This is a genomic window from Methylobacterium sp. E-016 (assembly GCF_022829745.1).
Taxonomy (GTDB): Bacteria; Pseudomonadota; Alphaproteobacteria; order Rhizobiales; family Beijerinckiaceae; genus Methylobacterium.
On the sequence record NZ_JAKSYF010000127.1, the window covers coordinates 1 to 57400 of the forward strand.

Annotated in this window: 45 protein-coding genes, 1 tRNA gene and 5 pseudogenes; 24 read left to right on the forward strand and 27 right to left on the reverse strand. The window is 70.6% G+C overall.

Going from position 1 to position 57400, the window contains the following annotated elements; translation table 11 throughout:
- From MKK68_RS16785 to MKK68_RS16795, 3 genes and pseudogenes are all read left to right on the forward strand, one after another.
- Positions 1-240: pseudogene (locus MKK68_RS16785) on the forward strand (porin); the annotation flags it as partial.
- A 500-nt stretch (positions 241-740) separates the two neighbouring features.
- Positions 741-2030, forward strand: a complete 1290-nt coding sequence (locus MKK68_RS16790; protein WP_244031618.1) for a 2-hydroxycarboxylate transporter family protein — start codon at positions 741-743, stop codon at positions 2028-2030.
- A 139-nt stretch (positions 2031-2169) separates the two neighbouring features.
- On the forward strand, positions 2170-3120 hold the full coding sequence (locus MKK68_RS16795) for a hypothetical protein (RefSeq protein WP_244031620.1): 951 nt from the start codon (positions 2170-2172) through the stop codon (positions 3118-3120).
- 103 nt (positions 3121-3223) lie between these two features.
- On the opposite strand, the gene MKK68_RS16800 is transcribed toward MKK68_RS16795, so the two are convergent.
- Genes MKK68_RS16800 through MKK68_RS16815 form a run of 4 tightly spaced genes read right to left on the reverse strand, consistent with a single transcriptional unit; the run spans position 3224 to position 8091 of the window.
- Positions 3224-4354 carry a glycosyltransferase family 4 protein gene (locus MKK68_RS16800; RefSeq protein ID WP_244031622.1) on the reverse strand — a complete coding sequence of 377 codons (1131 nt, stop codon included), beginning with the start codon at positions 4352-4354 and terminating at the stop codon, positions 3224-3226.
- A 1-nt stretch (position 4355) separates the two neighbouring features.
- Positions 4356-5738 carry a nitrous oxide reductase family maturation protein NosD gene (locus tag MKK68_RS16805; RefSeq protein WP_244031624.1) on the reverse strand — a complete coding sequence of 461 codons (1383 nt, stop codon included), beginning with the start codon at positions 5736-5738 and terminating at the stop codon, positions 4356-4358.
- Entirely contained in the window at positions 5735-6703 is a 969-nt protein-coding gene (locus tag MKK68_RS16810) for a glycosyltransferase family 2 protein (protein WP_147859764.1), read from the reverse strand. The genes MKK68_RS16805 and MKK68_RS16810 overlap by 4 nt, the downstream gene beginning before the upstream one ends.
- Positions 6700-8091, reverse strand: a complete 1392-nt coding sequence (locus MKK68_RS16815) for a lipopolysaccharide biosynthesis protein (protein WP_244031625.1) — start codon at positions 8089-8091, stop codon at positions 6700-6702. Before MKK68_RS16815 ends, MKK68_RS16810 begins: the two co-directional genes overlap by 4 nt.
- 175 nt (positions 8092-8266) lie before the next feature.
- Between MKK68_RS16815 and MKK68_RS16820 the strand changes: the two genes are divergently transcribed.
- Together MKK68_RS16820 and MKK68_RS16825 are read left to right on the forward strand one after the other, a co-directional pair.
- Positions 8267-8872 carry a serine acetyltransferase gene (locus MKK68_RS16820; protein WP_243936041.1) on the forward strand — a complete coding sequence of 202 codons (606 nt, stop codon included), beginning with the start codon at positions 8267-8269 and terminating at the stop codon, positions 8870-8872.
- Positions 8869-9522, forward strand: coding sequence for a serine O-acetyltransferase (locus MKK68_RS16825; protein ID WP_243949436.1), 654 nt, complete (start codon positions 8869-8871; stop codon positions 9520-9522). The genes MKK68_RS16820 and MKK68_RS16825 overlap by 4 nt, the downstream gene beginning before the upstream one ends.
- A gap of 62 nt (positions 9523-9584) precedes the next feature.
- On the opposite strand, the gene MKK68_RS16830 is transcribed toward MKK68_RS16825, so the two are convergent.
- The gene (locus tag MKK68_RS16830; RefSeq protein WP_243936038.1) at positions 9585-10784 is read right to left on the reverse strand and encodes a DUF1972 domain-containing protein; all 1200 of its coding nucleotides are present in this window, start codon (positions 10782-10784) and stop codon (positions 9585-9587) included.
- A 24-nt stretch (positions 10785-10808) separates the two neighbouring features.
- Between MKK68_RS16830 and MKK68_RS16835 the strand changes: the two genes are divergently transcribed.
- Positions 10809-11591, forward strand: coding sequence for a class I SAM-dependent methyltransferase (locus tag MKK68_RS16835; RefSeq protein WP_244031627.1), 783 nt, complete (start codon positions 10809-10811; stop codon positions 11589-11591).
- Between the two features lie 4 nt (positions 11592-11595).
- On the opposite strand, the gene MKK68_RS16840 is transcribed toward MKK68_RS16835, so the two are convergent.
- The 8 genes from MKK68_RS16840 to MKK68_RS16875 form a co-directional block, all read right to left on the reverse strand.
- Positions 11596-12537, reverse strand: a complete 942-nt coding sequence (locus tag MKK68_RS16840) for a glycosyltransferase family 2 protein (RefSeq protein ID WP_244031629.1) — start codon at positions 12535-12537, stop codon at positions 11596-11598.
- Complete coding sequence (locus MKK68_RS16845; protein WP_244031631.1) at positions 12534-14186, reverse strand: O-antigen ligase family protein; 1653 nt, start codon at positions 14184-14186, stop codon at positions 12534-12536. Before MKK68_RS16845 ends, MKK68_RS16840 begins: the two co-directional genes overlap by 4 nt.
- Positions 14183-14833, reverse strand: a complete 651-nt coding sequence (locus MKK68_RS16850; RefSeq protein ID WP_244031633.1) for a CpsD/CapB family tyrosine-protein kinase — start codon at positions 14831-14833, stop codon at positions 14183-14185. Before MKK68_RS16850 ends, MKK68_RS16845 begins: the two co-directional genes overlap by 4 nt.
- Positions 14830-16410, reverse strand: a complete 1581-nt coding sequence (locus MKK68_RS16855; protein WP_244031635.1) for a lipopolysaccharide biosynthesis protein — start codon at positions 16408-16410, stop codon at positions 14830-14832. Before MKK68_RS16855 ends, MKK68_RS16850 begins: the two co-directional genes overlap by 4 nt.
- Positions 16407-17456 carry a polysaccharide biosynthesis/export family protein gene (locus tag MKK68_RS16860; RefSeq protein ID WP_244031637.1) on the reverse strand — a complete coding sequence of 350 codons (1050 nt, stop codon included), beginning with the start codon at positions 17454-17456 and terminating at the stop codon, positions 16407-16409. Before MKK68_RS16860 ends, MKK68_RS16855 begins: the two co-directional genes overlap by 4 nt.
- 433 nt (positions 17457-17889) lie before the next feature.
- Positions 17890-18777, reverse strand: coding sequence for a cation diffusion facilitator family transporter (locus MKK68_RS16865; RefSeq protein ID WP_147729013.1), 888 nt, complete (start codon positions 18775-18777; stop codon positions 17890-17892).
- 144 nt (positions 18778-18921) lie between these two features.
- Positions 18922-19134, reverse strand: a complete 213-nt coding sequence (locus MKK68_RS16870) for a hypothetical protein (RefSeq protein WP_244031639.1) — start codon at positions 19132-19134, stop codon at positions 18922-18924.
- Positions 19135-19188: 54 nt separating this feature from the next.
- Complete coding sequence (locus MKK68_RS16875) at positions 19189-19431, reverse strand: hypothetical protein (RefSeq protein ID WP_243936028.1); 243 nt, start codon at positions 19429-19431, stop codon at positions 19189-19191.
- Between the two features lie 120 nt (positions 19432-19551).
- Here MKK68_RS16875 and queA point away from each other — a divergent pair, with 120 nt between their 5' ends.
- Positions 19552-20637: a tRNA preQ1(34) S-adenosylmethionine ribosyltransferase-isomerase QueA gene (gene queA, locus MKK68_RS16880; protein WP_244031640.1), complete on the forward strand. Its 1086-nt coding sequence runs from the start codon at positions 19552-19554 to the stop codon at positions 20635-20637.
- Positions 20638-20897: 260 nt separating this feature from the next.
- Positions 20898-22037, forward strand: a complete 1140-nt coding sequence (tgt, locus tag MKK68_RS16885; RefSeq protein WP_244031642.1) for a tRNA guanosine(34) transglycosylase Tgt — start codon at positions 20898-20900, stop codon at positions 22035-22037.
- Between the two features lie 151 nt (positions 22038-22188).
- Here the strand turns inward: tgt and MKK68_RS16890 are convergent, their stop codons facing one another.
- Positions 22189-23253 carry a hypothetical protein gene (locus MKK68_RS16890; RefSeq protein ID WP_409567255.1) on the reverse strand — a complete coding sequence of 355 codons (1065 nt, stop codon included), beginning with the start codon at positions 23251-23253 and terminating at the stop codon, positions 22189-22191.
- A 53-nt stretch (positions 23254-23306) separates the two neighbouring features.
- Between MKK68_RS16890 and MKK68_RS16895 the strand changes: the two genes are divergently transcribed.
- The 7 genes from MKK68_RS16895 (at position 23307) to MKK68_RS16925 (ending at position 28000) form a co-directional block, all read left to right on the forward strand.
- Positions 23307-23462, forward strand: a complete 156-nt coding sequence (locus tag MKK68_RS16895; RefSeq protein WP_244031644.1) for a hypothetical protein — start codon at positions 23307-23309, stop codon at positions 23460-23462.
- Positions 23453-23528: transfer RNA gene (locus MKK68_RS16900), tRNA-Lys, on the forward strand. The genes MKK68_RS16895 and MKK68_RS16900 overlap by 10 nt, the downstream gene beginning before the upstream one ends.
- Before the next feature lie 274 nt (positions 23529-23802).
- Positions 23803-24558 (forward strand): CDP-diacylglycerol diphosphatase, encoded by a 756-nt coding sequence (locus tag MKK68_RS16905; protein WP_244031646.1) that lies wholly within the window; start codon positions 23803-23805, stop codon positions 24556-24558.
- Between the two features lie 347 nt (positions 24559-24905).
- On the forward strand, positions 24906-25742 hold the full coding sequence (locus MKK68_RS16910) for a TIGR04255 family protein (RefSeq protein ID WP_244031648.1): 837 nt from the start codon (positions 24906-24908) through the stop codon (positions 25740-25742).
- Entirely contained in the window at positions 25739-26188 is a 450-nt protein-coding gene (locus MKK68_RS16915; RefSeq protein ID WP_244031650.1) for a hypothetical protein, read from the forward strand. Before MKK68_RS16910 ends, MKK68_RS16915 begins: the two co-directional genes overlap by 4 nt.
- Before the next feature lie 586 nt (positions 26189-26774).
- Entirely contained in the window at positions 26775-27218 is a 444-nt protein-coding gene (locus tag MKK68_RS16920) for a hypothetical protein (RefSeq protein ID WP_244031652.1), read from the forward strand.
- Positions 27215-28000, forward strand: coding sequence for a hypothetical protein (locus MKK68_RS16925; RefSeq protein WP_244031654.1), 786 nt, complete (start codon positions 27215-27217; stop codon positions 27998-28000). Before MKK68_RS16920 ends, MKK68_RS16925 begins: the two co-directional genes overlap by 4 nt.
- A 34-nt stretch (positions 28001-28034) precedes the next feature.
- Here the strand turns inward: MKK68_RS16925 and MKK68_RS16930 are convergent.
- Positions 28035-28172: pseudogene (locus MKK68_RS16930) on the reverse strand (IS5/IS1182 family transposase); the annotation flags it as partial.
- A gap of 102 nt (positions 28173-28274) precedes the next feature.
- Between MKK68_RS16930 and MKK68_RS16935 the strand changes: the two are divergent.
- Positions 28275-29302, forward strand: a pseudogene (locus MKK68_RS16935) (IS110 family transposase).
- A 283-nt stretch (positions 29303-29585) separates the two neighbouring features.
- Here the strand turns inward: MKK68_RS16935 and MKK68_RS16940 are convergent.
- A pseudogene (locus MKK68_RS16940) lies at positions 29586-29897 on the reverse strand (transposase); the annotation flags it as partial.
- A gap of 76 nt (positions 29898-29973) precedes the next feature.
- Here MKK68_RS16940 and MKK68_RS16945 point away from each other — a divergent pair.
- Positions 29974-31002 carry an IS110 family transposase gene (locus tag MKK68_RS16945; protein WP_244031655.1) on the forward strand — a complete coding sequence of 343 codons (1029 nt, stop codon included), beginning with the start codon at positions 29974-29976 and terminating at the stop codon, positions 31000-31002.
- Between the two features lie 295 nt (positions 31003-31297).
- On the opposite strand, the pseudogene MKK68_RS16950 reads toward MKK68_RS16945, so the two are convergent.
- The 11 genes and pseudogenes from MKK68_RS16950 to MKK68_RS17000 form a co-directional block, all read right to left on the reverse strand.
- A pseudogene (locus MKK68_RS16950) lies at positions 31298-31588 on the reverse strand (transposase); the annotation flags it as partial.
- 58 nt (positions 31589-31646) lie between these two features.
- Positions 31647-32321: a response regulator transcription factor gene (locus MKK68_RS16955; protein ID WP_244031661.1), complete on the reverse strand. Its 675-nt coding sequence runs from the start codon at positions 32319-32321 to the stop codon at positions 31647-31649.
- Positions 32311-33354, reverse strand: coding sequence for a sensor histidine kinase (locus MKK68_RS16960; protein WP_244031663.1), 1044 nt, complete (start codon positions 33352-33354; stop codon positions 32311-32313). The genes MKK68_RS16955 and MKK68_RS16960 overlap by 11 nt, the downstream gene beginning before the upstream one ends.
- A gap of 331 nt (positions 33355-33685) precedes the next feature.
- Positions 33686-34576, reverse strand: coding sequence for an MJ1477/TM1410 family putative glycoside hydrolase (locus MKK68_RS16965; protein WP_244031665.1), 891 nt, complete (start codon positions 34574-34576; stop codon positions 33686-33688).
- A gap of 42 nt (positions 34577-34618) precedes the next feature.
- Positions 34619-35941 carry a polysaccharide biosynthesis/export family protein gene (locus MKK68_RS16970; protein WP_244031667.1) on the reverse strand — a complete coding sequence of 441 codons (1323 nt, stop codon included), beginning with the start codon at positions 35939-35941 and terminating at the stop codon, positions 34619-34621.
- A gap of 22 nt (positions 35942-35963) precedes the next feature.
- Positions 35964-37361, reverse strand: coding sequence for an exopolysaccharide Pel transporter PelG (pelG, locus tag MKK68_RS16975; protein ID WP_244031675.1), 1398 nt, complete (start codon positions 37359-37361; stop codon positions 35964-35966).
- A gap of 10 nt (positions 37362-37371) precedes the next feature.
- Positions 37372-38874 carry a GT4 family glycosyltransferase PelF gene (pelF, locus tag MKK68_RS16980; RefSeq protein ID WP_244031677.1) on the reverse strand — a complete coding sequence of 501 codons (1503 nt, stop codon included), beginning with the start codon at positions 38872-38874 and terminating at the stop codon, positions 37372-37374.
- On the reverse strand, positions 38864-39883 hold the full coding sequence (locus tag MKK68_RS16985; RefSeq protein ID WP_244031679.1) for a hypothetical protein: 1020 nt from the start codon (positions 39881-39883) through the stop codon (positions 38864-38866). The genes pelF and MKK68_RS16985 overlap by 11 nt, the downstream gene beginning before the upstream one ends.
- Positions 39871-40932 carry a hypothetical protein gene (locus tag MKK68_RS16990; protein WP_244031686.1) on the reverse strand — a complete coding sequence of 354 codons (1062 nt, stop codon included), beginning with the start codon at positions 40930-40932 and terminating at the stop codon, positions 39871-39873. The genes MKK68_RS16985 and MKK68_RS16990 overlap by 13 nt, the downstream gene beginning before the upstream one ends.
- On the reverse strand, positions 40910-42286 hold the full coding sequence (locus MKK68_RS16995; RefSeq protein WP_244031688.1) for a hypothetical protein: 1377 nt from the start codon (positions 42284-42286) through the stop codon (positions 40910-40912). The genes MKK68_RS16990 and MKK68_RS16995 overlap by 23 nt, the downstream gene beginning before the upstream one ends.
- Entirely contained in the window at positions 42279-44528 is a 2250-nt protein-coding gene (locus MKK68_RS17000) for a hypothetical protein (protein ID WP_244031690.1), read from the reverse strand. The genes MKK68_RS16995 and MKK68_RS17000 overlap by 8 nt, the downstream gene beginning before the upstream one ends.
- 255 nt (positions 44529-44783) lie before the next feature.
- On the opposite strand from MKK68_RS17000, the gene MKK68_RS17005 reads away from it, so the two are divergent.
- The 7 genes from MKK68_RS17005 to MKK68_RS17035 all read left to right on the forward strand — a co-directional run bounded on the left by MKK68_RS17005 (position 44784) and on the right by MKK68_RS17035 (position 57320).
- Entirely contained in the window at positions 44784-49004 is a 4221-nt protein-coding gene (locus MKK68_RS17005; protein ID WP_244031693.1) for a DUF4214 domain-containing protein, read from the forward strand.
- 61 nt (positions 49005-49065) lie between these two features.
- Positions 49066-50892 carry a glutamine--fructose-6-phosphate transaminase (isomerizing) gene (gene glmS / locus MKK68_RS17010; protein ID WP_244031695.1) on the forward strand — a complete coding sequence of 609 codons (1827 nt, stop codon included), beginning with the start codon at positions 49066-49068 and terminating at the stop codon, positions 50890-50892.
- Positions 50893-50952: 60 nt separating this feature from the next.
- Entirely contained in the window at positions 50953-52293 is a 1341-nt protein-coding gene (gene glmM / locus MKK68_RS17015) for a phosphoglucosamine mutase (protein WP_244031702.1), read from the forward strand.
- 95 nt (positions 52294-52388) lie between these two features.
- Positions 52389-53120, forward strand: coding sequence for a response regulator transcription factor (locus MKK68_RS17020; protein ID WP_244031704.1), 732 nt, complete (start codon positions 52389-52391; stop codon positions 53118-53120).
- A gap of 332 nt (positions 53121-53452) precedes the next feature.
- Positions 53453-54106, forward strand: coding sequence for a LuxR C-terminal-related transcriptional regulator (locus MKK68_RS17025; protein WP_244031707.1), 654 nt, complete (start codon positions 53453-53455; stop codon positions 54104-54106).
- A gap of 68 nt (positions 54107-54174) precedes the next feature.
- Positions 54175-55959 carry a type I secretion system permease/ATPase gene (locus tag MKK68_RS17030; protein ID WP_244031709.1) on the forward strand — a complete coding sequence of 595 codons (1785 nt, stop codon included), beginning with the start codon at positions 54175-54177 and terminating at the stop codon, positions 55957-55959.
- Positions 55959-57320, forward strand: coding sequence for an HlyD family type I secretion periplasmic adaptor subunit (locus MKK68_RS17035; protein WP_244031717.1), 1362 nt, complete (start codon positions 55959-55961; stop codon positions 57318-57320). The genes MKK68_RS17030 and MKK68_RS17035 overlap by 1 nt, the downstream gene beginning before the upstream one ends.
- The last annotated feature ends 80 nt before the right edge of the window (positions 57321-57400 follow it).

Genomic DNA, 57400 nt, shown 5'->3' on the forward strand with positions numbered 1-57400 from the left:
CGCGACACCTACCAGTTCGTCGCCGGCGCGAGCCTGATCTGGTCGCCGGTGAAGGACCTCGATATCGGTGTGGAAGGCCTCTACACCCAGATCGGCGTCAAGAACGGCCGCGTGATCGACACCGACAAGGATCCGACCGCCTACTCGCGCATCGCCGCGATCAACGCCGGCGGCGCCGTTCGCACCGCGACCAGCGACGACGTCTTCCAGGCCAAGGTTCGCGTCCAGCGCGACTTCTGAGGCGACGCGCCGGATCGGGCGTCGGCTCCGCGCGGGTTTCGACGAGACCCGCACGGACGGGCATCTGCAGACCCGAGATCCATCCTTCGAGGCCCGGCGGCAACGCCGGGCCTTTTTTCATGCCCGGCCGGCCGCGGGTCATGGATGGAGACAGCCGGCGCGGTCTCTCAGCCGGCCCGTCCGCGGGCCATTGACGTTCCTGGAGGCTTCGGGATGAGATGACGGTGCCGGCGCAGCCCGAATCCGTCGAAGTCCCGGCGGATCCAGGCTCCTGCGGGCGGGCGCCCGGGCCTCGACGAGTTCCGGGCCAGGTCGGTCGCGACGACGTGACCGACCGGGACACGACCACCCCGTCGGCAAGAACGGGCCGGCCCGCGGAGAGGCCGGATCTTCGGAAGGACGCCCCGTGACGAGCCCCCCTCTCTCCGCCCCTCGCGGATCGGCCCGTTCCGGGCTCGGACCCGACGCGCCGGTTCTGGCCGCTCGGCTGGTGGCGCCTGGTGGACACCCGGATCGGCATCATCCCGCTGCCGATCTACGCGATCGTCGCGGTGCTCCTGGCGATCCTGACCTCCGAGGGCGAGATCCGACCCGACGGGCCGACGATGATCGCCGTGCTGGTGCTCGGCGGCTTCACCTGCGCCGAGATCGGCAAGCGCCTTCCGATCCTGCGCAACATCGGCGCGGGGGCGATCTTCGCGACCTTCGTGCCCTCGGCCCTAGTCTACTGCAAGTTGATCCCGCCGCAGGTCGAGAAGGCGATCGTCGACTTCACCAAGTTCACCAACTTCCTCTACATCTACATCGCGGCAATCATCGTCGGCTCCATCCTGGGGATGGACCGGGACGTGCTGATCAAGGGCTTCCTCAAGATCTTCGTGCCGCTTGCGGTGGGCTCGCTGGTGGCCGGCGCGGTCGGCACACTCGTCGGGACGATGCTGGGCCTCGGCGTCCGCCACACCTTCTTCTACATCGTGGTGCCGATCATGGCCGGCGGCGTCGGCGAGGGCGCGATCCCGCTCTCGATCGGCTACGCCCGGATCCTCGGCCAGCCGCAGGGCGACGTGTTCGCCCAGGTGCTGCCCCCGGTGATGCTCGGCAGCCTCACGGCGATCATCCTCGCCGGCACCCTGAACTTCGTCGGCAAGCGCTATCCCCACCTGACCGGAGAGGGAAAGCTCCAGCCCGACCACGATGCGACGCCCCCCGGCGACGCCGCCGCGAAGGCCGAGGCAAATTCCGGGCAGGTCGACGTCTCAACCATCGCCGCCGCCGGCCTCACCGCGATCACCCTCTACCTCTTCGGCGTGATGGCCCACCACCTCACCGGCCTGCCCGCCCCCGTGGCGATGCTGTTCCTCGCGGTGCTGGCCAAGCTCTCGAGCGCGGTCTCGCCCCACCTCCAGGCCGGCGGCTTCGTGGTCTACAAGTTCGTGCAGACCGGCATGACCTATCCGCTGCTCTTCGCCATCGGCGTCGCGCTGACGCCCTGGGACAAGCTGATGGCGGCGTTCACGATCACCAACCTGATCACCATCGTCGCCACCGTCACCACGCTGATGGGCACCGGATTCGTCGTCGGGCGCCTGCTCGGGATGTACCCGATCGAGACCGCGATCGTGAACGCCTGCCATTCGGGGCAGGGCGGGACCGGCGACGTGGCGATCCTCACGGCCGCCAACCGCATGGCACTGATGCCGTTCGCCCAGATCGCCACCCGGATCGGCGGCGCGCTCACCGTGACCGGCACCCTGGTCGCGCTGAGATGGCTGACCGGGATGCCGGCCTGACCCGGCCCGGCACCGCGGGACACCGCACGCCTGGGGCATTTCCCGCAGTCGTTACAACCCTGGGTTAAGTCAGCCTTCACCCTCTGCCGACACTCTGCTTCGGGACCGCCAAGGGCGGCCCGAATCGGAACGCTCCACGATGCTCGCGACAGCCCGAGATCCCTTCCCGCCCAGCCGCTCCGGCGCGATCCGCCCGCGCGGCGGCGAGGCCGTCCGGTCGTCCGGCCTCGTCGGCCGCGACGCGCTGGTCTGGCGGATCCGGGTCCTGGTCGCCGAAGCGCGGGGGCCAATCTGCCTGTCGGGGCCGGCCGGCAGCGGCAGCACGGCGATCGCGGCCGCCGTGGCCGACAAGCTGGCGCACCAGACGCGGGTGCTCGGCCTGCGCTGCCTGCCCGAGACCACCTTCGCGCGCCTGACGGAGATCCTCGCCGAAGGCCTTGATGGCGGAGATGTTTCCGGAACCGTATCCATCGTCCTGACCGATGTCGGCGCGGTCTCGGAGCCGGGCTTCCTGCGCGCCCTCGCGCATCTCGCGGCCGAGCTGCCGCAATTCGGCTTGCTGATCGCGGGTGCGCCGCAGGCCATGCCCGGGGCACGATCGGTCGCGGTCCCGCTGCTTGCCGAATCGGAGACCGCCGCCGCGGTGGACGCGGCGGTCGAGCGGCACGCGGCCGTGATCTCGAAGATCGGCCGAAGCACGGCGGCGACGCTCTGTCGTGGCCTGCCGGGCCTCGCCGACCGCCTCGTGGCCGAGGCCTGGACGGCCGTCGGCACCGCGGGCGACGACGGCATCGGTCTGCCGCATCTGCGCACGGCCGCCCGCGCCCTCGTCGGGCCGGAGGTCGCGGCGGACGCGCCGGCCCTGCTGCGTGCCGCCGCCCGCACGCCGATCGATCCGGACGGCACGTTTCCGCGCGCGGCCCTGGCGATCGCCCTGGAGCGCGCCGGCGCGGCGACGGACCGCGGCGTCGCACCGGAGCGCGACCCCGCCCTGGTCGCGGCCGGCCGCGGGCGCCTGCGCTTTTCCGACGATGCGGCCGCCGCACGCCTGCTGCTGTCGGAGTTCGGCTGGACGTTCCACCGCGGGTGACCGGGGTTCCGGCCGACGGCGCCGGAGCCCGCACGGAGCCGATCCCTTCCGAAACCGCGGATCCGGGTTTCGCGCCTGCGACGCCCGGATCCGATCGAGGCGTTCAGTGCGACTTGACCAGGGCGCGCAACGCCTCCGCTGCCGCATCGCGGGCCGGGAAGGCACGCCGCATCGCGTCGACGAAGGCGGCGGCCGGGCCGTCCCAGTCGTGGCGGGCGACGTGCGCGCGGGCGCGGGCCGGGTCGAAGGGCAGCCGGCCCTCGACCGCCGCCTGCATCAGCGCGGCGAGACGCTCGACCCGGTCGGGCGCGTCGAGGTCGAAGTAGCTCGCCGCGTCGCCGCCCGATTCGGGGATGGCGGTGACGTTGGAGGCGATCACCGGCGTGCCGAGCGCGAGGCTCTCCAGCACCGGGATGCCCCAGCCCTCGCCGGCGCTCGGGAACACCAGGGCGGAGGCATTGGCGTAGAGGTCGCCGAGGCCGCGGTCGTCGATCCCGGCCACGTGCACGACGTCGGCCATCGACGAGAGCCGCGCCAGCGTCTCCGGGCGCTCGCCGTCGGGCTTGCCGACCACCACGAGGCGCGCAGCCCCTGTGGGAAGCCGCGCGAAGGCGTCGAGCGTCAGCGCGAGGTTCTTCCGCGGCTCCAGGCGCCCGACCATCATCAGGTAGGGGCGCCCGTCGCGGATCGGCGAGCGGGTGATCGCGCCGGTGCGGGGCGGGCTCGTCCCGCACCGGACCTCGGCGATCCGGGCCGGGTCGATCCGGTAGGTCCGCGCGATCGAATCGCGGCTGTAGCGCGAGATCGTCACGACGAGGCGGGCGCGCTTGGCGCCGAGCCGCGTCAGCAGGCGGGTGCGCCAGCGCATCCCGAAGGAGAAGAACGACGGATGGGTCTCGAACAGGATGTCGTGCACCACGACGACCTGCCGCCCGCCCGGCACCAGGGGCGGGGCGATGTAGGTGGTCACCAGCGCGTCGATCCGGTCGCGGTGGACGAACCAGGGCCAGACCGCCAGGAGCCGCACGGCCCGCGGAACCCGCGGCAGCCGGACGTGCTCGACGTTGGGGCCGGAGATCATCGTCGCGGCGCGCCCCGGGTCGTCGGAGTAGATCACGTAGGTCGCGTCCGGGTGGCGCGCCACGGCGCGGCCGACCACGTTGACGAGCCAAGTGCGGCTGCCCTGCATCTTGCCGACGAGGACGTGGGCGTCGATTCCGATCCGGAGTGTCATGTCAGGGGCTCCGATAGGCGCCGAAGGACGGGGCCTCGTTGGGGGCGTAGGGGCGGCCGGGCAGGTCCCGCGTCGCGCCGAGCGGGATGCCGGGGCGCGCGAGCGCGCGGGTCAGCGCGAAGCCGTTCGCGAAGGGTTTTGCGATGTCGGCGAAGGCCGGCGCCTCGGTGAGGTCCGGCGCGCGCGATCCCAGCGGCAGCGACGTGCCGTCGTCGGTGCGGGTGGCGCCGTAGGCGTAGAGCCGGCCGCCGGCGGCGTGCCGCAGCAGGTTCGGGCCGATGGCGTTGCCGCGGCCCGTGCTCGTGGCCTCGACGGCGATGGCGGCGACGTTCGCCCGCGTCGCCACCACGATGTTGTTCAGGACGCGGTTGTCGACGGTGCGGCCGACCTGCTTGGTGTAGTCGCTGGCCAGCACGATCTCGCCCTTGTAGGCGTGCCGGCCGCCGGAATCGGCCATGTTGCCGACGACGGTGTTGTTCTCGACGCGGTTCCGGCCGGCGTCGAACAGGTTGATGCCGGCGCCGTCGTTGCCGGTCGCGACGTTGAAGGCGACGAGGTTGTCGTCGCACCACTGGTCGACCTGGATGCCGTTGCCGTCCTGCCCCGTGGTCTCGCGCTGCCCGGTGACGACGTTGTAGCGGATGGTGTTGCGGTCGCCCGCGTCCTGGGCGGCATCCTTGGCGTAGACGTGGATGCCCGAGGTGCCCGACATGCCGACGCCGTTGTCGTGGACGCGGTTGCCCTCGACGACGTAGCCGGAGCCGTTGATCTCCATCCCGTGGATGCCGCTGCCGGAGACCGTGTTGCCCGCGATGATCGTCGGGTCGTCGGCGGGCGCGTTGATCACGTCGACCGCGATGCCATGGGTCTTGTTGCCGGTGAGCCGGTTGCCGAGGATGCGATGCCCGGCCCCGGAGCCGTCGCCGATCCAGATGCCGAGGCCCGAGGCGTCGACGGCCGAATCCCGCACCGTGACGTGGTGGCTCCCCCGGCGCAGGATGAACCCGGAATTCACGGCCCCCCGCACGGTCAGCCCGGACACCGCGACGTGGGCGGCGTTCTCGAACACCACCGAGTTCGACAGCACCGGCTCGGTGCCGGGCACCGCGGCGAGCGTCACCGGCGCCTCGGCGGTGCCGCGGGCCGCGACGACCACGACGCCGTCGAAGCGGCCGCCCTTGACCAGCACCGCGCTGCCCGCCGCGAGGCTCGCGAACGGCACCGCGGACAGCGCCGCGACCGTCCGGTAACCGGGCATGGTCGAGCCCGCCGGATCGACGAGGATGCGCTGCAGGCTCGGCGGCTCCGCCGGCTGGCAGGCGGTGGCCGCCACCAGCATCGGCAGGAGCGCGACCAGAACCGCCGCCCGGATGCGGTTCGTCACGCGGCCTCCGCGAAGGCGCGGGCGATGGCGAGGCGCTTGCGGCGCTGGAACAGCCGGCGCCACACCGTGCGGCCTGCGGCCGGGCTGAGGCGGGTGAGCGAGCGCGCGGCGGCCCGCCAGCCGGGCAGGGCGACCTCCGGCATCACGAGGTCGGCCAGCGCGTGGCGGCGGGCGCGGCCGAAGGGCTCTGGGCCGACGAGCCCGAGGCGGGCGAGGTCGGGGGCGAGGTCGGGGCGCTTGCGGTACCACAGCACTAGGGCCGCGCCCTCGCGCTCGGCGATGCGCAGGTAGGCCGCCTCGTCGAGGAAGTGGTGGTGGTAGGCCAGCGCCTTCGGCTCGTAGAACAGGCGCATCCCGCGCCGCGCCAGCCGCTCGCCGAGCTCGATGTCCTCGTGCCAGGTCAACTGCTGGTCGAAGCCGCCGGCCTCGCGCAGGAAGCCGGCGTCGACGCTGACGTTGCAGGTCAGGAACGCGTCCCAGCCGAGCTCGACCCTGCCGGCGAGCGCATCGTAGGAGGCGTCGTGATGGAGCGCCGCGAACGGCGAGAACGGCAGGGCCGGGTCGATCGTCATCCGCCCGAGGATCGCCGTCTCGCGCCCGCCGCGCCGGGCATGGGCCGCCAGGTGCGCCGCGACGAGGTTCGGGCTGGGGATGGTGTCGTCGTTGACGATGAGCAGGCGCGTGCCGCGGGCGGCCTCGATCGCCCGGTTGCGGGCGGCGTTCGCCCCCGCATTCTCCTGGCGCAGGTGCACCACCGGCCGCCGCGCGGTCGCGACCGCCCGGCTGATCACCGCGCCGGTGCCGTCGACCGAGCCGTCGTCGCAGACCACGATCTCGAAGGCGGCCTCGGTCTCCTGGCGATCGAAGGCGGCCAGCGTCAGCCGCAGGGTCTCGGCGCGGCCGTAGGTCGGGATGATCACCGACAGGATCGGGGTCTCGGAGGGCGGGGGCGTATCCGGCGTCATGACGAGGCTTCCGGGCTTGAGAGGCTGGAGAGAGAATTGCGCGGGCGCAGCCACAGGGCGCCGGCGAGGGCGAGGATCGCGCCGGCCGGCAGGGCGACGGGAGCGAGCGCGGCCGGGCTCGCGAAGACGCAGGCCGCCATGGCGAGGGGCGGAGCGAGGATCGCCGGCAGGTCGCGGGGCACGAGCGGCGCCCCGACGGACCGGTGGAACACGGATACAACCACTGCGAGCATCGCGATTTCGGCGGCCAGGGCCGCGAGCGCGGCACCCGTGGCGCCTGCCCGCGGCACGAGCACGAGGCAGAGGATCGCGTTCACCGCGCAGCCGGTGGCGCTGAACCAGACCGCGAAGCCGGTGCGGCCGAGGGCGATCAGGGCGGAGAACAGGATCGTCGCCGCGATCATCGCGGCGGCCATCAGCGCGGCGATGCGCAGGACCGGCACGCTGGCGGCGTAGTCCGGCCCAAACAGCAGGCGGACCAGCGGGTCGGCGAGCACCCAGGCCGCGACCACGCCGGGACCGGCGGCGGCGAGCACGAGACGCAGCGCGAGACGGGCCTGCGCCAGCAAGGTGCCGGAGCCGACGGCGCGCCCGAACACCGGCACCAGGGGCGCGGCGAGCGTGATCGCGACGGCGACGCCGAGCTCGAAGAAGCGGTAGCCGGCGGTGAACAGCCCGACCTCGGCCGCGCCGGCCAAGGCGGCGAGCGCGAGCAGGCCGATGCGGGCATTGAGCGTGCCCAGCGCGTTGGAGATGCCGACGCCGGCGGCCTGCCGGATCGTGGCGAGGCCGATCCGCGGCGAGGCGGCCCGCAGCGGCACGAGGCGCCCGGCGAGGACGAGGCCGAGGGCGCCGTAGGCCGCCCCGGCCGCCACCGCGACGAGGGGCAGCACCGCCTCCGGCGCGTCGAGGGCGAGCGCCAGCGCGGTCCCGACGACCAGGACGGCGGCGTTGGCGAGCGAGGGATAGGCCGACCAGCCGGGCCGGCCGCAGACCTGGAACAGCGCGTCGAGGAAGCGGACGGCGACGAGCGGCATGGCGAGCGCCGCCAGCGCCAGCGCGGGCCGCGTCGGTGGCGGGAGCAGCGGCAAGGCGCCGAGCAGCGCGAGGCCCGTCCCCGCGCCGAGGATGAGGCGGGCGGAGAGCACGCCCGCGAGCGCGTCGGCCCGCGCCTCCGGCGCGCAGGCGCCGATGCGGGCGGCGAAGGTCAGCGTCGTGCCGAAATCGGCGGCGATCAGGGCGATCGCCAGGGCGGCGAGCGCGATGCCGTAATGGCCGAGCACCTCAGGCCCCGCCCCCTTCGCGACCATCACGAAGGCCGCGAAACCCGCGAGCAGGTAGATGCCGCGGCCGGCCGCCTGACCGACCAGGTTGATGCCGTAGCGCATCCCCCTTCGGTCCCGGCCCGTATCGGTTCGATTCACCACCATACGCATCTTTCGGTGATTTTCGCCGGAAAAATGCTACCTATGATTGTAGGATAGCACGACCCAGACGACGCATACCTCGAAAATCGCCTTATGGTTGCGCTTATAAGTATTATACAACCGTAAAGAGAGTGACATGCCTAAGCCAGCCGACATGCTCGCGGCCCGGGATCTCGCGGGGACCGAGACCGCCGCAGGCACAGCGATCTCCTGGGCGGAGACCCGCGCGGCGCTGCGCGCCGACCGGGCGCACTGGGCGCGCCGCATCCCCGGCCCGGTGCGCCTGCGCCGCGGCTACCAGGCGATCTGGCTCTACCGGATGTCGCGCTACGCCCACGAGAACGGCTGGCGGATGGCGGCTTGGCTGCTCTGGATCGTCAACGGCTGGCTGACGGGCTCGGACATCCCGCCCTCGACCCGGATCGCCGGCGGGATGTTCCTGCCCCATCCCTACGGCACGATCATCGCGGGCGCCGTCGGCCGCGACGCCGCCTTCGGCTTCCAGGCCTCGATCGGCGGCCTCTACAAGACCCCGGACCGCGACGTCGGCGGCGGCCCGGGGCTGCCGCGCCTCGGCGACGACGTGGTCCTCGAGCCGGCCTCGATCGTGCTGGGCGCGGTGCTGATCGGCGACCGGTCCCGGGTCGGGCCGCGCTGCCTCGTGCTCAAGGATCTCGACGCCGACACCGACCTGGCACCGACCGACTGGCGCGCGCTGCCGGGACGGAGCGCCGTGTCGTGAGCGACGACCGGACGCCCTCCGAATCGGTCCTCGACCACGCCCGCCCGGCGGTCCTGCGCAGGTTGCTCGCCGCCGACCTCGAGCGGATCGTGCGCCAGATCAGCGGCGGCAGGCCGATGTCGCGCTCCCGCGCGGCGATGATGGTGCTGCTGCCGGCGATGCAGTGCGCCGTGTTCCACCGCGTCGCCCACCTGCTGCACCGGCGCGGGTGGCGGCGGACGGCCGCCGCCGTCGCCGGGCTGTCGGTGCGCCTCACCGGCGCGTCCTTCCATCCCGGATCGCGGATCGGCCCCGGGCTGTTCGTGCCGCACCCGGCACGGATCGCCTTCTGCGGCACGGCGGGACGCGACCTTGTGATCCTGCCGGCGGTGGTGGTCGCGCCGGACCGGCCGGTGCTGGCCGCCGCGCCGTTCCCGCCGGACGCGCCGCACCTCGGCGACGGGGTCGTGGTCGGCGCGCACGCCCTGGTCATGGGCGCGGTGACGATCGGCGATGCGGCGATGGTCGGCGTCGGCGTCGCCACCCTGCGGGACATCCCGGCCGGGACCGTCTCGATGCAGCGCCTGCGCCAGACCAGCGTCTCCACGCTCGGCCGGGATCCCGGGATCGTGCAGGATTCCGCGATCGCCCAGGACAGGAGCGCCGCATGAGCCGCGCCCACGTTCGCGATCACGCGGCCCGGCACCGTCCGGCGGCGGGCCGGCGGGGCGCGTCAGCCCGCGACCTCGACGCGGGCCGCGCTCCGGCGGCGCGTGCGGGCGGCGGGGAGCTGCGCCCGCAGCACGCGCTCGTAGGCGTCGAAGATGCCGTCCCAGGCAAACGCCTCGGCGTGGCGTGCCCGCGAGCCGGACGACATCGCCGCGAGGTGCCCGGCCGGCGCGCGGGCGAGCCGCACGATGCCATGGCGCAGCTCGGTCTCGTCGCCGAAATAGGCGGCATCGGGACCCGCCACCCACCGGTTGAAGACGTTGTCGTGGGCCAGCACCGGCGAGCCGGCGCCGAGCGCCTCGACCAGCGACGGGTTGGTGCCGCCGACCGTGTGCCCGTGGATGTGGAAGCGGGCGTGCCGGCGCAGCGCCGCGACGCGGTCCGCCTCGTAGATCGCGCCGGCGAGGATCACGTCCGGCCCGGCGGCCGCGCGCACCGCGCGGTGGTAGGCATCGGTCTCCGAGAGCTTGCCGAGCACCACCAGGGGCAGGCCTGGGCTGACCTCGCTCCAGGCGCGGACCACCTGCAGCACGAGGTTCTCGGGCACGATGCGGGCGATGGCCAGGCCGTAGCGCTGCGGCTCGATCCCGAGCGCATCGAGCGCGGCGACCGGCGCATCGGCGACCGGGTCCGCCCCGTAGGCGATGGTGGTGATGCGGCGCTTCGGGCTGACGCGGGCGAGGTGGCGGGCGATCTCGGGGTGGTCGGCGACGAGATGCGTCGAGAACAGGCTGCCGCAATGCTCGTTCAGCCAGAACCAGACCTTGGCGGGTTTCGACCAGCGGTCGCGGCGCCACTCGATCCCGTCCATGTTCATCACGCTGCGCTTCCCGGTCAGCCGGTAGAGCAGGGAGAACGCGGCGGTGTTGTAGCCGAGCACCAGGGGCAGGGCCGGACGGAACGCCGCCCGCACGGTGCATTTCCAGTCGAACAGGATCGTGGCGAGCGGGCCGTCGCCCGCGGCCTGGACCGGGATCAGGTCGATGCCGCGCCAGGTCGAGGGCGCGGTCGGCCGGTCGACCTGGCAATAGACCTCGACCCGCCAGCCGCGCGCGACCAGTTCCAGCGCAAGGCGCTCGGCCAGCGTCTCGAAGCCGCCATGCGCCGCGGGGACGCCCCGCGTGCCGAGGATCGCCACCGCCGGCCGCGCCGCGTCGGCGCGCCGGTCGCCATCGGACGCCCGCGCGCGGCGCGTCCCCACCATCCCATCGCTTGAGGAGGACGAACCATGGGCCACGACACCCTTCTGCGCCAGGACGCGATACCCCGCCGCGAGCCGGTCACCGTCGAGGAGCGGCTGTTCCGCGAGATGGGGGCCGGGGGCTACTCCCGGCAGGACCACCGGATGGAGTACATCGTCCGCGTCAACGCGCTGCTGCGCCCCGACATGCGGGTCATGGAGTTCGGCGCCGGACGCGGCAAGTGGAGCCATGACCCGGTTCCACTGCGCCGCCAGCTCGGGGACTTCCGCGGGCGCTGCGCCCACGTCACCGCCTGCGACGTCGACGAGGCGGTTCTCGGAAACGAGACGGCGGACGCCGTCGAGCTCGTCGGCCACGACGGGCTGCTGCCCTTCCCGGATGCCAGCTTCGACCTGATCTCCGCCTTCTCGGTGCTGGAGCACATCGAGACGCCCGAGCGGACGGCGGAGGAGCTCGGCCGCATCCTCGCGCCCGGCGGCTGGCTCTGCGCCTGGACGCCCAACCGCTGGGGCTATGTCGGGATCGGCGCCCGCCTGATCCCCAAGCGCCTGCACGCCCGCGTGCTGCGCATGGTCGAGCCACGCCGCGTCGAGATCGACTCCTTCGTGCCGCTCTACACGATGAACACGGAAGCGGCGCGGAAGCGGCTTTTCCCAACTGACCGGTTCGAGCACTTCACCTACGCGTTCGATGGGCAACCGTTCTATCATGGCGAGAACATCGTCCTGGGTAAGTTCTGGGAACTGCTGTTCCGGCTCACGCCGGGTCCGCTCAAGGGCTACCACATGGTCTTCATCAGGAAGCGCTGAGCGATCAGCGCGATCTGGTCTCGACTGTATTGGCAAGGTGAGCCGCGAAACGCTTCATGTCGCGGCTCTTGCTCAGGAGGTCCGGCCGCCGCCGCAGGCGGCCGAGCAGCCCGTAGGCGGCGGCGCGCGCCGTGAACCCGAGCCAGAGCGGCACCGCGAAGAAGGCCGGCGACGACAGCCGCCGGCCGCCGTTGCGCAGGGCGTAGACGCCGGCGAGCCCGTCGAGCCAGCGGGCGGAGCGGTTGCTGCCCGAGCCGCCCTGGAGGTGGACCACGCTGCGGCCCGGCAGGTAGTCGACCCGCCATCCGGCGTCGCGCAGCCGGCAGCCCCAGTCGACGTCCTCGCCGTAGAGGAACAGCGGGCTCGACAGGCCGCCGATCGCCTCGACCGCCTCGCGCCGCAGCATCAGGAAGGCGCCGCAGAGCCAGTCGACGGAGACCGGCCCCGGCGCCCGCGCCTGACCGCCCGCGAGGTAGACCCCGCGCAGGCCGAACCGCCCCGACAGCCCGGCCGCATGCACGGCGACGGTGAGCGGCCGCGGCTCGAACCCGGCATCGCCGACCTGATGGCGTCCGTCCTCGAAGACGAGGCGCAGGCCGACGGCGCCGACCTGGCGGTGGGCGTCGAGATGCGCCAGCGCCGCCGAGACCGCGTCCGGATCGCGCAGGTACGCGTCCGGGTTGAGCAGCAGGATCGCCGCGCCCCGCGACGCCGCATAGGCCAGCGCGTTGGCGCCGGCGAAGCCGTGATTCTCGGTCTCCGCCATCACCCGGATCCCGGGCCAGTCGGCCGCGATCCGCTCGGCGGTTCCGTCGCCCGAGGCGTTGTCGACGACGATCACCTCGTAGGCGCGGTCGATCCGGCTCGCCGCCAGCAGGGCGAGGCAGGTGTCGATGTCGGCGCCCGACTTGTAGGTGACGATGAGGACGCTGAGGGCGGGGGTCATCGCAGGCTCGCGCTTCGTCGTTCGGGACGCTCGGATCGGATACCGCGCGACATCACGCGGCTCCCTCTCCCAGGGGGAGAGGGCTGGGGTGAGGGGCGTGCGTCGTCCGGAAAAGTCACGCCCCTCACCCTGTCCCTCTCCCCATGGGAGAGGGGACCCGCGCTCAGGTCGGCAGGGCGGGGGGCGCGCTGCGCCGCCGCCACCGCGGCGATCATCCCGAGCGCGGTGTAGAGCAGCTCGGCGATGCCGAGGTTGAGGCGGAAGCCCGGGTCGACGAGGCCGTGGAGGAGGTGGGCGAGCAGCCCGATCGCCGAGGCGCCGGCGATCGCGGCGAGCGGATCGCCGACCGGCGCGCGCCGGATCGCGGAAAAGCCCCGCCACAGCCCGATCCCGAAGACCAGGGCGAAGGCGGCGTACCCGACGACGCCGACCTCGGTGAGGACGAGGATGTGCAGGTTGTGGACGACGTGGTTGGAGCGGTCGAACAACCCGGCGAGCCGCGACAGGCCGGTCTGGTCGAGGGTCGCGAACATGTTGCCGAAGTTGTTCAAGCCGACCCCGAGGATCGGGAACTGCGCGAACAGCGCCAGCGCCGCCGCGTTGAGCGGGCCGCGCTGCGCCGCCGAGCCGCCGTCGTCGGCAAACAGGCGCTCCCAGATCATCGGCCCGACGACGATCGCGGCGATCACGCCCACGAGGAGGAGGAGGCCGGCGACGATCAGGCTCGCCCGCGTGAGCAGCCGGTCGCGGTAGACCAGCAGCACGACGAGCGTCGCCGAGAGCGGGTAGGTCAGCCACGAGGCCCGCGACAGGGTCAGCACCACGCCGCCCAGCGCCGAGAGCGCGCCGGCCGCGCCGACGAGGCGCAGCCAGGTCGGGCCGCGGGACAGCGCCAGCGCCAGCGCGAGCGGCCAGACCACCTCGTAATAGTAGCCGAGGATGTTGGGGTGGACCTTGAAGCCGGCGGCGCGGCGCTGGGCCTGGAAGTTGATGTTCTCCTCGACGATCTGCTCCTCGCCGAGCACGCCGAGGCCGAGCTCCGAGCCGGTGACGTACTGCACCGCCGCCGCCGCCGTCTGCACCAGGCAGAGGACGCAGATCGCCAGCGCCAGGGTGCGGACGTCGCGGGGGCTCAAGTTGGCGATCGAAACCGAGACGACGAGCAGCGTGAGGAAGCGCCACTCGTCGAACCACAGGTAGGCGGGGTCGCCCGCGTTCGCGAGCGAGAGCACGCCTGCCGCCATGAAGGCGGCCTGCGTCAGCACCAGGGGCGGATCGAGCGACAGGCGCTGCGGGCGCGCCTCGCCGATGCCGACGAGCTTGAAGGCGATAAGCGTCAGCGCCACGAGGAAGGCGACGCTGACGGTGAGCCCGGCGCCGCCGCCGATGCTCGGCAGGTACTGGCCGACCGCCTCGAAGTGCTGGAACATGCTGACGTCGAGCTTGACCGTCAATCCGACCGCGAAGGCGACGAGCAGGAACGGCGTCAGCCGGACGCGCTGGCCCAGGATCAGGGCGCCGAGCGCGCCCAGCGGCGCGACGAGCCCGACGACGGCGAACTTCAGCGGCACGCTCGCCAGCGACACGGCCATCGCGGCGGCGCCGGCGCCGATCGCCAGCGGGGGGAGGGTGCGGAGCGCGGCCCTCATCCGAGCCGCCGGTAGAGCCAGTCGGGGATCGGCCGCCGGGTCCGGTTGAGGACGACGCCGAGCGCGGTCCCGCCGGCCGCGTCGAGGTCGCGCATCGCCTGCTCGGCCACGACCCGCCGGGTCCGCTCGGCCCCGACGACGACAACGAAGCCGTCGACGAGGGGGCTCAGGGCCGCGGTGTCGCCGATCTGCCCGATCGGCGCGCAATCGAGGATCGCGAGGTGGTAGCGCTGGTCGACCAGGCCGAGGAAGGCCTCGACCCGGGCGTCGTCGAGTCCGGCCTCGCGGATCGAGGCCGGGGTGCCGGCGGGGACGACGTGGAAGCCGTCGGCGACCGCGTGGACGCCGTCGAGCGGCGCGACGGCGCCGAGCACGATGTCGGCGAAGCCCGGCTTGCCCGAGAGGCCGTAGGCGGCGGCCAGCGCGGGCTTGGCCCAGTTCGCCTCGATCAGCACCACGTCGAGGTCGCGGCGGGCATAGAGCCCGGCGAGCTGGCGAGCGAGCGAGGTGACGCCGTCGCCGGCCTGCACCGCGGTGACGCCGATGCGGCGGAGCGGCGGCCCCTCGCGGCGGTTGAGCTGGACCAGGGCCGGCTCCAGGTCGAGGCGGTCCGGCACGGCGGGATCGTGGAACGCGGCGGCGATCATGCGTGGGCTCCGCGGAGGCCGGGGGCACGGGTCCGCTGCGGCTCGGCGCGGCCCTCGTTCCGCAAGGGGAGGGCGGCGAGCACCGGCACCCGGAGGGAGCGCGCCACGTCCGACGCGCTGCGGTAGGTCTGGGCGAGGATCTCGGCGAGCGCGACGTAGGCGAGGGCCGCGACGAGGCCGAGGCCGGCCGCGAGCCCGAGGATCAGCAGGCGGTTCGGCCCGCTCGGCAGCCGCGGCGGCACCGCGCGGGCGACAAGCGAGGAGGAGGTGACCGACTGCGAATCGAGGCCGGTGCCGGTCTTCAGCTCGTCGATGCGGCGCTGGGTCTGGGTGATCTCGTCGGTGAGCAGGCTCTTCTGCTGGCCGAGCCGGCCGAAGGCGAGCGAGGCGTCGCTCTGGCCGATCGCCGCCTGCCGCCGCGACGCCTCGATGTTGGAGATCGCCGCGATCTTCTCGGCGAGCACCGCCAGCCGGGTGGTGTCGGCGCTGATCAGGGCCCGGTACTTCTGGCGGGCGAGCTCGGTGAGGTCGCGGTCGAGGCTCGCGAATTCCGGCGCGGCGGGGCGGAACCGCGTCGCGAGCTCCGAGCGCCGGGTGCGCAGCTCGGCGAAGCGCTGATCGAAGGCGGCGACCGTCGGGTCGGCGTCCGGCGGCGTCGGCTGCCAGCGGTCGGGCCCCGATTCCTTGGTGCGCTTCAGCCGGGTCTCGACGCCCTCGCGCTCGATCTGCGCCGCCGACTTCTGGCGGGCGAGGTCGGCGAGCGTGCCGAGGTCGTTCTGCTGCTCGATCGCGAAGCTCGCGGTGTTGGCGCCCTTGAGGTACTTGCCGAGCTGCTGGTCGATCGCGGCGAGCTCGGCGCGGGCGCGTTCCAGCTTGCCCGCGTAGAACGAGGCCGGCGTCTCGTCGGCGTAGACCTCGACGTGGCGGCGCTTGTAGGCGTCGAGCAGGCGGTTGAGGGCGGCTGCGGCGAAGTTCGGGTCGGTCCAGGTGAAGCCGGTGACGATCACGTCCGTCTCCTTGACGAACACGACCTTGAACGAGGCGAGGTAGGCCTCGTACAGCTTCTCGTCCGGGCTGAGATGACGCAGCAGGCCGATCGCCTCGAAGGGGATGCGGGCGGTGTCGACGACCCAGGTCTTGACCCCCTTGGCGACGCGGACGAGCTGGCGGCCCTGGTAGACGAGCCACGCGCCCCAATCCTCGGGCGGCGGGCCGAGGTCGCCCACCGGCGTGATCGCCTTCAGCGCCTCGAACTCGCCGCGCACGATGCTCGGGTCGCGCAGGATCTCGATCTCGTTGTTCACGTTCTGCGCGCGCTCGGAGAACATGTAGTTCTGGTTGGTGCCGCCGCCGATCGGCGCAGCCGCCTTCTCGCGGCCGAGGCGGATGATGAGCTTGGCGTCGGCCGTGTACTCGGTCGGGGTCAGCAGCAGGTAGATCCCGGCGCCGACCAGCGCCGCCGCCAGGATCAGCAGCGCCGGGCGGGCATGGCGGAACAGGGCTCCGAGCCCGTCGCGCAGGTCGAAGCCGGGTCGGTCGAACCTGCGCGGCTCGAGGGCGGTCTCGGTCGCGCTCATAGGGCGGCCCTCGCCGTGGTGCTGGTGGAGGTCGTGGCGGCGGGGCCGGTGATGTAGTTCACCCCGAAGCCGGTGCCGTTGAAGAGCAGGATCTGGCGGACCACGAGGTCGACCGCGCGCGCGGTCTTGGCCAGCACCGAGGGCGGCACGTAGACCGTGGCGTTCGGCGGCACGACGATCGAGTCGGCCAGGCCCGGCACGCCGATGTCGACGACCTGCACCGCCCCTTGCGCGCCTCCTTGCGCACCGCTGTCGAAGCGGATGATCCGCACCGCGTCGCCCGCGGCGGTCGGCAGGATGCCGCCGGCGGTGCCGAGCACCTGGGCCAGCGTCCGGGCGCCCGACAGCGTGACCGGGCCGGGCACCCGGACCTCGCCGAACACCATGGTGTTGGCCGGCACCAGCGACGCCAGCCGCACGCTCGGGCTGACCGAGGCGAGGTGATGCCGGTAGGCGGCGGCGAGCGCGGCCGAGACCTCGTTGACGGTGCGGCCGGCCGCCTGGACCGGCGGCACCATCGGCAGGTTGATCTTGCCGTCCGGCTCGATCGCCATCAGCTTGACGCGGCCGATGTCGGACCGCTGGGTCAGGTCGCGGAAGTCGTCGATCGGCGTGCGGAACTTGCGCAGCAGGACCGTGACGACCGGGTTGATCAGGACGTCGTCGTAGGTCTCGCGGATCAGGGTGGCGGCGCGCTCGGGCGACAGCCCGGCGACCATGATGCCGTTCTTGCCCGGAAGCGAGATCCGCCCGTCCGGCCGGACTACAACCGTACGGTTGTATTCCGGGTGGGTCCGGAAATCGACGTCGAACTCATCGTTCGGGTTCAGCCGGTAGGTCGGCTGCACCACGCTGGAATCGATCAGCAGCGAGATCTCGAGGTTGTCGCCGACGTTGAGGCGGTAGTTCATCAGCCCGAGGCGCATGGTGCGCCCGACCTCCTCCTGCGCCGCGGCGACGACCGCCGGCGGCACCTCCGGGATCGATCCCGTCTGGGCGACGTCACGGATCGCAGGGTGGGAGGCCTCCCGCGCCCGGGTCGCCATGCAACCCGACAGGGCGGCCGCACAGGCGAGGGCGACCGCGAGGCGGCCCGCCGTCCGGCCGCGCCGGCCAGCATCTCGATCGACAGGAGAAGCACACACCATCATAGGCCTTCAGCCGCACCATGCTCGGCCGCGCCCCGTTCGATAACAACTCCTGAACGTATCGCGGCACTCGGTACAATCTGAGAACCTGGTTAACGAACTTTGAAACCCCTGGGTCCGATCCGACCGTAAGTTGCATTCATTCGCGGGCGTGGCAGAGTGCGCAGACGCCCCGGGCCCCGGGTCCCGGTGGGTTCCGAACCCGGAAGCCCGGCCCACGAGATCCTGCCAGGGGAGCTGCTGTCAGGGGACTCGGTGCCGGGGGACACGGTGCCAGGGGACTTGGTGCCAGGGGACTTGGTGCCAGGGGAATTGGTGCCAGGAGACTCGGTCAGAGCACCGGCACGCCGCGGAACTTCGCGTGCTCGGACGGCTCCACGTGGATCACCACCACGGCGCCGGGGATCGTGGTCTCGAGCGCGTCCTCGAGCCGGTCGCAGATCTCGTGCGCCTCGCGCACGCTCATCTCGCCGGGCACCACGAGGTGGAAGTCGATGAAGGTCGCTTGGCCCGCGTAGCGCGTCCGCACGTCGTGCGCCTCCAGCGCGCCCTCGCCGTGCAGCGAGATCAGCGCGCGGATCTGCCCGACCATCTCGCCCGGCGCCGCCCGGTCCATCAGCCCGTCGACGGATTCGCGGACCATCTTCCAGCCGGACCACAGGATGTTCAGGGCCACCAGGCCGGCGACGACCGGATCGAGCACGGGGATGCCGGTCGCCAGCACCAGGCCGACGCCGACGAGCACGCCGCCCGAGGTAAACACGTCGGCGAGCACGTGGCGGCCGTCGGCGACCAGCGCCGGCGAGCGCCAGGCCTTGCCCCAGCGCAGCAGCGCCCACGCCCACACCGCGTTGATCACCGTGGCGCCGGCGTTGATGGCCAGCCCCAGGGCGGGGGCGTCGACGGGCTTCGGGGCCAGGATGCCGTAATACGCCTCGCGCAGGATCAGCAGCGACGCGACGATGATCAGCGCCCCCTCGATCACCGCTGAGAAGAACTCCGCCTTGTGGTGGCCGTAGGGGTGGTCGTCGTCGGCCGGCAGGCCGGCGACGCGCAGGGCCACGAACGCGCTGAGCGCCGCGACCACGTTGATGATGCTCTCGAGCGCATCCGAGTACAGCGCGAGGCTGCCGGTGAGCCAGTAGGCGAGGAACTTCAGCCCCGTGACCACCAGGCCGACGACGGCACTGGCGAGGGCGGCTTTCTGGGTGCGGCTCATGACGGGTCCGGGCGATCGACCCGGCGGCCTTAATCGACCGCGCCGGCACAAGGCCACGGCACAGGTTCAAGGCCACGGAAAAGGTTCAAGGCGGCAGCACACCTTGCACCGCGGGGAATGGAACTTAGCCGCGGCTATCGCGGATCACGCGGCCGGAGCGGTCCCGTCGGCGCGTGCGGCTTCGCGCGCCTCGCTGCGCGCCCCCTGGGCCCGCGCGGCGGCGGCCTTGCGCAGGAGGCGGCGCCTCTGCCAGGCGAACCGGGCCGCGGCGGCGAGCGCCTCGAGGCGGCCGGCCTCGCGCGCCCAGTAGCCGACGAGCTGCCCGTCAAGAGTGATCCGCTCCGCCTGCGCCGCCATGCATCCCTCCCCTCAGGCGATGGTGCTCGCCGTCAAACGTCCTCAGCAAAACGCCTAATGCGGCGCGGCGGGTTCCGTCGTCTCCTCGACGATCAGCGCCTCCGCCTCACCCTCGAACCCGCCCGCGCCATCGGGGACCGGGGTGGCGGGCGTGCCGAACGGCGTGCTCGGATAGGCCTGCTCGAACTTTGCGCGCGCGTCGGCGGGGTCCTCGCCCTTGAGCACGATCTGCGGCTTGCCCGGCAGCGGCCAGCGCGGGTCGGCGGGATCGCGGGGACGCACGGCGTACCAGGGCATGGAGGCTCCAAGTCGAGACGGGAGGATCGCGCCTGCCGTGAACGGAAGCCGGTCCGGCGCGGTTCCACGCACGCCGCGCCGCATTGATTCCCGGCGCGCGCCGGTGCAGGTGCGAGCCCCATGCGCGTGGACCTGTTCGATTTCGACCTGCCCGAGGCCAGCATCGCGCTGCGCCCGGCCGAACCGCGCGGCGCCGGGCGCCTGCTCGTCGTGCGCCCCGGCGACGGCCTGACCGATGCCCGCGTCGCCGACCTTCCCGGCCTGCTGCGCCGGGGCGACGCCCTGGTCTTCAACGACACCCGGGTGATCCCGGCGCGCCTTCGCGGCATCCGCACCCGGCCCGGCGCGCCCGGCCAGCGCACGGAGGTGATGCTGCATCTGCGCGAGGCGCCGGACCGCTGGCGCGCCTTCGCCCGGCCGGCCAAGCGCCTGGCGCCGGGCGACCGCGTCGTCTTCGGCCGGCACGGGGCCGGCGAGCCCTGCGAGCTCGGCGGCCTCGACGCCACCGTCGCGGCCAAGGGCGAGGGCGGCCAGATCACCTTGCGCTTCGACCTCGCCGGGCCGGCCCTTGACGAGGCCGTCGCCGCCATCGGCGAGCTGCCGCTGCCGCCCTACATCGCGGGCAAGCGCCCCACCGACGCGCGGGACGCCACCGACTACCAGACGGTCTACGCCCGCAACCCCGGCGCCGTCGCCGCTCCCACCGCCGGGCTGCACGTCTCCGACGGCCTTCTGGCGCGGCTGGACGCCGCCGGGATCGGCCGCCACACGGTCACCCTGCATGTCGGCGCCGGCACGTTCCTGCCGGTCAAGGCCGAGGACACCGCCGACCACCGCATGCACGCCGAGATCGGCTTCCTGGCGGCCGAGACCGCCGAGCGCCTGAACGCGGTGCGGGCGGCGGGCGGGCGGATCGTGGCGGTGGGCACCACCGCGCTGCGCCTGCTGGAGAGCGCGGCCGACGCGGACGGGCGCCTCCACCCCTTCGCCGGCCCGACCGAGATCTTCATCACCCCCGGCACGCGCATCCGCGCGGTCGACGCGCTGATGACCAACTTCCACCTGCCGCGCTCGACCCTGTTCATGCTGGTCTCGGCCTTCTCCGGCCTCGACACCATGCGCGCCGCCTACGCGCACGCGATCGCCGAGGGCTACCGGTTTTACTCCTACGGCGATTCGAGCCTGCTGTTTCCGGCCCAGGTCTGATAGGGCTGACCGACACCGCACATCTCCCTCCCCCCGTCGCGGGGGAGGGTGGCCCCTGCGTGAACAGGGGTCGGGAGAGGGGAGCGCCGTATCCGGAAGCGTCGCTCCCCTCTCCCGACCCGGTTCGCGGGCCACCCTCTTCCGCACCCAAATCAGGCTTGCCCGATTTGGGCACCGGGTACACAGATCTCGGGCAAGCCCGAGATCTGTGGGGCGAGGGGGCGCTGCCCGAGGCAACCTGGAAGCCGTCTCACCTCAGCATGTCCGACACAGACTTCACCTTCGCCGTCCACGCCACCGACGGCGCCGCCCGCACCGGGGCGATCACCATGCCGCGGGGAACGATCCGCACGCCGGCCTTCATGCCGGTCGGCACCGCCGGCACGGTTAAGGCCATGTATGCGAGCCAGGTGCGCGCGCTCGGCGCCGACGTGGTGCTTGGCAACACCTATCACCTGATGCTGCGCCCGGGCGCCGAGCGGATGGCGCGGCTTGGCGGCCTGCACCGCTTCATGCGCTGGGACGGGCCGATCCTCACCGATTCCGGCGGCTTCCAGGTGATGTCGCTGTCGGCGCTCCGGAAGCTCGACGAGCAGGGCGTGACCTTCCGCTCGCATGTCGACGGCACCGCCCACCACATGTCGCCGGAGCGCTCGATCGAGATCCAGGGCCTGCTCGGCTCCGACATCCAGATGCAGCTCGACGAGTGCGTGCGCCTGCCGGCCGAGCGCGAGGCGATCGAGAAGGCGATGCGCCTCTCCCTGCGCTGGGCCGAGCGCTGCCGCACCGCCTTCGGCGAGCAGCCGGGCAAGGCTCTGTTCGGGATCGTGCAGGGCGGCGACGTGCCGGAGCTCCGGGTCGAGAGCGCCCGCGCGCTCGCCGGCCTCGACCTCAAGGGCTACGCCATCGGCGGCCTCGCGGTCGGCGAGCCGCAGGCGGTGATGCTCGCCATGATCGAGACGGTGGAGCCGCACCTGCCGCGGGCCAAGCCGCGCTACCTGATGGGCGTCGGCACCCCGGACGACCTGATGCGCTCGGTCTCGCGCGGCATCGACATGTTCGATTGCGTGATGCCGACGCGGGCCGGCCGCCACGGCCTCGCCTACACCCGCCACGGCCGGATCAACCTGCGCAACGCCCGCCACGCCGAGGACACGCGGCCGCTGGACGAGACCTCCCCCTGCGAGGCGGCGAGCGCGTATTCCCGCGCCTACCTCCACCACCTCGTCCGCTCGGACGAGATCCTGGGGATGATGCTGCTGACCTGGAACAACCTGTCCTACTACCAGGACCTCATGGCCGGGATGCGGGCGGCCATCGCCGAGGGCCGCCTCGCCGCGTTCTGCGACGCAACCCGCGAGGGCTGGGCCCGGGCCGAGCGCGACGCCGCCGCGGGCTGAGGCCGGGTGATGCCGGGCCTTGATGAGCCCGCCCCATCGAGGCCTGCCCCCGCGCGACGGCCGGGCGCCGGCTCTCCGCCGGACCTCATGGGTCGTTGCTCATGGGGCCCTGCCCAAGCGGTCCTCGCCCATCAGACGCGGCATGGGCGCATCACGGATGCGCCAGCACCCGGTAGCTGCCGTCGGCCGCGTCCGCCCCCGTCTCCGCGGCGGCCTGCAGGCCCTCGACGATGCGGGCCGCCACCGGCAGGCGGTAGTGCAGGGCATCCCAGTAGTTCTCGTCGCGCGTCGTGATCGGCGAGGGCAGCCGGAAATCCACCACCAGCGCCCCCCGCGCCCGGCCGATCGCGGCGACCCGCGCCTTGCAGGCGGCCTCGCGCGCGCCCGCCGGCGTGCCGGCCGCCCCCTGCGCCGCCACGTGGACCGGCATGAAGGCGACGAGCTTGCGCGCCGCGTCCGGCACGGAGGCCAGCAGCGCATCGAACGCATCGAGCATGGGCATGGCGTCGCCGGCCTGGGCCGGGGGAGGCGTGCCCGGGCCGGCCGCCTCCGGATCGAGCGGGCTGCCGCCGCCACGGATGTGGCGCGCGGCGCGGACCGGGTTGTAGCTGGCCTCCGGCGGCGTGAACACGGAAAACCCGTCGCCGCGGATGCGGGCCGGGGCGAGGCCGAGGCGGTTGAGCGCGACCTGGGCCGCGATCCCGAGGCTCTGCCCGTTCACCTGCCGCAGCCAGCCCCAGGGCGCGCCCTCCGCATAGAGCCAGTCCGGGAACGGATGTGCGGTGCGGCGGGGCGCGTCGGCGGCGCACCACGTCGAATCGAGCGCGAACAGCACCGCGTGCACGGTGTTCCGGCGCAGGAACAGCCGCGCCAGGGTGCGCTGCTCGTCCGGCGTCGCGGCATTGACGGCTAGGTTGGCGAAGCGCGCCCCGAACGCCCGGTCGAGGGCGTTCGGGTCGATGAGGCGCGCCGTCGAGGTGCCGAACACCGCCGCATCGTACCCGCCCGCGCGGGCGATCCGCGGATACATGAAGCGCTGGTTGCGATCCATGATCGCCCCCGGCCGGCCCGGGCGCGCGCGAAGGCCGTAGGGGTCCATCGCGGCGACGAAACCGATCGCGGCGAGGCCGGCCCCGAGGCCGGCGAGGGCGAAGGTCCCGGCGAAGCGCCGCCAGCGGCGGGAGGACGACGCCGGGGAGGAGAGGGGAGGGATCACGGCTGGCCTTCCGGCCCAAGGAGGGGGCGTTCGACCGCCGATGCCAGCAGACCATGGCGCCCGCGCGGCACGACGGCGCCCGCGCGCCCCGGATGCGACGCCGCGCGGGCCACGCCCATGTTGACCCGTCCGGCGGCCTCCCCTATTCCACCCACGCCTCCCCGGGCCCGGCCCGCGCGGCCGACCGCACGGCGGACGCGAGCGCGTAGCTCAGCTGGTAGAGCAACGGACTTTTAATCTGTAGGTCTTGGGTTCGAACCCCAACGCGCTCACCACCAATTACAACCACTTAGACCGATATCTTAAAGCTCTGAAGCAGCCTTTAGAACCTGTGGGTAACGCTGTGGGTAACCTCGACAAATTTAAGAGCCGCCGGTGCTACTCCGTCCCTTGTCTTGATAGCCCTGTCGGGTGAAATGACCGTCCAAGCCATGACGGTGAGCGCAGTCGTGTCCCTGTCGCCCTGTGGCGGACGACCGACGGCTCGGCCATAAAGCGATCGGTCGCAGCAGCATCTTGGGCGCTGGCTGGCCGACCGTAGAGGTCACCGTGCGCCGCAGCCTGCCCTTGGCGATCCTCCTGGCCGCATCACCTGCTGCCGGCCACGCAACTGATGATCCGAGCCGGGACGTGCTTTGGGTGGCGCTGAAAACTTGCGTCCTCGCCAAGAAGCTCGCGGGCTGGACCTTCCCCTGCCTCGACGTGGTCCTCGGTGACAGGGACCGTCCCAGCACGGCGGTACTCCGCGCGCCGGGTGAGCCGACGCACGTCGTCGTCATGCCGACGGACACCGTGGCCGGCCTTGAGGCGCTCACGCTGCGAGTGGGGAGGGGGACCGCCTACTGGCGGGCCGCCCTTACAGCGCGCCGCTTCGTCTTGGACCCGCTGAAGGGCAGCGCGCCGGTCGCGAAGGTCGGTTTGGCGGTGAACTCCGCCCGCGGCCGGAGCCAGGACCAGCTCCACATCCACCTCGACTTCATGAAGCCGCGGGTGCTGGCGGCCTTGCGAGCGCACGGACACGGCGTCCGCGCCACCTGGGCGCCGTTCCCCGTACCGCTCGCGGGTGACCGCTACTTCGCTATGCGCGTGCCGGCGGGGGAGGCGGAGCGCTTCAACCTCTTCGCGGCGCTCGCCCGGCTGCCGGGCCGACGCGACTTGCGGGAAACGAGCTTCGGGGCGGTCGCCACCCCGGTGGGTGATCCCGAGCCTGGCTTCTACGTGTTGGCCTACCGGGCACCGCGTGCGAGCGCGGAGGATCTAATGGATCACACCTGCGCAGTCTCTGGCACGTCCGCGATACGGTGACTGCCGCTGCCGCCTTAGCTGCACCAGCTATCCCTTGCTAGGCTTCCGCCCCTTGCCGGGAGCATCACCGCCATGCGCTCGCTCAGCGGCATCCTGCCGATCATCGTCTGCCTCGTCATCCCAGCTGCCGCACAGACGCCAGCACCTTCGGCAGCGCAGGCTGTTCAGCGTGATCGGATGAAGCGTTGCGACACAGGTTGCCGCCCGCGCGGGGGATGCCCTCTGATCGCTACGGCGCCCCCCGAAGGGTAGGATCATCACCGCGGCTTTCGGCAGCAGTTCGCTTGACACCCCGACGGTGATGAACCTTATCTGCGCAAGTTATAGCTGTGGGACAACGGACTTCCATGTCGCCCGCCCCGCTCCCCAAATATGGGAGGCCGCCGATCACGGAGGTGGTTTGCGGCGTCTACTTCCAGTCCCTCGACAATCTACAGGTTGCCCATGTTGGCTCCCTCTGGGAACGCTTAAGGCAGGATTTCCCGCGCACCGAGACCCTGCCGCCCCTGCCGCCTACAGTCATCGCGAACGGGCCGTCCGACTTCCAGTTCCAGCTCCAGTTCGGACCATTCGAGGCGAGCCCGTTCCCGCGCGTCTGGTTCGTATCCGCTGATGACGCTATGCTGCTGCAGCTGCAGCGCGACCGGCTTATTATCAATTGGCGGCGGCGCGCTGAGGATAGTCCCTATCCAAGCTACGACGTCATCGTCGCCAAACTTCGCGGCGTCCTCGGGCTGTTGGTCGATTTCCTCGCAGAGCAGTCCCTCGCGACGCCGGAGCTCGTCGGCGTGGAATTGGCCTACGTGAACGCCCTTCACTTCGGTCGCGACCTTGCCGGCCCCAGCGACGTCGAATCGGTTGTTCCCTTCCTTTCTTGGCGCCCGCCAGCCGGATCATCGCTCCCCTCGGTTAACTCCTTGGAGTTGTCCGGCCTGAGTTGGAACGCACAGCTGGACCTCGCAGATGGCGAAGGGAACCTTCATATCGGGCTGAGTACGACCCAGCGCCCCAGCGATGGCCAGGGGCTTGTCCGCCTGGATTTGCTCGCACGCAAATTTTCGCCGGTGCTGGAAACTCATGCTATATGGAACTGGTTCGACCTCGCGCACGCTTCCATCGTGACGACCTTCTCGGAAATCACAAGCCGGGACGTGCAGGACAGGGTCTGGGAGAGGCACACATGAACTTTGCCCTAGCGAGCTTCGCGGACGCGATGCCCGTCACGGCGACGGGCACGCCGTTCGAATTGTATTCGGATCTCGACTCGACCGCCGATGGCGCGTTCGAGCGCCAACGCCGCGCACATCTTCTTGATGCCATCAGGCAATTGCCGGCCTATGCGGAGGCTATGGGATACCAGAAGGTGAAGCCGGTAACGGTGCGTCTGGCGCAAGACCTTATCGTGCGTCTCCCACACAACCGCGCGCTGCCCAAGGTCGCGGTTGATGATGAGGGCGACATCCTAATGCAGTGGTCCGGTCCAACTGGACGTTGCGCGTTGACCTTCGAGGGGTCCGTGCTGCACATGACAGTCAACCCTGGCGCCACCTCGCAGCACGTCGAGCCCACCATCTACAATGGCGGACACATCCCCCCCGTGCTCCTCGTCTACATCCCAACTCGCGGCTGACGACACGCCATCGGCCGCCGTGCCGGCGGTCCGCACTATCGAAGATGCCGAGACTGTTTCGAGGCACGTCTACGCACCGCGCATGGTAGGCCCTGCCAATGAGTTCGTCTGGCACGAGGTCTTTCAGTTTCCCAGTGACCGAGGCCTAGCCGAAAGCGTCGCCCTTCGCACGGTGGTGCCCGACGATGCAGACGTACATCGGCTAGGCTGTGAGAAGCAGGACGCCGACCGCGAGCGTGAGCGTGCGAAAGGCCGATCTGGTCCGACGTACCGCGGATGCACCGACGCGCTCGCTGGGAGGATCCGCAGTCAATTCTCTACCACGAAGCACGGTTTCTCCGTGACGCACGAGCCCGCCGAAGGCGACTGGCACGGTCATGTCACCGTCGTCCTCGCGGCTGGGTGCGTCAAACTCAGCAAGTCCGACAAAGACGATGTCCGCGCGCTGATGGCGGACGTGTTCGAGCCGCTTAAGCCATATGCCCGTCCGTAAACGGCCACGCTTTATTCATTGCTGAGCCGTAGGCTACCCTCGGCCGGCAGACCGATGCCCTGGTCGTGCCCCACGCCGGCGCGACAAGAGGCCATGACCCGACGCGATCTGCTCCTGTCCATCCTGGCGGCGGCCAACGGGCACCCGTACGAGCCGGTGCAGGTCCAAAAGGCGACGTTCCTCGTGCTTACGAACTTGCCGTGGCTGGTGGAGGAGGGACCGGCCTTCGCGTTCGAGCCCTACGATTACGGCCCCTTCGACAGGGCCGTCTACGCTGAGGCCGACCAGCTCGCGCGAGACGGCCTAGCCATCGTCCGCCCCTCTCCGTCGGGCCGCTGGAAGACCTACGCCGCCAGCGATGCGGGCATCGCCCGCGGTCACGAGGCAATGGCCAGCCTCGCGCCAGAGATCGCGCGCTATATCGACGACATTGCCCGCTGGGTCCGCGCGCAGGACTTCAGCAACCTCGTCCGCTCAATCTATGAGGCATATCCGGGGATGAGGGCCAACAGCGTGTTCGTGGACCACAGCCGTTGACCGTCATCGTGGGAGCGCTGTGTTCCGACGGCATCGTCATTGGCGCCGACAGCATGTCGACCTCAGGGAACGGTCGGAACCCTTTGATCCAGGTCCGCTCCGACGACAAGATCCGGGTCATCGACGGCAAGGTCATTGTCGTGAGCACCGGTAGCATCGGCCTCGCGCAGAGGTTTGAATCCATCGTTGAACGATCCTGGCAGGAAGAGGTTTTCGAACGTGGCTGCCAGGAGTGCGGTACCTCTATTGCAGCGCATGCGCGACAGGAATTCACCAGTAGCGGGGTCTACTTCTCGCCCGGCGCGGGCTTAGATTTCGGCGCCATGGTTGCTGCGCCAATCTACGACACCCCGGAACTCGTCGAGTTTAACACCTTCGATCTGCAGCCCGAACGGAAGACGCGTCGGCGGCACTGGGTTGCGATGGGCGCCGGACAGACGTTCGCCGACCCGTTCCTCGCCTTTATCAGCCGCGTGCTGTGGGATAGCCGGGAACCGACGGTCGCGGCGGCCACCGTCGGGCTCTGCTGGGCGATCGAGCACGCGATCCACTATGCCCCAGGTGGGGTCGGCCCTCCTGTACGGCTCGCGGTCCTGCGCCGCGAGGCGGGCGAATGGCGGGCTACGCTGCTGGAGGACGACGCGTTGCAGGAGCCGAGGCAGCATATCGCGGAGATCGAGAAGCGCATCGGCTTCTACGCTTCCGATGGTTTGGCAAATGCGACCGCGTCGGCGCCGCCCCCGCCGCCCGCCCCAACGGCTGGGACCCGCGAAGCTGGCTAGGTCCCCTCTACAGCAACGGATAGCCTTAGTGCGTCTAACAAAACCGTCTGTACTGGTTGAGCGTTACGAGGGCGCAGGTCAGCGTCGTGAAGGCGAGGTAAATGTTTGCGCGGCGTTCGTAGTGGATGGCCAAGCGGCGGAATCGAGCCAGCCACACCAGCGTACGCTCGACATGCGTTGATCGCGACCTGGGCTGGGACTGAATCGGACAGCTGCCAAGCGGTGCGCGATGCGGTCTGATAGCCGCGTTTTCGACCCGCTCCGGAGCGCTGCCATGCCCCAGTATGCTGCCCTCTCGACGTCTCGAACGAAGAGACCGCTATCCACATCATCGATGAGGCCGGAGCAACGGTCTGGCGCGGTAAACGCGCCAGCGATCCAGATGTGCTGACCACGGCGTTGCGGCGCTACGCGCCCGACCTCGTGCGTGTCGGACTGGAGACGGGGCCGCTCACCCCATGGCTCTATCACACCTGCAAGGCGCTCGGTCTGCCCATTGTCTGTCTGGACGCACGGCATGCGCGAGCCGCCACCGCTCTGCAGCGGAACAAGACCGACGCGCGCGATGCCGAGACGCTGGCGCAGCTCGTGCGTATGGGCTAGTACCGCAAGGCTCGCGTCAAAAGCTACGCCGCTCATGCCGTCCGCCACCTCGTCGGCGCGCGCGCCCAACTCATGGGTGTGGCGGTCGACCTGTCCAACCAGATCCGCAGCACCCTCAAGACGTTCGGCCTGATGGCTGGCAAAGGCGCGGGTCGTGCCTTCGAGAACAGGGTGCACGAGCTCATCGCGGAGCGACCCACCGTCGCCGGTATCGTCGATCCGCTCTTGGCGGCGTGGCGGGCCGTGCGCGGCCAGATCAGTGTCCTGGATCGACGTCTCATTGCCTTGGCCAAGGGCGATGCCACCTGCCGCCTGCTGATGACCTGTCCCGGTGTTGGGGTCATCGTCGCCACAAGCTTCGCGGCCGCCATCGAGGCACCCGAGCACTTCCGTCACTCGCGATCCGTCGGAGCCTACCTCGGGCTGACGCCGGCACGCCATCAGTCCGGTGAGACCGATCGGTCAGGCGGGATCTCGCGCCGAGGCGACCGGCTGATGCGGACCTACTTGTTCGAGGCGGCAGCCAGCCTGCTGGTTCGCGTGAAGCAGGCCTCGGCCCTGAAGGCGTGGGGGCGTGCCCTAGTCGAGCGCATGGGGTTCAAGCATGCCGCCATCGCGGTCGCGCGCAAGCTCGCCGTGGTGCTGCATGCGATGTGGCGGGCAGGAACGCCGTTCCAGCCTTGGCCCACGGCTGTATGAGGCGTTCGCTGCCGAGGCGCACAAACGTCGTTCACTGAGATCCGCTGGCGTGAAGCGGACAGAGGCGTCCCCGCCGGGACGCGAGCAGAGCCATCCCGGGTTGAGTCTTGTGGCCGGTGCCGAACCGGACCGCGCGTTCGACATGGTGAGCTCCGCTTCGAGACGCATGGTGCGGCGGTCGATAGGGCCGACCGCGGAAACAACCACGATCCGGCGGTGACCACGCTCTCCGACTTGACGTCTGCAACGCGATCAAACAACCACCTAGCGGTAGCGGCCGAGGCCGCTGACTGCTTTCGACGCTCCGGCGCGCAATGCGGGGCACGATCCCGCGAGCCGGGCACTCCCGGCGGCAACGGCGGTGGTCGTAGGCTTTGTCGGCGTGCAGCTTGCCGGGCCTGTGGCGCGGGCGCCCACGGCGGTCCGAGGGTACCGGCGGGATCGCTTTGAGCGTCGCAACGAGTTGGGTGCTGTCGTGGGCGTTTGCCCCGGTCAGGACAACGCCGAGCGGTGTGCCGCGGGCATCGACGACGAGGTGGCGCTTCGTGCCCGGCTTGCCCCGATCGGTCCCGTTCGGGCCGGTCGTCGCCCCCCTTTATGGATGGCCCGCCCCTCACTGGGCTTTACTGCTAGGTTTGCAGTGTGGCTCACACGAGGGATGGAGTGGACCGATGGCCATTGCGATACTCGGGATCGATCTGGGCAAGAACAGCTGCAGCTTGGTGGGGCAAGATGCGACCGGTCGGGTCGTCCTGCGACGCCGGATGCGACGCGAGACGGTGATGACCTTTGGCGCGACGCTTCCACCTTGCATCATCGCCATGGAGGCGTGCTGTGGCGCGCATCACATGGGCCGGGCGCTCGCCGCTCAAGGCCACACCATCCGGCTGATGTCGCCGGAGTACGTGCGCCCCTACGTCAAGGCCCAGGAGAACGACGACCGTGACGCCGAGGCGATCGCAGAGGCTGCGACGCGTCCGACTATGCGGTTCGTCGCGCTGAAGTCGCAAGCGCAGCTCGACATGCAGACTCTGCACCGGGTGCGCGACCAGCTTGTGGGCGAACGCACGGCCTTGAGGAACCAGATCCGGGCCATCCTGCTGGAGTGTGGCCACATCGTCCCACAAGGACGTGCCAAGCTTGCCGCCAGCCTGAACCCCCTACTCGATCCCGACACCACCGCGGACATCACGCCACGAATGCGCAGCCTCGTGGCCGACGTGCGGGAACGTTGGCAGTCCCTCGACGAACGCATCGCCACACTCGATGGCGAGTTCGCCGAACAGGCCCGGACCGACGAGAGTGCTCGCCGGCTCACCACCATCCCGGGCATCGGTGCACTCAACGCGACAGCGCTGGTTGCGGCAATCGGTGACGTGGGCACCTTCGCCCGCGGGCGTGATCTGGCAGCCTGGCTCGGCCTCGTGCCGCGGCAGGTCACGACGGGCGGACGACCCAAACTCGTCGGCATCACCAAGCGCGGCAGCAAGTACCTGCGCAAGATCCTGATCCAGGGTGCACGGGCGGCGATGCCGACCCTTCGCAAAAGCGATACGCGGATCGGCCAATGGCTCCGGGACCTGCTGGCGCGGGCGCACGCCAACACCGCCGTCGTTGCGCTGGCGGCTAAAATGGCTCGGACCGTCTGGGCGCTGCTGCGCCACGAACGCGTCTATGAGCCGGCGGCAGTGGCTGCCTGAACCGAGCTTGGTCGGCGAAGCCTTCGTCGGCCTCACTATGTCTGCGAGCGGCGAAAGGAAGATGGCCTGACAGTCGATCGGTGTTCTGGAAGCCTCTGGCGTAAAATGGCGCTCGACGCCGCCCCCTTTATGAGGACCAGGACGCGCGGATCTCCATCTTGGCCAACGGCATCGCCGAAAGGCCGGATACGTTTATGCAGACTGCTCAGACCAGCGGATCATAAGCCACTTGCGGACGGGGCGGGCCATACGTTTTCGCTGCGATGCTGGCGCTGTCGAGCGCCGCGCGGCCCTAGTCCAGTTGCCCGGCACCGTCCAGCCGTCCCAGCAAGGCACGATGCAGGGCCGCCCAGACGCCCGCCGCCTGACAATCACGCAGCCGTCGCCAGCACGACATCCCCGAACCGCAGCCCATCTCCTGCGGCAGGTACTCCCACGGCAAACCGGTGCGTAGCACGAACAGGATGCCCGTCAGCGCCGCCCGGTCCGGGCTCGGCGGCCGCCCGCCCTTCGGACGCGCCAGAGCTGGTGGCAGCAGCGGCGCGATCACCGCCCAGAGATCGTCGGAAACCAGGAACTTCGCAATGCGCCACCAACACGCCAACCGACGGTTTTGTTAGGCGCTCTTAATCTTGAAGGCGCTCTCACTCGAGCGGGTCGCGTAACCAGTCCTGGATGACGGCGTAGCGTACCATCGCCGCGCGGGAGCGGATCTCAAGCTTTTCGCAGGCCCGCGCCTTGAACTTTTCGACCGACTTCGACGAGATGCCGAGTTTGACCGAGATCTCCTTGCTCGTGAAACCGAAGGCCACGAGGCGCACGACCTCCCGCTCTCGCTCCGAGAGTCCATTCGGCGCGTGCTCGTTCTCGCGCAGCGGCGCGACGGTTATGCTGGGCAGAAGGTGGCGCTCGGCGATCACGGGATCGATATAGAGGCCACCGCGATGGACGGCTCGCACGGCGTGAATGAGGTTGTCGCTCGCCGATCGTTTCAAGACATAGCCCATCGCCCCCGCGGCCAGGGCCTGCTGTACGGTGCTGCGCTCCTCGCTCATGCTGAGCATCAGGACACGGGTGTCGAGGTCGAGGCGGCGCATCTGGCGGGCGACCGCGATGCCATTGAGGTCGGGCATGCTGACGTCGAGGATTACGAGGTCGGGGCGCTTGTCGCCAAGGATTCGGAGACCCGCAACCCCGTTCTCCGATTCGGCAACCACCTCGATGTCGGGTTCATGCTCGAGCAGGCTGCGGACGCCTCTCCGGAACAAGGGATGGTCGTCGATGAGAGTGATCCGGATGGGCCTGGTGTCATAGGGCATGGCTCGCGCCCGGCAGGCAGCAATCTGCGCTGTCAATCCGCGCGACGACGGTCGTCCCGCTGCAGCTGTTGGCGCTCTGCATCTCCAGCGCGCCGCCAAGATAGGCCATGCGCTCGTGCATGCCCGCAAGGCCGAGCCTTCCGCCTCGGATAAAAAGAGAGGGCGAGCGATCCTTCTTGCGCAGGCCGCGTCCGTCGTCGCGGATCGTCAGGGTCGCGCAGCCGTCGGCATGCAGCAGGATCACATCGACGGATCGTACCCCGGTCGCGTGCTTGGCCACATTGGTGAGCGCCTCCTGGAGAACCCGAAACAAGGCGGCTTCGCATTCCGTAGTCAGAGGACCCGGTACACCGTCGACGCGGAACTTGACGGGAACACCGTTGAGGTCGCTCCACCGGGCGGAATAGACGCGGAGCGCCTGAGTGAAATCCGTTCCGTCCAGGGCGGAGGGGCGCAGTTCGACGATGGCGCGGTGGAGATCCGCCACCATCGAATCAACCTGGCATAGCAACGTGTCGATGGCGCCAATCATGGGGGCGTCGCCGCACTGGCTCCGCAATCGCGCGAGACCGAGCTTCAGGCATAGGGCGTGCTGCCCGGCCTGATCGTGCAGGTCGCGAGCGATCCGCGCCCGCTCGGCCCGTTCGATCCGGGCGCGCCAATCAGGATCCGCATCGGCGGGGAGGCCGCAGCCATCGCAGGGCTCCACGACGCGCAACAGCACGAGCGTGTCGCCCGACGTGAACCGTATTCCGCGGCCGACGAACCTCAAGGCAGACGATACAGCGGAGCGGGGCAGGTTCGGCACCAGGGTGCTAGCCAGCGGGCTGGCGCTCGCGGCGCAGCGGGCGAGGAAGTGGAGCATCTCGGGATCCGCCCCTCCCGCCGAACCGTCGAGCCGTCCCGAATCGGCGAAGGGCGCCAACGCGGCGGCACGGGTTGTACAGGAGATGATTCGCGCATCCGTCGTGACGAGAAGCAATGGCTCGTCGATTGCTTCGAGAATGGCCTTCAATTCGTCGCTGGCGCACATCCTGCCTACCTCCTCGACTTGGACGCCGTCCGGTCGCAGCTCGCTGAAAACACCAATTCTCCGAGCCGGCCTCACATCAAATTCTGTTACTTAACATAGATCGCAATTTTTCTTAGGGCAATCAAACGGCGAAATTTTCTGTTTCGCAATCTAAAAATGCTCGTTATTGACAAAAGTTACGATCGGTCATCGTTTCTGCCATTCTATTTGGTCAAATCGGCGCCGTTTCCTGGTCATATGATGCCGAAATTTTGGTGGCCGGCAGCCGGGATGCCTGGGTTCCAGCCTTGGTTCCGGTAGGGCCACGGGGTGGATGGCCCCTTTGAAGCTGTTATGCGCGGGGGAGCGTGTCGAGGAGGCGGCGACCGAGGAATGGGGCCATGCCGAGGGCGGTGAGACGACCGAGCGCTTCGGTCCGTAGCGCCGGCTCGTCAAGGTACTCAATGGCGAACACGGGCAACCCGGCGTCCTGAGCCTGCTTCAGGTAGCCGAGGCTCCAGGCCACATCCTCGGGGGTGTTCGGCAGGTTCGGGCCACGGAGGTTGTAGAGGAGGCTCTCCTTGCTCACTGCGTCGATCGCCTGACGGTACGATTCCTCCGCGAGCAGCGGTTCGGCGTTCTGCGCGATGACGAGGCACTTCGGCGTCCCGGCCCGCAGCCTTTCGGTGATCGACTGGACCAGCGCGATCATCGACGCCTTGGCCCGCCGCCCCTCGCCGGGCCAATCCCCGTAGGCGTCCACCCGGTCGAGGAAGACCCCATCGAAGCCTGCCGCGATCAGCCCGTCGAGGGCGCCCTCCCGCCTTAGCAGGAGATCCTGCCAAGCGGGATGCCAGTAGCGCACGGCGAAGCTGCCGGGCCAGCGGCTGTTCTCCGGGCCGAGCCAGGGTGGGGGCTCGGTGCGCCATGCGGTTTGCCAGTAGGGGCGGTAGCTCTCCGCCTCGCCGACACTCAGATATGCGAGCACCAGCCGCCGGGCCCCACCGGGCTTGCGGCGCAGGGGGGATTCAGGCGCGATTTGCAGGCGCTTTCCCTCCACGATCGGATCGAGGACGATCAGATCTAGATCGGAGCGGGCGACCGCACCGAGGTCGATGTTCTGGTACTGGCACCCCCAGCGGCTCACGCGGCGTCCGCCGAAGCTGACGCCGGACCGGCCCGGGAATAGGGTACGCGCCACCACCGTCCCCGACAGGAGGGCGAGCAGGCCGAGACCGGACATCACGAAGTTCCGCCTTGCACGATCCATCATCGCCTCCTCATCTTACTTAGCCGCCAGCGCCTCGCCGGCCGCCGCCCGACGGAGCTCGACCTTCAGCACGTCCCCCGGCTCCAGGCTCTCGCCCTCCGCGACTAGGAGCGACTTCAACCCCCCGGCCTGCCGCCGAAGAAGCGTGTAGCTGATCACCTCGCCCTCCTCGGCGGGGCGGGCCGTCGCGCGGTCGAGGAGCGCCACCACCGCGCTCGCGGCGGCGAAGGCCCGCTCCGCCTCGCGCACCTCGCCGCCGACGCGGTTAAGGTCGTTCTCGAGGGCGAGGCGGCGTTCGAGGTCGCCCTGCTCCAGGGATTTCTGCGCGGCCTCGTAGCGCTGCCGGGTCTGGAGCGCGCTGATCTCCAGGTCCCGGCGGCGCCCCTCCATGTCGGCGAAATCGCGTCGGACGTCGGCGACGCGCTCGCTCTCCACCACCTGTCGCGAAAAGAGCTGCTCCATCGTCCGCAGGCGCTCGGAGCGGATCCGGACCTGCGCGTCGTAGTTCGCGATCCGTTGCGCCAGCAGTTCGACCTCCTCGCCCGCGACTGCGACGGCCTTGGCCTGGATCGCACGGGCCCCCGCCTGCCCCTTGCGCCGCAGGGCGAGGAGCTTCTGCTCCCGGTCGAGGAAAACGCTCGCCTTCTCGGGGCCGACGGCGCGGGCGAGCGCCTCGTCGACCTGTGGGATCGACTGGCCCGCGATCTCCGCCGTGAGGGTAACCTGCCGCAGGACGAGGGCGGCGAGGCGCTCCTGGGCGGTGTCACGCTGCTCCCTCAGGCGGAGGAGGTCCATGGCCGGGCCGGGCTGGGCGTTGGCGAGGTCGCCGCCGGCGAGCGCCACCGCCTGCATCACGAACAGGCCCGGCGAGAACGTGAAGGCGCCTGGATTGCGCACCGACCCGACGACGTAGACGGGCGCCCGGCCGGCGAAGGCGATGACGAGGCTCGACCGGCGGCGGAAGGTGCGCGTGAAGGATTCGTCCAGGGCGCTCCGGAACGCCTCCATCGGTTCGTCGGCGGCTCTGAGGGTGCCGATGAGGGGCAGGGTGAGCTGGCCGTCCGGGTCGATCGTGTACTCGCCGGTGAGGTCGAGCCGCGGATAGGCGGTCTGGACCGACGCCGCCTCGCCGCCGGGCAGGGCTTCTTCGACCGCCGGGCGGTCGGCGGTCTCGATGATCTCGTAGACCGTGATCTTGAGCCGGTCGCCCACGTGAAGCGTCCCCGGTTCGGATGGCGCGCCCGCCGCCGCGGGGAGAGGGGCGGCGAGGGAGAGGAAGGCGGCCAGGAGCCCCGTGGCCGGGCGCAGGGCGGGGATGGCGAGGTTTGGTCGGGTCATGGTCGGCCTCCTGGTGTGAACGCTATCGCCCAGCCGTCACCGCGCTTCCGACGAAGACGCGGACGTTGACGGTGCGCAGGACGTGAAGGAACGGGACGACAGAGACGAGCCCGAGCAGGATGCAGGTGCTCATGTAGCCGAGCGCCAGCGTGTCGAGCTGCGAGGAGGCGACGAGGGAGGTCGAGACGATCAGGCACAGCGTGAAGGCGACGTGCAGGGCGGCGTAGATCAGGATCGCGTCGAAGAACGCGACGATCGTCGAGCACACGATGAAGAGGAAGTGGAACAGCGCCCCGGTCGACCCCATCCGCAGAATGTCGATCTGCTGGAACTGGAGCTCGAAGGTCTGGACGAGGGCCGGCGCCGTGAGGATCGCCACGATGCAGAGGGCGAACTGGATCGTCATGATGCCGGCCAGGATTCGCCGCGTCTCCGCTTCGATGGCCGCGACGTGTCCTTGGATCTGGCGGAGGGTCGAGTGCTGCTCGATCGCACGGAAATAGGCATGGTAGCCCTCAAAGAAACCCGTCTCGAGGCTCGTCACGAAGAGGGCGAGGGCGGGGATGATCGTCAGGCTCGCGACGAACATCGGGCTGTCGTAGAGCGGCGCGTGGACGAGTCCCGCGCCCACCCGTTCGCCGAAGCTGCCGTGCCAGATCACCCACTTGTCGGCCCAGGTGCCGAGTGCGCTGGCGAGCGCCCCCACCGCGAGGGCCGGGCTCGTGCGCAGTCGCGCGACCATCGCGGCGCCGGCCCCGCGCAGGTCGGTGCAGGGCTCCGGGAACGTCGCGAGGAAGCGCACCGACAGCCACAGGACGATCACGAGGAAGCCGCAGGCGACGCCTGCCACCATCGCCGCCGGCCCGAGGTGGAAGAGCGCGGCGAGGATCGCGAGCCCAGCGCCGCAGGCGAGCCCGGTGGCGAAGGCGAGGGAGATGTGGAGGTAGTCGCGCACCGCCCCGCAGGCGGCGAGCGCGACCCAGAGCGCGCCGACCACCTGCGCCCCGGCGAGCCCCGCGGCCGAGACCGCCGGATCGACATCGAGGAGGACGAGGAAGACGAACCCCGAGACGGCGAGGGTCGCGGCCGTGCAGGCGATCAGCATCACGCAGTACAGGGCGCGGATCTGGCCGTAGGAGCGGCAGTGCAATGCGTCCGCCAGCACCCGCGTCCCGATCATGACGACCGGCGCCGTCGCCACCAGGGAGAAGGAGAACACGTAGATCAGCAGGATGCGGAAGGTCGCCACGACCTCGGGGCCGACCACCGGCCCGGCGACCTCGCTGATGACGTAGATCGCCATGATGGTGTTGAGCCAGGGGCCGACCGCGATGACGGCGGCGTGCGCCACCGCCGCCATCGGCGCGAGGAGGTGGTCGCGCCGGCTGAGCTGCCGCAACTCGAAACCGATTCCCGCCATCTGCGTCTCCTTACGTTCCGTCCGTGGCGAGAAGGTCGGCGTAGGTCCGCGCATAGGCCGCGAGCGCGTCCGCCGAGCCGTAGTGGCGACGTACCCGCTCCCGCATCGCCTCGCCGCAGGCCCGGCGGCGGTGGGTGTCGCGAAGCAGGCCGGCGATGGCCGCAGCGGTCTGGGCGGGATCAACGAGGCGGGTGACCTCGCCCCCGGCCCCGAGGCGGGGCGTCTCGTCGGCCCGGCCCTCGATCATCTCCCGACAGGCCCCGACATCGGTGGCGACGCTCGGGATGCCGGCCGCCCCAGCCTCCAGAATCACGAGGGGCTGGGCCTCGCTGAGGCTCGTCAGCGCCATCACATGGATCCGCGCCATGTAGTCGGCGATGTTCACGGGGCCGGTGAAGGTCAGCGTCCCTTCGAGGGCGTGCTCGGCGACACGGCCCCGGCATTCCTCGAAGTAGACGGGATCCTCCTCCGTCGGACCGAGCACCAGCGCGCACAGGCCTGGGACCGTCTCGCGGACGATCGCCACGGCGTCGATGAAGGACTTCACGTCCTTGATCGGCACCACCCGCCCGATCAGGGCGACGGTCGGCGGGGCGTCGTCGGCGGCGGTCGGCAGGTGCGCGAAGCGCGCGATGTCGATGCCGTTGGGGATGACGGCGAGGCGGCCCTCCTCCGCGCCGAGGGCGCGCTGGAGGCGCTGGTTGTCCTCGTAGAGGGTGACGATGCGCCGGCAGGCCCCGTAGCAGACCCGCGCATGCGCCTCGAACGTCTTGATCCAGACGTCGCGCAGGTCGACGCGGGAATCCTGCAGGCTCAGCCCTTTGTCGACCGTGTCGCGGATCCATTCCGCCATCAGGATCTCGACCCGGCGCTCGTTGGTGTAGATCCCGTGCTCGGTGATGAGGACCGGCGCCCCGGTCTCGATGGCGGCGCGCGCCGCGAGCAGGCCGGCATAGCCTGTCGAGATCGTGTGGTAGGCCCGCGCCCGCGGCAGGGGGGCGGCCAGGATCGCGAACAGGCCGCCGAACAGGGCGCGCCAAGCCCAGAAGAAGTGCAGGAAGGAGGCGTGCGGCATCAGCCGCTCGTACGTGGCGCAGGTGAGCCGCCACGAGAGTTGGGAGGCCATCAGCGCCCGCGGGGTCAGGCGGTTGGCGGGGTCGAGGACGAGCTCCACGAGGTGCCGGAGGGTGTCGAGCCCGGCGCCGTTGACGAGGGCGGTGAGCGCGTCGGCGACCGCCGCCTCCACCGCGGCGGGTCTCTCCCCGTCCCACCACGCGAGGGCCGGAATCGGCGTCGCCAGTGGGAGGTCGTCGAAGCCCACGACGTTGTCGGGCATGAGGAAGCGCGGCTCGCGCGGGGCGGCGTCGGCGACGATGGCGACGATCGTGAAGGTGAGGTGCGGGTTGCCCTTGATCAGCCAGTCGACCCACGTCGAGACCCCGCCGGGGACGTAGGGGTAGCACCCCTCCACGATGAGGCAGATGTCGGCGGGCGGGCGGGCATCAGCGCGCATGGTGCGCCTCCCGGAGGCGGGCCGGCGGCGAGGCGCGGGACGCAGCTTGCGCCGGGTCGCCGCGCGCCGCGAGGAGTGCGTGGAGCCCTCGAACGTCTCCGAGCACCATGAGGCCGCGCAGACGGACCGCCCAGTCCCGGCGATCCGCGGCGGGAGCCGGGCCGGCGAGCGCCGCCCGCGTTCCCTCGGGGCAGCCGATCTGCACCAGTGCGCGGCGAAGCAGGGCTCCCGCGCGGGCGTCGGCGGGGTCGTGCGACAGGGTGCGGCGGCAGAGGGTGACGGCGTCCTCCTGGGCGGCGCGCGCCTTCGCGTCGTCGAGAAAGCCTCTGTCGGCGAGGTCGAGGAACGTCGCGGCGAGGGTGGCAGGATCCGCCGGACCGGCGGCCATCGTCTCCTGCGCCCGCTTCATGGCGGCGAGGGTGCACGCGCGCAGCTTCACCGACACGGCCGCGGCGTGAACGCGGATGCTCGGCTCGGGGCTGCACAGGGCCTGGGCGAGGATCGGCTTGTAGTCCGGATGCCAGTCGAGGCCGATCAGCCCCAGCACCGCCTGTTGCTGAGGCAGATTCCCGCCCAACGCCGTGGGAAAATGGTCGACCACGCCCCCCGTGGGCCGGCGGACGCGTCCGTCGAGGATTCTCTCGTAGAGGCCGACCGAGGCCTCCGCCTGGGCAACGCCGGCGAGGCGGTGGTACCAGGCGGCGAGTTCCTGCGCGCCGATGCGCGTGCGCCGCACGATCAGGCGTAGCGCGAGGGCCCCCCCCGCGCCCACCGGTCCCGTCGACACGCAGAGCAGGAGGCCGAGCACCGCGAAGGTCAGGTCGGCCCCGGGGTTCGTCCGAAGGGCTGCCGCCGCCGCGGCGAGGCAGAGGCCGTGCCCCGCGAGCAGGACCGGCCACGTCGTCGTCCCCTGCGAGAGGCCGGCGAGGCCCGCGGTCTCGACGAGGGCGAAGGCGACGAAGACGGCATAGGTCCGGTCGGACGTGCCTGCTCGGCTCAGGTCTCGCATGGGACCCTCTCCTGCGGGTGGGGGACGAGGGGATCGGGCAGCGGCCCTGTCGCGGCCTCGCCGAGATCCTGTGCGAGGCGGGTGCCGAGGGCCTCCGCCACAATGGCGAGGGCGATGGGCAGGGCGGGTGTCAGCCGGGCAGGCTCGACCTCGCCGACCACGATGAGGCCGAAGGACGGGCCCCGACTGGGTGGGCGTGCCTCGCAGGCGAGGATGCCGACGCCGTCGAGAAGGGCCGCCTCGTGCCGGTCGAAGACGCTCAAGGGGTGCCCGAGCACCCGCGCCGCCGCATGGAGGCTGGCGATCGCCCGATCCGGAACCGGCAGCCGCCCTGCGCTGCCCGCCGCAGGGTGGAGCACGTCCCCGCGCAGGAGATGGAGCGACCACTGCGCCGGCCCGATCCAGCACGCCATCGCCTCGCCGAAGCACCGCGGCCAGTCGGCATCGGGGGCGAGACGCAGGCGGTGCAGGGCTTCGAGCGCCGTCTCGACCGGACAGTCGACGGCGGTGGCGCGCCCGCGCTCGAAGGTGGCGAGCTCGGCGTGAAGGTCCTCGCAGTAGCTGCCCAGGGTGTTGCGCTGCTCCTCGGTGAGCCGGAGGCGATCCTCCAGGGCCTGCCGGTCGCGGATCTGCCGGTTGCGCTGGGCTCCGACGACCAGGGCGGCGATGATCCAGAGGATCGGCTCCCGCCAGACGCGCAGGGAGAAGGTGTAGTAGTCCTCCTGCGGTCCCTGGGGCGGCCAGCCGGCCACCCAGGCGAGGGCGGTCGCGAGGCCCGCTGCGGCGAGCCCGCTGGCGCTGCCCTTCCGGACGGTCATCAGGATGACGGGGATCCAGAATGGGTGCGGCGTGACGTGCGCCAGGGTCGCCCGGCCCGGCGTTACCCATTCCGCGATCATCAGGACCGCGAAGATCAGGACGCCTTCGAGGGCGTAGGCCGGGCCGACCTTGGCCCAGAGGCCGGAGAGCCCGCCCACGAGGCGGCGGACCGCGCCCGGTCGGCGGGTGTGAGCCAGGACGGCGAGGTCAGCGCGGGGAGCGGGTGACACGGACGAAGCTCGCGAGTTCGTGCTGGACGCGATTCGGCGGGTGGCCCGTCTCGGCGGCGAGCGCCCGGTAGGCAGGCCCGAGGCGCGCCGGCAGTTCCCCCCAGCGAGCCTGCCGGTCGAGGAGGGCGAAGGTCGCGGAGGGGCCGAGCTCGGCACGCAGGATCGTGAGCCACGCGGCCTGCTCGGCGGGGCGGACGGCGCCGAACTCGGCGCTGGCGGCGAGCCAGCGCACCAGCCCATCCCGCCGGGTGAGGCGGGCGAAGGCGACCCCCAGCACCGGCCGCCGCAGGAGGATTTCGGGCGGAAGGTCCGGCCAGAGCGTAGCGAGGCCGGCAAGGCCGTGGGTCGTCGCCAGGGCCTCCGCGAGGATCGCCTGCGCCTCGGCATCGCCCCCCGCGCGCAGCTGCGCGATGGCCTGCACCAGCAGGGCGCGATCGCCCAGTACCGCCGCCACGGCGACCGTGCCACCGATCTCCGCCTCGCCGGGCCTCGCCTCGGGCCTCAGCCTGCCGGCGATCAGGGCGAGGGCGGCGCGGCCGCGGCCCGCCTCGGCGAGGGACTTCGCGAGGAAGAAGCGGGTGTCGGGGTACAGGGCGGTGCCGGCCTCGGCGAGGCGTCCCACCGCCTCGTCCGGCGCGGCGCGGGCGAGACGCAGGACGAGCGTCGGCACGAGCCAGGGCTTGCGCCATTCCGCGAGCCAGCCCGCGGCCAGGGTCGCAGCCTCCCCGTGAGCGCCCTCGCGGACCAGAAGCTCGAACAGGAGCCGGCGCCGGCGCTCGTCGAGCCCGCCGGGCCGCCCGTCCGCGGCGCGCAGGAGCGCGACGGCGCGGGGCTCCCGCCCGTTCTGCGAGAGGAGGAGCGCGAGGCGCTCCAGGTCGGAGGCACCGAGCAGGCCGCTCTCGCCGAAAAGATCGAGGGTGACGGCCTCCTCCTCGAAACGTCCGTCGAGGCGCAGCAGCACGAGGAGCTCGGCCAGGGCCTCCGGGGTCGGATCGATCCGGACCAGGCGGGCGAGGGCCTCGGCCCGCCCGACGGTATGGCCGTAGCTCGCATAGGAGTGGGCGAGCCAACGCAGCACTCCCGCATCCGCCGGGCGGGCGAGGGCCAGGATTTCGAGGAGGTCGGCGGCGCGGGCCGGTGCGCCGCCGAGTTCGTAGACCCGCGCCAGGGTCGTCAGCAGCTGCTGTGTCGCCTCGCCTTTCTGCAGGATCCCTTCTGCGGCGGAGGCGGCCTCGCGGGTGCGGCCGTCGCGGGCGAGCTTGGCGATGCGCTCCTCCGGTCCCGACCAGAGGAACATGCCCATCGTCGCGCAGGCGCCGCAGACGAGGAGGATATGCAGGCGGGCGCTACTCACCCTGCGCCTCCTCTGTCCGGAGGCGGCGCACGGACACGTCGAGCCCGTCCCGCCCGTCCCGGGGAACGGTGAAGGCGAGATGCCCGTCGGCGTCGGTCCGGACGATCGCGCTCCAGGCCGCCTCGCCCACACCCGCGGAGACCCAGTAAGCCCCGGCGGGCACGTCCTCGAAGCTGAAAGCCCCCGAGCCGAAGCCCCGCGCGGCGAAGGACCAAGCCCCCGGCTCGCGCCTGAATCGAGAGAGCCGCCAGCGGCTCTCGACCAGGCCGACGGACCTTTCGCCGGCCTCGGCCGGCCGCTCGAGGACGATGTCGGCGGGTTCCACCGCGGGGTCGAGGGCGAGGTAGATCGCGCTCCCGTGGCGCGCCTGCCCCAGCAGCCCGCGCGAGCGGGCGAGGTCCACTCGGCCCGACAGGGCGTCGAGGCGCAGCGTCTCGATCGCGCCCCGGTTCGTGATCCGCCACCCGCCATCGGGGAGAGGCGTCACCGCGGCCGTGAAGAAGCCCTCGGCCATCGCCGCGTACAGGCTCGCCTGCACGGGAGCGACGGCGGCGTCCCGCAGGGCCGCCACGTGGGCGCGCACGAGGGACAACGCCTCCGGGTTGGCGAGGGAGGCGAGGTGGTAGTGGAGGTTCCAGGGCTTGAGCCGGCGAGGCCATTCCGTGCGGGCAAGGGTGTCGTCGAGGCCGCGCAGCGCCGCGGTGATCGGGCGCCACGCCTTGGCGAGGGGCCGCTCGTCGGCGCCGACCGCGTAGATCTGCCGCTCGGCCCCGACCGGCCTGGAGAGGGGCACGAGATGCCCCACCGACGGATAATCCCCGTCGAACCGGCTCTCGCCGCCGTTGAGGGCGAGGAGGCCCGCGATCCGGGCCGCGGCCAGGGCCGCCTCGCCGGGGTTGGCGTCGCCGGTCCACTGGTAGAGGCGGAGCGTCTTCCCCTCCGGCAGGATCGCGCGCGCGGCGGCCGTGGCGCCGGCGATCTCCTCGCCGAGGGAGAAGGGCCGGGCGATGTAGTTTCGCGGATACTGCCCCGCCGCGCCCACCGACCAGGGCGCCGGATCGGGCCCCTTGCCGTGCTCCTTCCTGCCGTCATTGCCCGGGCGGAAGGCTTCCGGCCGGGCGGCGGCGGCCACGGCGACCTCCGTCTCCCGCGAATAGGCGTCGAAGAAGGACCAGCGGTAGGGACGGGTGTAGGAGGCGACGCTCGCCTCGACGTTGGGCGCGGCCCAAATCTCCGTGACGAGGCCGCGGGGCGTGGCGTTGCCGCCGATCGTCGGATCGAGATCGCCGGGCGTGAGGGCGAAGGTGACCGGCACGTCCGGATAGGCCTCCACGATCTCCGACAGGAAACGCCGGGCGAGGAGGACCTCGGTCCCGCCCATCTCGACCACGTCGTTGAGCCCGTCGCCTTCCACGTGACTGAAGGCGAGGCGGCGGCCCGACAGGGTGGTCACGTCGGGGACGGGCCACGGTGCGGGCGACAGGATCCGGCCGAGGAATGCGAAGGGGTCGATCAGCCAGCGCACCCGGTCGTGACCGAGATCCTCGGCGATCTCGAAGCCCGCCGCCGCGTAGCCGCCGCGAGGGCTCACACCCACGGCGACCGCGGTGCCCCCCCCTTCGTGGGCGGGGATCGACAGGCGCAGCCACGTCTCGACGTCGCCGCTTGCGGCGCGCACCACCTCGTAGGGCGGCACCACCGGATCACGGTTCCGCTCGAAGCGGGTCAGCCGCGGCGCGTCGTCGAGGGTCCCGGTGCCCAGCGTCAGCTCCACCGCGCGGCGCCCGTGCACGAGGCCGATGCGGCCGAGGATCGCGTCCATGGCGCGGGCGTCGTCGGTCCAGAAGGCCCCGCCGACGGCCCCCAGCACGATGAGCTTCCGGGTGGCGGGCGCCGCGGCCTGCGCCCAGGCAAGGTAGGCGCCCCGGTCGTCGAGGGGGCCCGAAAACCAGGTCAGCACCGCCGCGTAGCCCGAGACTTCCTGCGGAGGCGGCAGGCGCCCGCGGACGTCCAGATAGGCGACGGCGAAGCCGAGATGGTTCAGGACCATCTCGGCGTAACGGTAGATTCGGGTGCGGTCGAGGGCCGGCTCGCGGGCGCCGTCGTAGAGGGCCAGCACCGTACGCGGGATCGGCGTCGCCTCGGACCGTGCGGGGCAGGGCGCTGCGGCGATCGAGGCCGCCAGCAGGACCGTCGCGACCCATCCGGCAAATCTCGTTCCGCGCCGGTCCTCTGCGTACATCGCCGCGATGCCCCAACCCACGTGACCGGCAACGATCCGGCACGAAGAATTAGAAATAATCCCGCACGCTACGCCAGCACTCAAAGGTATTATCAGGTGGTACTACCTCAAGCATGATTGACGCTTTAGCCAGAATATCTGCAGATCTCCCGCACAGGAATCGATCTACAGAAATTTTCCGACTAGACGACATGGAATGCCTGCTCGGTCGGATGCTTTCGTTGCCCGTCGCTGTAGACATGAGGGATCAAAGACATGACACATCTCATCGACGGTTCCCTGAGCGAATGGGACTCCTCGGACAGGCTCGACCTGCCCGGCACCGGCACGACCGGATACCAGCTCTACGGGACGATCGAGACGACGGGCACGGGAACCGCGGCGACGCCGTCCTACGTCTTCGCGCTGCAGGCGCCTGTGGCGATCGGAGCGAACACGACCTTCTGGCTGAATACGGACAGGAACGCCACGACCGGCCTTCAGAGCTCACCCGGCTCGGGAACCGGCGCGGAATACTACATTGAATTCTCTCCGCAGGTCGTCGATGGAAAGACGGTCGTCCAGCCCTTCCTTTGGGATTCGGCAGGGACCTATCAGGGTCCCATCGCGAATTTCGCCTACGGGCCGGACGGCAAAACGCTGGAATTCTCGCTGCCCGCGACATCGATCAAGACGACCGGCGGCAGCATCGACGTCAAGGTCGACGTCAACGACAACGCCTTCCTGCCGGGGGTCTTCGCCAACGCCCCCTTCACGGTGAACGCCCCGGCCGCCCCGGCGCCCGCCCACACGCTCAAGATCGGCATCGTCTACTCGGCGACGACGGCAGCGCATTACTTCGGCACCGCGGACCCCACGGTGGGCCAGACCGCCTACGGGCAGCTTTTCATGGCGGCCCAGAACCAGGCGACGGCGGCGGGGGTACCCTTCGACGTCCTCTCCGAGGCCGACCTCCAGAACCTGACCAAGATCTCGGGCTACGACGCCCTGGTCTTCCCGTCGTTCCGCAACGTCAACACGACGGACCTTCAGGCGATCCAGGATACGCTGACCCAGGCAGTCTACAAATACCATGTCGGCCTGATCACCGCCGGCGACTTCATGACCAACGACCAGAACGGGACGGCTCTGGCGGGCGACCCCTATGCCCGCATGAAGACGCTGCTCGACCTGCAGCGCGACGGCGGCACGACCACCGTCGGGGGCGACAAGGTCGCCGTCGCCGCGACCGGCTCCGGCTTCGACGGCTACGCCGCGGGCGAGGCCGTGCGCACCTACGACAAGATGAGCTCGTCCTGGTACGCGAGTGCGGACGGCGTCGCGCCGACCGTCATCGCGACGCAGACGGTCAACGCCGAGACGACCGCCCACGAGGCGGTGCTCGGCACCGTGACGGGGGGCAAGAACGTCCACTTCGCCAACGAGAGCCTGCTCGGCGACAACAATATGCTCCAGCACGCGATCGGCTACGTGGTCGATCCGGCGAGCGGCCCCGTCGTCAAGCTGCACATGAGCCGGGATACGTCCATCGTCGCATCCCGAACCGACATGGACCAGGCCAAGGAGACGACGGACGTCAAGGGCGGCATCTACACGCAGTTGCAGGGCATCCTCGACAAGTGGAAGGCCGACTACAACTTCGTCGGATCCTACTATATCGACATCGGCGACGGAGGAGCCTCGGGCCAGACCGACTGGAAAGTCTCCAAGCCCATCTACCAGCACCTCCTCGATGCGGGGAACGAGATCGGGTCTCACTCGATCACCCACCCCGAGGACACGAACACGCTCAGCGCGGCCGACATCCAGAAGGAGTTCCAAGGCTCCAAGACGGAGATCGAGACCAATCTCGGGATCAAGGTCGACGGCGCCGCGGTGCCGGGCATGCCCGAGCTCGTCCAGACTTCGAAGCTCATCGAGCAGTACTATTCGTACATCACCGGCGGCGCGACGCTCGTCGGGGCCGGCTATCCCGGTGCGATCGGCCACCTGACGCCGGACGATGCCAAGGTCTACATCGCCCCGAACATGTCGTTCGACTTCACGCTTGTCGGCTTCGACAAGATGAATGCCACCCAGGCCTCGGAGCAATGGGCGAAGGAATGGACGACGAACACGTCGCATTCCGACCTGCCGGTGGTGGTCTGGCCCTGGCACGACTACGGACCGACCGACTGGAAGACCGACGGCACCGCGGATCCGGGCTACAACCTCGCCATGTTCACAAACTTCATCGCCACGGCCTCGAAGGCCGGCGCGGAATTCGTGACCCTCTCCGACCTCGCCCAGCGCGTCGCCTCCTTCGACGCGTCGAGCCTGCATTACGGCGTGGACGCCGCCGCCCAGCTCGTCACCGCCACGGTCGGCACCACCGACGCGGGCAAGTTCGCCCTCGACGTCAGCGACATGGGCACGGGCGGCAAGATCAAGAACGTCGCCGGATACTACGCCTACGACGACAACAGCGTCTTCGTGGACAAGGACGGCGGCACCTTCGCGATCGCCCTCGGGACGACGGCCGACGACGTCACGCACCTCACGAAGATCGCGGACCGGGCGGAACTCGTCAGCGTCGCGGGCGACGGCACCAACCTGACCTTCACCGTCGTCGGCGAGGGCACCTACACCGTCGACCTGAAGAACCCGGCGGGCAAAACCGTCGCGGTCTCGAGCGCCGCCAAGGGCGACCTGGCCTCCTCCATCAACGGCGATCAGCTCACCGTGACGCTCACCGGCCTCGGCAGCCACACGGTCTCCGTCGCGATGCCCGACACGACCGCCGCCAACCATGCGCCCGTGGTCACGGCCCCCCTCACCGCCGCGCTCACCCAGGGCGGCGCGAGCGCGACCTTCGACCTGCTGACCGGGGCGAGCGACCCCGACGCCGCAGATGCCGGCAAGCTCACCGTGACCAACCTCAGCTACAAGGTCGGCTCCGGCATCGCGGGCACGACCGCGCCTGCCGGGGTGAGCGTCGATGCGGGCACGCACACGCTCACCGCCGATCCGTCCAACGCCGCCTTCCGGCACCTCGCCGACAAGGCGACGCAGACGATCCAGGTGGCCTACGACGTCGTCGATCCGCAGGGCGCGAGCGTCCCTCAGACCGAGACGATCACCCTGACCGGCATCAACGACGCGCCGACCGTCGCCAAGGCGCTGACCGCCACGGTCACCGCTGGCGGTACGCCCCTGAGCCTCGACCTGCTCGGCGGGGCCGCGGACCCGGACGATGGCGATTTGGCGAACCTCACCATCGCCAACCTCACCTACGCGGTGGCCGGCGCGGCGGCAGTCTCAGCGCTTCCCGCGGGCCTGACCTTCGACGCCAAGCACACGTTGACGATCGATCCGTCCAACGCCGCCTTCGCTTCGCTGGCCGCCGGCGCCACGGAAACGCTGGTCGTGAGCTACCAGTTGATGGATCCCCACGGGGCGGCCGTCCCGCAGACCGAGACGCTCACCGTCGTCGGCAATGCGGCCACGGGAGGGGGATCGACCGGCGGCGGCACTTCGGGCGGCGGCACTTCGGGCGGCGGCACTACGGGCGGTGGTACTTCGGGCGGGGGTACCTCGGGCGGCGGTACCTCGAGCGGGGGTACCTCGGGCGGGGGTACCTCGGGCGGGGAGACCGCAGGAGGCGGCACGTCCGGAGGCGGCACCGGCACCGGCACCGGGATCGTGAGCACCGGAGCCGCCGATCAACAGAACCGGGACCATTTCGGGTCCGTCAGCCACGACCTGCACAGCTCGGCCGGCGAGGTGTTCGCACTCTACGACGCCGCCTTGGGACGCCTGCCCGACCTGCCGGGCCTGACCGGTTGGACGGCGGCGCACGCGGCGGGGCTGTCCCTGCACGACCTCGCTCAGGTGTTCCTGGATTCGCCCGAGGGACGGTCACACCTCGGGATCGCCGACGATGCCGGCTTCCTGGACGCACTCTACCAGACGGCCCTGAACCGCCCCGCCGACGCGGCGGGTCTGCAGGGCTGGTTGACGGCGATGCACGGCGGCATGGACCGGGCCGACGTGCTCATCGGCACCGCCTTCTCCGCCGAGAATCAAATCGGGATGCAGAGCGCCTTCGACACGGGCATCTACACGGCCGACCCGCATGCCACGGACGTGGCCCGACTCTATTACGGGCTGCTCGGACGGGCGCCCGACGCGGCCGGGCTCGACTCGTTCGCGCAGGCGAACGCCCACGGCCTCTCCCTCGAGACCATCACGCAGACGATGCTCGGCTCCGGCGAGTACGCGGCGACGTTCGGGAGTTTGAACGACAGCGCCTTCATCGTGGCGCTCTACCAGAACGCTCTCGGGCGCGCTCCGGAGGCGGCCGCGATGCAGGGTTGGACCCAGGCCCTGGCCGCCGGGGCGAACCGGACCGACATCGCCCTCGGCATCGCCAACAGCGTCGAGGCCCATCAGCACCATTATTCCGGGATCGAGGCCGGCTGGCACCTCGCCGCCTGACAGGGGACCCGGGCCCGGAAACACCGGGCTCGAGATGGCATTCAGGAGGGAGCGTAGCGCGATGTGCGGGATCGTCGGAATCGTCGGCCGGGAGGCCGTCACGGGACAAGTGGTGGATGCGCTGCGGCAGCTCGAGTACCGCGGCTACGACTCCGCCGGCATCGCCACCCTCGAGAACGGGCGCCTCGACCGGCGCCGGGCGGAGGGCAAGCTCTCGAACCTTCAGCTCAAGCTGGTCCAGGCCCCCCTCAGGGGTGCGATCGGCATCGGCCATACCCGCTGGGCCACCCACGGGCGGCCCAACGAGACGAACGCCCATCCGCACGCCACCGAGCGGCTCGCGGTGGTCCACAACGGCATCATCGAGAATTTTCGCGAGCTGAAGCGGACTCTCGAGGCGGACGGCGTCCGCTTCGAGACCGAGACCGATACCGAGGTGGTCGCTCAGCTCGTAAGTCGCAACATGGATGCCGGCGCGGGCCCGGTGGAGGCGGTGGCCGCCGCCCTGCCGCGGCTCAAGGGGGCCTTCGCCCTATGCTTCTTGTTCTCGGGGCAGGAGAACTTTCTGATCGGCGCGCGGTACGGGGCGCCGCTCGCCATCGGCTTCGGGGAGGGAGAGACCTATCTCGGATCCGACGCCCTGGCACTCGCCCCCTTCACCGACGAGATCACCTACCTCGACGACGGCGACTGGGCCGTGCTGACGCGGGAGGGCGCCGAGATCCACGACCGCGCGGGCACGATCGTGGAGCGCCCTCGCCAGAGGATCGCTGCGAACACCCTCCTCGTGGACCGGGGCAACTATCGCCACTTCATGGCCAAGGAGATCCACGAGCAGCCGGAGGTAGTGGGCCGCACCCTGTCCCACTATGTCGGGCTCGCACAGGGGCAGGTGCGCCTGCCGGTCGCCCTGCCCTTCGACTTCCGGACCGTCGGTCGACTCACGATCATCGCCTGCGGCACGGCCTATTACGCGGGGCTCGTCGCCAAGTACTGGTTCGAGCAGCTGGCCCGCTTGCCCGTCGAGGTCGACGTCGCTTCGGAGTTCCGCTACCGCGAAGCGCCCCTCGGCCCCGGCGACGCCTCCCTCGTCATCTCCCAATCGGGGGAGACTGCCGACACCCTGGCGGGCCTGCGCTACGCCAAGGCTCAGGGCTGCCCCGTCCTCGCCGTCCTCAACGTCCCGACCTCGACCATCGCCCGCGAGGCGGATGCGGTGCTCCCGACACTCGCCGGGCCCGAGATCGGCGTCGCCTCGACCAAGGCGTTCACCTGCCAGCTCATGGTGCTGCTCTGCCTCGCCATCGCCGCGGGCCGGGCGCGGGGCGCCCTCGACGAGGCGGCCGAGCGGCGGCTCGTGGATGCCCTCGTCACCGTGCCGGGCCTGCTCGCCGAGGCCGTGACGCGGGAGGGCGAGATCGAGGCGCTCGCCCGCGAGGTCGCCAAGGCGCGGGACGTCCTCTACCTCGGCCGCGGAATGGCTTATCCCCTGGCCCTCGAGGGGGCTCTGAAGCTCAAGGAGATCAGCTACATCCATGCCGAGGGCTATGCCGCGGGGGAGCTGAAGCACGGGCCCATCGCCCTCATCGACGAGACGATCCCCGTGATCGTCATCGCCCCCCACGACGCGGTGTTCGAGAAGACCGTGTCGAACATGCAGGAGGTCGCCGCCCGCGGCGGGCGGATCATCCTCATCGGCGACGCCACCGGCGCGGCGGCCCACGGGCTCGACACCCTCGCCACCATCACGATGCCGGACATCGCCCCGGTCGTCGCCCCGATCGTCTACGCCGTGCCGCTGCAGCTGCTGGCCTACCACGCCGCCGTGGCGATGGGGAAAGACGTCGACCAGCCCCGCAACCTCGCCAAGTCCGTCACCGTCGAGTGACGGCCGAGGCGGCGTTTCATCCCAAGACATCTCGCCAAGACATCTCGTCGGAGCCGGGGCATGCGCAAGTATTTCGGAACGGACGGCATCCGTGGCCGGGCCAACGGCCTCATCACGCCGGATCTCGCCCTGAAGGTTGGCCAGGCGGCGGGCCTCGTGTTCCAGCGCGGGCAGCACCGCCACCGGGTGGTGATCGGCAAGGACACGCGACTCTCCGGCTACATGATCGAGACCGCCCTCGTCGCGGGCTTCACGTCGGTCGGCATGGACGTGCTCTTGCTCGGCCCGATGCCGACACCCGCGGTGGCGATGCTGACCCGCTCCATGAGGGCCGATATCGGCGTGATGATCTCCGCCTCGCACAATCTCTACGAGGACAACGGCATCAAGATCTTCGGGCCGGACGGCTTCAAGCTCTCGGATGCCATCGAGGTCGAGATCGAGGCGCTGATCGACCGCGGGCCGGACACGAGGCTCGCCGCCCCCGCCCAGCTCGGCCGAGCCAAGCGGATCGAGAGCGTCCACGCCCGCTACATCGAGGCGGCCAAGCGATCCCTGCCTCGAAGGACAAGCTTCGAGGGCCTGCGCGTCGTGCTCGATTGCGCGCACGGCGCGGCCTACCGCGTGGCGCCGGAGACCCTCTGGGAGCTCGGGGCGGAGGTCATCGCCATCGGCGTCGATCCCGACGGCTTCAACATCAACCGCGAAGTCGGCTCCACCGCCCCCGACGCCCTCATCCGCAAGGTCCGCGAGCTGCGCGCCGACATCGGCATCGCCTTCGACGGCGACGCAGACCGGGTCATCGTCGTGGACGAGCGGGGGGTGGTGGTGGACGGGGACCAGCTCATGGCGGTCGTCGCCCGCGCCTTCCGCGACGACGGACGCCTCACCCAGCCTGGGATCGTCGCCACAGTGATGTCGAACTTGGGACTGGAGCGGCACCTCTCCGGCCTCGGCCTGGGGCTTGTGCGCACGGCGGTCGGGGACCGCTACGTCCTCGAGCACATGCGCGCGCACGGCTACAACCTGGGCGGGGAGCAATCGGGACACATCATCCTGTCGGATTATGCCACGACCGGGGACGGGCTCATCGCCGCCCTCCAGCTCCTCGCGGTGGTGCAGAAGCGCGGCCGTCCGGTGAGCGAGGTGTGCCACTGCTTCGAACCCCTGCCGCAGATCCTCCGCAACGTGCGCTGCAAGACACCCGAGCCCCTGCGGGAAACCTCGATCGTCACGGCGATCCAGGCGGCCCGCGACCGCCTCGGCGGGGAGGGACGGCTTGTGATCCGGGCTTCGGGAACGGAGCCGGTGATTCGGGTGATGGCGGAGGGCGACGACCGCAACCTCGTCGCGACCGTCGTCGAGGACATCGTCGGCGCCTTCGGCCGGCTGGCCGCCTGACGGGCCGCCGGGCGCCGGCCCCGACGGCGCCCACCCGATCATCTCGGCGCGATGCCCGTGCCGCGCCCGCCCGCGACAACCGAACGAATCGCACCATGAAGCCCGAGGGCGAGCGTCCGATCCGGCTCCTCCTGGGGGAGGGGCATACCCTGGTCCTCGCCGGGCTCGCGCGCCTCATCGACGAGGATTCCAGCATCGCCGTCGTCGGCGCGACGACCTCCGGGCGCGAGGCCCTTCGCCTGATCCGGGAAGAGCGCCCCGACGTGGCGCTGCTGGACATCAACCTGCACGAAATCGGGCTTCTCGCAGTCCTCGCCCACCTGCGGGAAGAGGAGAGCGAGGCCCGTATCCTCGTGCTCAGCGGATGTGCCGAGCGGCACGCCGTGCAGGAGGCTCTGTTCGCGGGAGCCCGCGGCTACGTCCTGAAGCAGGGGACGAGCGCCGACCTTCTCCACGCCATCCGCTCCGTCCGGGACGGCGGTCTCTACCTCGATGCGGGGGCGGCCGAGGCCTGCACCACGATCGCGTCTGCGCATGCCGCCCGCCCCCCCCTCACGCCACGAGAAGAAGAGGTCATCCGCCTCGTCGCGCTGGGCTACACGGCGAAGGAGATCGGCGGTCAACTCGACATCAACGCCCGCTCTGTCGAGACCCTCAAGGCCCGCGCCGCCGACAAGCTCGGGCTGCGGAACCGCGCGACGATCGTCCAGTACGGCGTGATGCGCGGGTGGTTCCGCTCCGCCCTCGCCGTGATGACGTTCCTCTGCGTGGCCCTCCCGGGCGCCCCGCCGGTTACGCCGGCCGGCGCGACCGTCCGGCCGGGCTGATTCCGGTCCCGGCTTCCTCAGGCACGGACAGGCGCCCCAACCCTTTCCCGCCCTGCGGCGAGAGGGCCTCGCCGACGGCCGCCGCTCCCTGACGACACGTGGAAAAACCGTGCGAGGTGGGAATTTCCCGACAGGAATGATGGGTATTTCCCCGAGCATCCTGTCGTTTCAATGTCATACTTCGCTTCAACGAAAAGTTAACTGTCTTGGGGACCGCCGGCGCAAATCGATTCGGTTGCCCGTCAGAATAGCAATCGATCCTCGGCTTGTCGCTCGGCGAGAGACTTCGCGAGTGTCCAGATTCGGCACCTTTCAGTGGGAGGCCCGTAGCGATGGTTCCGTCTACCAAGCGCGCCATTCGCGTGATCACCGCCGAGCATCTTCTGGGTGGCGGCATCAAGTCCGTTTTGCGAACGCAAAACTACGATATCGTAGATGATGAAGACCATATAACACATGCAGATATCACGATAATATGCGCAGATTCGCGAAACTGTATTCCAAATCATATTATGTACTTCGATTGTTCGATGACGAAGTCGAAAATCGTCATCCTCGGGCATTCCTGCGAAGGCGCGTCCTTGCCGCGCCTTGCACTCACACGCGCCGCGGCGATCCTTGATCGCGGCGTCACGGCGCCGAGGCTCCTCGTGGCGCTCGACGCGGTGATGAGCGGCGCCATGGTCCGCGATCCCGCCTTCTTCCGCTTTCGGTCTGAGCCCCAGCAGGACGAGGATGAGGCGACGGGCGCGGAGCGGCGGGCGGGCCTGCCGGCGGCAATCTCGAACGCCGCCTTCTCAACCCGCGAGCGCGACATCCTGGCCGCACTCACGGAAGGCCTGCCGAACAAGATCATCGCTCGCCGCTACGACATCGCGGAAGCAACGGTAAAAGTTCACGTCAAGCACATCCTGCGCAAGCTCAACATGAACAATCGGACGCAGGTAGCGATTTGGGTAAAGTCAAACGCCGAACTGGTGGCCTGATCACGCAGGACATCACTGGAACTTTCGGAAGCCAATCGAGCCACCGCCAGGAAAAGAAGGGGCGACCCATGACCCATGCCGGTTCGACCGAACTCAGGGCCGGCCTAGCGCATTGCCGCGCGGCGCTCCTGGGCGTCGCAGTGATGAGCGGGGTGGTCAATCTCCTCTACCTCACCGGATCGTTCTTCATGCTGGAGGTCTACGACCGGGTGATCCCCGGCCGCTCACTCCCGACGCTTCTCGGCCTCGCCGCCCTCGCCCTGGCCCTCTACGTCTTCCAGGGCCTCCTTGAATCCCTCCGGGCGCGGATCCTCGCACGGGTCGGCCGGGCGGTGGACGAGGCCCTCAGCCCGCGGGTCTTCGACCTGACCCTGCGGGCGCCTCTGCGCGGGGGACGGTCCGCAGAGCATGCCGTCCGCGATCTCGATCAGGTCCGCGCCTTCCTCGGGGGATCCGGGCCGGGGGCGCTCTTCGACCTGCCGTGGTTGCCGATCTATGTGGGGATCTGCTTCGTCTTCCATCCCCTGATCGGCGCCGCCGCGATCCTCGGGGCGGTGATCCTCTTCGCACTGACGACCTGTACGGAGCTCGCCACGCGCGGCCCGGCGCTCGCTGCCACCGCCCACGCCTTGCGCCGCCAGAGCCTGGCCGAGGCGGGACGCCGCCACGCGGAGGCGCTCACAGCGCTCGGCATGCGCGAGCGGATCGGCGCGCGATGGGCTCGCATCAACCGGGACTACCTGCGCGCTCAAGAGCGAAGCTCCGACATCGCAGGAGGCTTCGGTGCCGCCTCAAAGGTGTGGCGCATGGCGCTGCAATCCGGCGTGCTGGCGCTCGGCGCCTTCCTCGTGATCCAGGGGCAGGCGACGGCGGGGATCATGATCGCTTCCTCGATCCTTGTCTCCCGGGCGCTCGCACCGGCCGAACTCGCCATCGCGAACTGGAAGGGCTTTGTCCAGGCACGGCAGAGCTGGCGGCGGCTGACGGGGGCTCTGGCGCACATGCCCGCCGAGGCGCAGCGGCACGCGCTGCCGCGTCCATGCCTGTGCCTGAGCGTCGAGGACATCAGCGTCCTTCCGCCGGGGAGCACGCGAGCGGCGGTGTTCGGGGTGCGCTTCAGCATCCTCGGGGGCCAGGCGGTCGGCGTCATCGGCGCCTCGGCCTCGGGCAAGTCGAGCCTCGCCCGCGCCCTCGTCGGGGCATGGCCGACCGTGCGCGGGCAGGTCCGCCTCGACGGGGCTGCCCTCGACCAATGGACCAGCGCCGATCTCGGGCGTCACGTCGGCTACCTGCCGCAGGAGGCGGAACTGCTCGCCGGCACCGTTGCGGAGAACATCGCTCGGTTCGATCTCGAGGCCACGCCGGAGGCGGTCATCGCAGCGGCTCAAGCGGCTGGCGTCCACGACCTGATCCTGCACCTGCCGGAGGGCTACGACACGCAGCTCGGCGAGGGCGGCGCGGGTCTTTCGGCCGGGCAGCGCCAACGCATCGGCCTCGCCCGCACCCTCTACGGCGATCCGTTCCTCGTGGTGCTCGACGAGCCGAACGCGAACCTCGACACGGATGGGGAGCACGCCCTGACCCGAGCCATCGCCGGCGTGCGCGAACGCGGCGGTATCTGTGTCGTGGTGGCCCACCGGCCGTCGGCGCTGGCCGCCGTCGACTTGATCCTGACCATGGCGGACGGGCGCATGACGTCCTTCGGGCCGAAGGAGGAGATCCTGCGCCGCATCCTCCGGCCGACACCCGTTGCGTCGCCAGATACCGCACGGCCGTCCGACGAGGGACCGTCCCCGCCTCGGGTCCGCCCCCTGGAGCCGCCGATGAATTCGGCCGTGCAGGAGCGCGCGTGATGCAGGTCCAAGTTCCCGCCATTCCTGGCTCGGCTCTTCCCCGTCCAGCCCTCGCCCCCGTGCCGGGGGAGGCCCGTCTGGCGATCGCCCGTCTCCTCGCCGCGGCGACGGTGCTGTCACTGACCCTCGTCGTCGGCATCGGTGGCTGGGCCACCTTCACCGAGATTTCCGGGGCGGTGATTGCGCCGGGGCAACTCGTGGTCGAGTCGGAAGTGAAGAAGGTGCAGCACCCGACCGGCGGCGTCGTCGGCGCGCTGCTCGTTCGCGAGGGAGACCACGTGAAGGCGGGCGACGTGCTCGTGCGCCTGGACGAGACCCAGACCCGGGCGAACCTCGACATCGTGCGCAGAGCCCTGGACGAGGCGGCCGCGCGGCGGGCCCGCGGCGAGGCAGAGCGCGATGGCGCTCCGGCCATCGCCTTTCCTGCCGAACTGGCGGGACGGGCGGCCACGGATCCGGAGGTCGCGCGCCTTGTCGAGGGAGAGGGGCGGCTCTTCGATTCCCGGCAGGCGAGCCGTACGGGTCAAAAGGCGCAGCTCAAGGAGCGGACGGCACAGCTTTATCAGGAGATCTCCGGTCTCGCCGAGCAGGCTGCCGCCAAGGAGCGGGAGATCGCTCTGATTGGCAACGAGCTCGCCGGCGTACGCGATCTTTACGCGAAGAACCTCGTGCCCTTGTCGCGGGTGACGATGCTGGAGCGTGATGCGGCGCGCCTCTCCGGCGAGCGTGGCCAGCTCCTGGCTAACGGCGCCTCGGCCCGCGGCAAGGTCGCGGAGACCAAGCTGCAGATCCTCCAGATCGACGCCGACATGCGCTCCGAGGTCGGCAAGGAGCTGGCGGAGATCCGCGGGCGCTGGTCGGAATTGCTGGAGAAGCGCGTCGCCGCCCTCGACCAGCTGAAGCGTATCGACCTGCGGGCCCCCCAGGACGGCACCGTGCACCAGATGACGGTTCACACGATCGGCGGCCTCGTGACGCCGAGCGAGCCTGCTATGCTGATCGTGCCGGAGCACGACCAACTCGTCGTCGAAGCGAAGTTCGCGCCCCAGGACATCGATAATGTGCGGCTCGGCCAGAACGCGGTGCTGCGCTTCCCCGCTTTCAACACCCGCACGACGCCCGAGATCGAGGGCGCCGTGACGCGCGTCTCAGCCGACCTGACGAACGACCCCAAGACAGGGCAGGGCTACTACACGGCGCGCTTGCGCATCTCCGAGGAGCAGAAGAGGCGGCTCGGTGATTTGCGCCTCGTTTCGGGTATGCCGGTCGAGGCCTACATACAAATCGGCGCGCGCTCGGTGCTGTCCTACCTGATCCGCCCGCTGGCCGACCAGATCGCCAAAGCGTGGAAGGAACGGTGAGGAATCATGCTCAGCAAACCCATTTTGGCGCTGTGAGCGATCGAAGCCGAGCGACCGGTCGGCGCGATCCGCCGTTTTGC

What these genes read in the sequence shown, in the direction of transcription:
- MKK68_RS16795 (WP_244031620.1), top strand. Translation starts at nt 2,170, where the DNA reads ATGCTCGCGACAGCCCGAGATCCCTTCCCGCCCAGCCGCTCCGGCGCG.
- MKK68_RS16800 (WP_244031622.1), bottom strand. Translation starts at nt 4,354, where the DNA reads ATGACACTCCGGATCGGAATCGACGCCCACGTCCTCGTCGGCAAGATG.
- MKK68_RS16810 (WP_147859764.1), bottom strand. Translation starts at nt 6,703, where the DNA reads ATGACGCCGGATACGCCCCCGCCCTCCGAGACCCCGATCCTGTCGGTG.
- MKK68_RS16815 (WP_244031625.1), bottom strand. Translation starts at nt 8,091, where the DNA reads ATGCGCTACGGCATCAACCTGGTCGGTCAGGCGGCCGGCCGCGGCATC.
- MKK68_RS16820 (WP_243936041.1), top strand. Translation starts at nt 8,267, where the DNA reads ATGCCTAAGCCAGCCGACATGCTCGCGGCCCGGGATCTCGCGGGGACC.
- MKK68_RS16830 (WP_243936038.1), bottom strand. Translation starts at nt 10,784, where the DNA reads ATGGTGGGGACGCGCCGCGCGCGGGCGTCCGATGGCGACCGGCGCGCC.
- MKK68_RS16835 (WP_244031627.1), top strand. Translation starts at nt 10,809, where the DNA reads ATGGGCCACGACACCCTTCTGCGCCAGGACGCGATACCCCGCCGCGAG.
- MKK68_RS16840 (WP_244031629.1), bottom strand. Translation starts at nt 12,537, where the DNA reads ATGACCCCCGCCCTCAGCGTCCTCATCGTCACCTACAAGTCGGGCGCC.
- MKK68_RS16845 (WP_244031631.1), bottom strand. Translation starts at nt 14,186, where the DNA reads ATGAGGGCCGCGCTCCGCACCCTCCCCCCGCTGGCGATCGGCGCCGGC.
- MKK68_RS16850 (WP_244031633.1), bottom strand. Translation starts at nt 14,833, where the DNA reads ATGATCGCCGCCGCGTTCCACGATCCCGCCGTGCCGGACCGCCTCGAC.
- MKK68_RS16855 (WP_244031635.1), bottom strand. Translation starts at nt 16,410, where the DNA reads ATGAGCGCGACCGAGACCGCCCTCGAGCCGCGCAGGTTCGACCGACCC.
- MKK68_RS16860 (WP_244031637.1), bottom strand. Translation starts at nt 17,456, where the DNA reads ATGGCGACCCGGGCGCGGGAGGCCTCCCACCCTGCGATCCGTGACGTC.
- MKK68_RS16865 (WP_147729013.1), bottom strand. Translation starts at nt 18,777, where the DNA reads ATGAGCCGCACCCAGAAAGCCGCCCTCGCCAGTGCCGTCGTCGGCCTG.
- MKK68_RS16870 (WP_244031639.1), bottom strand. Translation starts at nt 19,134, where the DNA reads ATGGCGGCGCAGGCGGAGCGGATCACTCTTGACGGGCAGCTCGTCGGC.
- MKK68_RS16875 (WP_243936028.1), bottom strand. Translation starts at nt 19,431, where the DNA reads ATGCCCTGGTACGCCGTGCGTCCCCGCGATCCCGCCGACCCGCGCTGG.
- queA (WP_244031640.1), top strand. Translation starts at nt 19,552, where the DNA reads ATGCGCGTGGACCTGTTCGATTTCGACCTGCCCGAGGCCAGCATCGCG.
- tgt (WP_244031642.1), top strand. Translation starts at nt 20,898, where the DNA reads ATGTCCGACACAGACTTCACCTTCGCCGTCCACGCCACCGACGGCGCC.
- MKK68_RS16895 (WP_244031644.1), top strand. Translation starts at nt 23,307, where the DNA reads ATGGCGCCCGCGCGGCACGACGGCGCCCGCGCGCCCCGGATGCGACGC.
- MKK68_RS16910 (WP_244031648.1), top strand. Translation starts at nt 24,906, where the DNA reads ATGTCGCCCGCCCCGCTCCCCAAATATGGGAGGCCGCCGATCACGGAG.
- MKK68_RS16915 (WP_244031650.1), top strand. Translation starts at nt 25,739, where the DNA reads ATGAACTTTGCCCTAGCGAGCTTCGCGGACGCGATGCCCGTCACGGCG.
- MKK68_RS16920 (WP_244031652.1), top strand. Translation starts at nt 26,775, where the DNA reads ATGACCCGACGCGATCTGCTCCTGTCCATCCTGGCGGCGGCCAACGGG.
- MKK68_RS16945 (WP_244031655.1), top strand. Translation starts at nt 29,974, where the DNA reads ATGGCCATTGCGATACTCGGGATCGATCTGGGCAAGAACAGCTGCAGC.
- MKK68_RS16955 (WP_244031661.1), bottom strand. Translation starts at nt 32,321, where the DNA reads ATGCCCTATGACACCAGGCCCATCCGGATCACTCTCATCGACGACCAT.
- MKK68_RS16960 (WP_244031663.1), bottom strand. Translation starts at nt 33,354, where the DNA reads ATGTGCGCCAGCGACGAATTGAAGGCCATTCTCGAAGCAATCGACGAG.
- MKK68_RS16965 (WP_244031665.1), bottom strand. Translation starts at nt 34,576, where the DNA reads ATGTCCGGTCTCGGCCTGCTCGCCCTCCTGTCGGGGACGGTGGTGGCG.
- MKK68_RS16970 (WP_244031667.1), bottom strand. Translation starts at nt 35,941, where the DNA reads ATGACCCGACCAAACCTCGCCATCCCCGCCCTGCGCCCGGCCACGGGG.
- pelG (WP_244031675.1), bottom strand. Translation starts at nt 37,361, where the DNA reads ATGGCGGGAATCGGTTTCGAGTTGCGGCAGCTCAGCCGGCGCGACCAC.
- pelF (WP_244031677.1), bottom strand. Translation starts at nt 38,874, where the DNA reads ATGCGCGCTGATGCCCGCCCGCCCGCCGACATCTGCCTCATCGTGGAG.
- MKK68_RS16985 (WP_244031679.1), bottom strand. Translation starts at nt 39,883, where the DNA reads ATGCGAGACCTGAGCCGAGCAGGCACGTCCGACCGGACCTATGCCGTC.
- MKK68_RS17000 (WP_244031690.1), bottom strand. Translation starts at nt 44,528, where the DNA reads ATGTACGCAGAGGACCGGCGCGGAACGAGATTTGCCGGATGGGTCGCG.
- MKK68_RS17005 (WP_244031693.1), top strand. Translation starts at nt 44,784, where the DNA reads ATGACACATCTCATCGACGGTTCCCTGAGCGAATGGGACTCCTCGGAC.
- glmS (WP_244031695.1), top strand. Translation starts at nt 49,066, where the DNA reads ATGTGCGGGATCGTCGGAATCGTCGGCCGGGAGGCCGTCACGGGACAA.
- glmM (WP_244031702.1), top strand. Translation starts at nt 50,953, where the DNA reads ATGCGCAAGTATTTCGGAACGGACGGCATCCGTGGCCGGGCCAACGGC.
- MKK68_RS17020 (WP_244031704.1), top strand. Translation starts at nt 52,389, where the DNA reads ATGAAGCCCGAGGGCGAGCGTCCGATCCGGCTCCTCCTGGGGGAGGGG.
- MKK68_RS17025 (WP_244031707.1), top strand. Translation starts at nt 53,453, where the DNA reads ATGGTTCCGTCTACCAAGCGCGCCATTCGCGTGATCACCGCCGAGCAT.
- MKK68_RS17030 (WP_244031709.1), top strand. Translation starts at nt 54,175, where the DNA reads ATGACCCATGCCGGTTCGACCGAACTCAGGGCCGGCCTAGCGCATTGC.
- MKK68_RS17035 (WP_244031717.1), top strand. Translation starts at nt 55,959, where the DNA reads ATGCAGGTCCAAGTTCCCGCCATTCCTGGCTCGGCTCTTCCCCGTCCA.